This is a genomic window from Parvibaculum sp., assembly GCF_049671045.1.
Lineage (GTDB): Bacteria > Pseudomonadota > Alphaproteobacteria > Parvibaculales > Parvibaculaceae > Parvibaculum.
The window spans coordinates 1-47,919 of record NZ_JBATUH010000051.1 but is presented as its reverse complement, the minus strand read 5'-3'; the positions used below and the strand labels follow the sequence as shown (position 1 = coordinate 47,919).

Here is a 47,919-nt window from a genome sequence, read left to right as displayed (position 1 = left end):
TTTCGATACATGCGGCCCCGATACATGCCCCTACCTCACGCGAACCGTTCTTTCGGCGCCGTAGCGCACCACGCGCACGACCGACCCTTCCGACTTCGCCACGTCCTCGTCGGGCGTGTCCTGATCGGCACTTGCGAACCCCCTGAGCGCGAGGCTGACGGAGCCCTGAGCCTGAGCGAGCGCGATCACCTCCGCCTGGCGGGAGCTCAGCTCGAGCGTCGCCGTCTTGCCGATGGCGACCTGCTCGCTGCTATCGTCCTTGAAGCGCTGGTCGATCGCGAGAACCCGCACATTGCGCAGGATCGTCTCGCTGCGGTTCGTATCCTGGCCCGCCTGCTCGTCGCGCTGGCGGGATGTGAGAATGACGTCGACACGATCGTTCGGCAGGATGAAGCCGCCCGCGCTCGTTTCCGGCGCAATCGGGATCGCCACCGCGCGCATGCCGGGGTTGATGAGCGCCGACAGGAAGCCGCCATTCTTGAGATCGACGAGCTTCGCTTCCGTGATCGGCTCGCCATTCGCGATCGGCGCGCGCGCAAGCCGGCCGGCCAGCGCCTCGGCTGCGTTGGGCATCTGGGCGCGCGTGATCAGGTTCGCGCCGAGCGAGCTCTGCGGCCATGACTGCCAGCGAAAATCACCGCCCGAAAGTTTCGAGCCTCTTTGCACATCGGTCGCGGCGACCAGTATCTCCGTCGTCGGCGCCTGCGCGACCTGCTCGGCAGGCGCCTGCTTGTTTGAGGAAACAAGACCGCGCGCAAGCAGCGCCGCAAGCCCAGCGGCCACGACTGCCAAGACCAAGACCCCTATTCGAGCGGCGTTCACTTGTCGGTTCCTTTCCTCGGGCGCGGGCCTCTTGCCCTTGCCCCATCGTCCTTACGCGGATGACGGATAAATCAACTCAACACGGAGACCAGTCTGAAGATTTCCGTTTGTGGAAAAATGAAGAGCCCGGCGACCGCGAGCGCGATGCCATAGGGAACTCCCTCTTTCCGGTCGTGCAGCCGCAGAAGCCACCCCTGGCGGTAGAGAAACATCGGCAGAGGCAGCGTCCTGTAAAACAGGATGAACAATGTGAGCCCGCCGCCGAAGATGCTGGCGAGCAGCAGATAAGGCAGCGCATCGCCCCAGCCGAGCCAGAGCGAGGCCGCAGCGACGAGCTTTGCGTCGCCGCCGCCGATCCATCCCCTGGCGAAGAGGCCCATTCCGATCAGCAGCAGCGCGAATCCCGCCGACGCATGCCGCGCGATGTCCGCAAGCGGCATGCCGAGAGAAACGGCGCTGATGAAAAAGGCGATGGTCAATCCGAGCGTCAGCCAGTTCGGGATCGTCATGGTCGTGAGGTCGCGAACGGCGGCGAAGATCATCGCGGCCGAGAAGATCACGATTGGCAAGGTGTTCAAAACGGACATGCCCGGACTCTGCCAAAGGGCCGGCAACGGACCGGCCTGAATTCTTCCTCGTTGTGCTGATTTTGGCCGGAGGACTGTAAATTTGGCGTAAACGGCGGGCTCTAATGGTGAAAAGATTATTAAAATGCAAGGAAGCGCGGGCGATGCCCCCGAGCGGCGTCAGCCCTGACGCGCTTCGCAGAGGCGGCGCATGGCAGCCTCGTCCTTGATCGCAAGGCCCGGATATTCGCGCTCGGCGAGGTCGAGCCGCACCAACTCCGCGATGGCGCTCGCTACCACTTCCTCGCTCGTCGAAAGCCGGTCGGCGAGTTCGCGGTGACGCGGAAGACGGGAGACGAAAAGCTGCGCCGCCACGCCCGCGCCGGTGTTGCGGGGCTCCGCGAGAGCGAGAAGCTCGGCATAGACGCGCTGTGCGCCGGTTAGGCCGGGGCGGCTCTCCGAGGCGCTGTTCGACGCCGCCTCGCGGGTACGGAGCAGGCGCGCATACTGACAGAGAAGCGCGCGCGAAACCGATTCCTCGCGCGACAGAAGGTCGATGAAGCGCTCCTCATGCATCGTCGCAAGGATCGTTTCATCGCGCGCGATCGCCGTCAGGTCATCGTCGCTCACACCAAAAATGGACATTTCACCGAATTGTCCGCCTGCGTCCATATCTGTATAGGCGATGCGGCCATTGGGCCCCGTGGGGCGGGCGAGGCGGACCGAACCCGACACGACGAAATGCACATCGCCCCGCGTGCCGCCCTGCCCCGCCGACAGAATGACGTCATTGCGAACGAAGCGACGCCAGCTGCACTCCGCTGCCAGGAGCGTCAGCTCGCGCGGTTCTAGATCGCGGAAGATCAGGATGCCGCGCAGATTGCGCGCCTTCGCCGCCGCGGGCTGGCCGAGCCTTTCCGTTCCGAACATGTCGCCTCCGAAGTTCGCACGGAGATGAATCTAGCCCCCCGGCTTTAAGCGGGCGTAAATGCGCGCGCTGCCGCTACGGTCAACAAATCGTTCATTCCTTCGGCTTAGTCTCGGGCTCAAGGAACTTATGGGGGCGACCCACGTCGCCCGAAAGAGACGGGCTCATCCGCATGTCCCAGAATCGTATTCGCCTCCTCCGTTCGCTCAAGGGCGCGGCCAGCATCGCCGTCCTGCTCGGCCTCTTCACCGCCGGCGCAGAAGCGGGCGGCCTCCAGGTCGAACTCAATCATTCGCGCGCGCTCCAGCTTGCCGCGCCGGCCGCGACCGTCATGGTCACCAATCCGGCCATCGCCGATGTCAGCATTCAGGGCGCGCAGCTCGTCTATGTTCTCGCCCGCAGTTACGGCAGGACGGATCTCATCGCTCTCGACGCCACGGGAAAGCAGATCGCCCAATATGAGATCGACGTCGTCGCGCCGCGGAGCTCGGCCGTCACGCTGATGCGCGGCACGGAACAGCTCACCTACAACTGCACGCCGCGCTGCGAGCCCGTGGTGAACCCTTCGGACAGCAGCAACGCCTTCAGCACCGCGCTGAGCCAGGCCAGTGCGGCGCGCGCGCTCGGCGCAGGCGCCGCCACCACGAACGGCGCCAACGAGCGCCAGTAATCACATTCCGCGCAGGAAACAAAAAAGCCGGCAGAGTTTCCTCTGCCGGCTTTTTTCGTGCCGTCGTTCCAATCATTTACTGATGCGGAGATTGGAGAGCGCCTGCGCAATCGAGTTGAAGACATCGGTGAGCTGGCTTGCCGCCGTCACGCTGTAATACATGCTCGGATCGCTCGCGCAGTTTCTCAGCAGCGTCGCGTTCCCGTCCATCACGCGGATCGTATAGATCAAGATACCCGTCGCCTTGATGTTCGTGCACAGCGCCGCCGTCCGGTTGTCGATGCTCGACTGGCTCGTCGTGAAGCGGTTTTCCGTGTTGTCGCCATCCGTCAGAAAGACGATCGCCTTGTTGAGCTTCTTCGCGTCGGCTTCGGCGGCCGTCGACAGCGTCGCGCCCGATGTGAGCATGGTCCAGCCCCAGACGAGCCCGATGGTCGTGTTCGTATTGCCGGAAGCCACGAGGTCGTTGATCTTGTTGTTGAGCGCCGTCCAGTCATAGCTGAGCGGCATCAGGGGCACGGGCTTGCAGTCGTCATTGTCGGCCGGATAGAGCGTCGCCGCGTTAGAGGTGACCGGCACATCGACGCCGATGTCGTAATTCTGATCGCGGTCGATCACGCAGCCGAGCCAGTTATTCGGACTTATGTTGTAGGCTTTGTCAGTACAGGTCCTGTTTCTACCGGAGCCCGAGCATGTCTGCGTCTTGGATGTGGTCCACTGCCACTTGATCCAGCTCGCGGTCTTGTTGGCGGTGCCCACATTCACGTCGACGGCGAAGGGCACGATCGAGACCTTGACGTCGCCCGGCGTCGCGGCGGCGGCTGACACGGTTGCGATGAGGTTCTTGGCCGCGGTCTTCAGCGTCGTGAGCTTGCTGTTCTGCGCCATCGAGCCCGTCGTGTCGAGCACCAGAACCACTTCGAGCTTCTTGCCCATCTTCGTGATCTGGGATGACGCCTCGATATTCATCTCGTCGATGCCGACGATCCCCATCACGCTCGTCTTCATCGACGCATTCGCGGTCAGCGACACGATCTGGCCGCTCTGCGAAACCTTGACCTCGCCGGGCACGCCGATCTTGTTCGCCGGATAATTCGCGTCGAAGTAGCTCTGCGCCATGGCCTGAAGCTGGGCGTTGCTGAGCCCGACGGTGCCGCCGATGGCGAGGCCTGCCGCATCGAGCGCCTTCGTCATGCGCTGCTTCACGAAGTAGGCCTGAGATATGTCGATCGCCGCGCCGATCGCGACCAGCATCGGCACGATGGCGATGGCGAAGATGACGGCATAGCTGCCGCGTCGATCCGCAGCGAAGCGGCGGAAAATCATGCGAAGCGTCGTCATGCTCTTTTGCCCAACGTTCAGGATTTAAACTAAATCTTCAGAACTTAGACGCTCAATGCGGGAGATAGTCTGCACACACATCGCCCGAACTGGTCGCGCGAGCATTCTCGCGCGCCGACAGTTAACGGCTCGTCAACACACATGACCGCAGAATGGTGGTAGGCGCTGTCCTTCCGCTCATGCGCGGCGTTCACGGCACCACAGCGCCTCCAGTGGCTCAGAGGATGCAGCCGATGACGCGAGTTTGGAAACCGCTGACGAAGAAGCCCCGCAGACGCTTTCTCCGCTCCGAGCGCGGCAGCGTCGCCATCGAATTCGCGCTGACCGCCATTCCCTTCTTCGCCCTCATGTTCGCGATCTTCGAGGCAGGCATGGTGTTCTTCGTGAACGCCGAACTCGACAATGCGCTGAACGATGCGGGGCGCCTCATACGCACGGGCCAGGCGCAGACCGCGAACATGACGGCGGAGCAGCTCCTGCAGCGGGTCTGCGACGACATCGTCATGGTCTCGAACTGCACCGAGAACGTGAAGATCGACGTGCGCACCTATTCGAATTTCGGAAGCGTCACCTTTCCCTCGCCCGTCGACGCAAACGGCAATCTCACCAACTCGTTCCAGTTCAACATGGGCAATGCGGGCGACATCGTGCTGATCCGGATCTTCTATGTCTGGGACATCATGAGCCCGCTGCCGACCGGTCTTTCTGGTGCGAATGGCGGCTCTCGCCTCATCCAGTCGAGCGTCGCCTTCCGCAACGAGCCTTACACCTCCTGATGCGGAGGAGAGAGATGATCTCCATGAAGATCGCGCCCCGCCTCCACCGCTTTGTCCGCCATGCGGGCGGCCTCGCCGCAGTCGAGTTCGCGCTCATCGTGCCGGTTCTCATCACGCTTTACTTCGGCACGCTCGAAACCACCAACGCGCTCACCGCTTCGCGGCGCGTGACCAATGTCGCCGAGACGGCAGCCGACCTCGTCGCGCAGGCCACGAGCGTCAGCACCGCCGATCTCAACGACATCTTCGCCGCGAGCACGGCGATCCTCTCGCCCTTCAGCGCCCAGAGCGTCCAGATCGTCATTTCGAGCGTCGTCGCGGATACGAACAACAAGACGACGATTGCATGGAGCGCGGCCTATGGCGGCGCGACGACACGGGCGACAAACTCCGCCTTCACGCTTCCCCCGGGCCTCACCACGCCGAATACGAGCGTGGTCATGGCCGAGGTCACCTACACCTACACCTCGCCGCTCGGCACGTTCATCACCGGCCCGATCACCATGTCGGAGATCGCCTATCTGCGGCCGCGCCGGTCCATAACGGTTGCAAAAACCTCATAACGCCCTCATGCAACCCTGCAGATCGCTCAGACGGCCCGACGATCGGCGCGCGGCTTAAACCTATCTTTACATCCAACGAATTAGGTCTGAGAACGCTTCATTCCACAACATGCGGAGAGACAGGGCTTGGCTCGCTCATTCAGCTTGAAAGTATTACTCACGGTACTGACGTTTGCCGTGCCCTCGCTTGCCAACGCCGGGCAGGATGAGACACGATACAGATGGGGCGAGGCCGCTGTCGTCGAGACAGAAGGCGGAAAGGTCGCAGGCTTCATCCGCAATGGTGCGCTCGAATTTCGTGGCGTCCCCTTTGGGGCCCCGGTCGGCGGCGACAATCGCTGGGAGATGCCGAAACCTGCCGAGCCCTGGACTGGCGTCCTGCCCGCCATGAATTTCAAAGCCGCCTGCGCGCAGGCAGCACGCTACGGCCTGACCGAGCGCAGCGATAGTGAAGACTGCCTCCATCTCAACGTCTCGCTCCCCTACTCCGGCGGAAAGTTCGCAGCGAAGAAGCGGCCCGTGATCGTCTGGATACATGGCGGCGCCTTCGTCGGCGGTTCAAGTTCGCTCTATCGTCTCGACCGCCTGGCAATGAAGGCCGATGCGGTTGTCGTGACGATGAATTACCGCCTTGGCGTCTTCGGCTTCATGCCGCATCCCGCCTTCGGCGCCGATCGGAATGGCGGATACGCGCTCGAGGACCAGCGGCTGGCGATGCGCTGGGTAAAGCAGAACATCTCTGCTTTCGGCGGCGATCCCGACAATATCACGCTTGCGGGCGAATCGGCGGGCGCCGCCTCGGTCTGCATGCATATGATCGCGCCGGAAGAAAGTTCGGGCCTCTTCAACAAGGCCATCGTGCAGAGCGGCGCCTGTGTGTTCCAGCTCCGCAATGTCGAGGACCGCAAGAGCTTCGGCGAGGCGGTCGCCAAGGAGGCCGGCTGCTCCGATCCGGCGACCGCACTTCAGTGCCTGCGCAGCAAGGACCCCGAGGTGCTGATCGCGGCGGGCGATGCGGCCAGCGCTGGCGATCTCATGGCCTTCGTGCCGCCCTATGGCACGAAGACGCTTCCTCTCTCCGGGCTCGAGGCGATCGATAGCGGCCGTTTCGTGAAGGTGCCCGTGCTCAACGGCGGCACGCGAGACGAGCTGCGCCTCTATCTCGCATATGACGTTCAGGCCGGCAGGAGCTATACGGCAGAGAACTATGACGCCGTTCTGAAGGCGAGCTATGGCGAACATGCCGCCGAGGTGAAGAAGCAATATCCGCTGAGCGCCTCATCATCCTTCCCGGCGGAACTCGGCTCGATGATGACGGATTTCAGGCCCGATATCGGCATCAACCACTGCCTCTACCTCGAGACGGCGCGGCTCATGTCGCGGCATGTGCCCGTCTATCAGTGGGAGTTCGCCGATCGGGAGACGCCCGTGCTCGGCGTCGGCATGCCGGCCCTGCCCGATCCCGGCTTCGAGCTTGGGGCTGCCCATTCCTCCGAGCTCAATGCCTTTTTCCCCAACTTCTCCAACACGACCGCGATTTCCGCTCCGGATCTTTCTCCACGCTCGGAGAAGATGGCCGAGCAGATGCTCGCGACCTGGGCGAGCTTCATCCACACGGGCCGGCCAGCGGCCAAAGGCGTGCCCGCATGGAAGCCCTATGGCGAGGGGGCCACGGCCATACGCTTCGAACCCGGTAACATCCGCGTGTTCGATCCTTCCTCCGACCATAAATGTGCGTTCTGGAAGTCTCTCTACCCGGACCATTTCGCCAAGAACTAGGCCCGGACGAACGATCGGCTCGCGCGCGGCACAAACCGCGCGCGAGCTTCTTTTCGCGGTCCCTCGTCCATGGGCGGCAATCAAAGCGTAACGCTGGATCGTTGACCGGAGGGCAGGCGCGGGGAGAGTGCCCTGCGACCAACTCTCCCAATAATGCCGCCGGAATCGTCCGGCAGGGGCGCGAAAACCCAGGTGGTGCCGTTTATAGGATCTTCACTCCGGCACTGGCGTGCTACAGACAACCTGACCCCTCAGAATCCGGCACGATCGCCGCGACGAGGATATTCTGTTTGCATTCGGGCCAGCGCCGGTGAAGTCGATCACATGACACGGCAGCAATTGGAGCGCGATCAAGTCTGGATTTACCTGGTCGCGATCCTCGCCGGGCTCGCGCTTGGAAGCAGCGCGCCAAGCGTCTCCGCCCCCTTCGAGGCCGTGCTCTGGCCGCTGCTCGGATTGCTGCTCTTCACCACATTCACCCAGGTGCCGCTGACCCATCTGCCCGACGCCTTTCGCGATAGGCGTTTCATTGGTGCTGTCCTGGTCGGCAACTTCATCCTCATCCCGCTGGCGGTGTGGGGCCTGCTTGCCTTCCTGCCCGACGATCCTGCTATCCGGCTCGGGGTGTTGCTCGTTCTGCTCGTGCCATGCACCGACTGGTACATCACCTTTACGCATCTCGGCGGTGGCGACGCGCGCCGGGCGATTGCGGCCACTCCTGTAAATCTGCTGGTGCAGCTTGGGCTCCTGCCCATCTACCTCTGGCTCTTCATGGGCAATGCGTTCCTCGAACTGTTGGCGGCTGATCGCGTCGCGCTTGCGTTCGTCACGCTGATCGCTCTGCCGCTGTTCGGCGCATGGCTTACCGAGCACTGGGCTGAACGGTCGCCCAAGGGAGGCAGGCTGGTCGAGCAGATCGGGTGGCTGCCGGTCCCGTTGCTCGCTACGGTGGTTTTCCTGATCGCGGCGTCGCAAGTTCAGGCCGCTTTCGCGGCGCTGCCGGTGCTTGGCCATGTGCTGGGGGTTTTCGTCGCATTCCTGATTTTGGCGGCACTCATCGGCGCGTTCCTCGGCCGGGTGCTGAATCTTGCCGTGGAGAGCGCCCGAGCCCTCATCTTCAGCCTTGGGACCCGCAATTCGTTCGTGATGCTGCCGCTCGCGCTTGCGCTTCTGCCCCAATGGCAGACGGCAACCGTCGTGATCGTGTTCCAATCGCTCGTCGAACTGTTCGGGATGGTTGCCTATCTCTGGCTCGTGCCAAGGCTGCTCGCGCCTTCGCCTGTTCAGGGCGCGCGATAGTCTCGTTCAGGGAACGGCGCTTTTACCTTGAAATGTGAGGCGCGACGCAGGTTTGCGGACGGCCCCCTGCAAAACCCGGAGTATCGCAGCGAGCTTCTGCGTAGTGGCGGAGGGAGAGGATCGGAAATCAAACGTTCTCTGGTCCGACCACGAGGCTACTCCGCAGCTGCCCTGGTCGCGAGCTATCCACTTGCCGGCTGCGAGTTTGGGATCAGTAACATTTCAGACCAGGAGACAGGCCTGTGAAGCGTTGGCGCATGCAAGGAGAGATCGGCGTCAAATGCCTTCTTTAGGCGTTCAACCGTGGGACCGGCATCCAGATCGACAGTTGCGCCACCTGGAGAGCTCTTGGGCAAATGTGCGTTGAGCACCTGAAGCAGTTCCCAATCACGAAGCACTTCCGCCTTCCCCTCCTTCTCCGTTACGCCAAATATCAATCGATGGACGAGCGCTCCCGTCCCGGTGACCTCATCCTCAACAGTCACGACTAGCAAAGGAGCAACAAGACCGTCGACGCAGGCGAAGCTCGATGGAAGGTTTCGGGCTTCTTCAAGAGCGATGTCGAAGAGTAGGTGGCCGACCCCTAGCACACGAGATGCCGCATTGGGCCCGCGGAGGTTGCGGTCGAATACAAGCCCTTCATATTTGTCTCGGAGCGCATAGCTGCGCGCTTTCCACTCATCGGGAGTCTTAATCTCCAAACCCTCGTCGCGTCTGAAAATGCGGCGCCCGTGGCGGCTGACGGTATGAGTGAAGAATCGTTCGAGATCTGGAAGATCCACCTTCGGCAGGTCCTTACCCACCTGTTGAAAGTCGAACCTTGAAACGTTGCCAAGGAGTTCGCGAACCGTCTCGACGACGTCGCGCCCCCCGAGCGTCGCAGTCGCTTGATCAAACCATGCCCCTAGGCGATCGTTGGAGAGTCCCTGGCCTCCGGAGAACAGTTCGTTGAAAAGCGAATTCCCGGCCATCCCGATGACCAGCTGAGAGATGTCCTCCTGCTCCTCCATCACCGAGGAAAGGGCCAGCTGAATTCGCTCAAGCTTCTCGTTCAGAAGATCCCATATACGAGCCTCAACCGTTTGGGGATTCCGCAGAATGTAGACCGAAACCGGTCGCGTCTGCCCATAGCGAGACAATCGCCCAACCCGTTGGTGAAGGCGCATCGGGTTCCACGGCATATCGACGTGAACCAGCACGGCACAGCGTTCCTGAAGGTCGATGCCTTCGCCACCCGCCTCCGTCGATACAAGAAAGCGCACCTTTCCGGCGTTGAAAGCGTCCGCGGCGTGCTCACGCGGCTGGGTGATGGTCTTGATTACCTCTGGGGCCTGCTCCAGCCCATCAAGCCTCTCATCACCGTTGATGAATGTGGCCGAGCCGAAACCGAACTTGCGGTGAAGGGCGTTCACGACCAGTGCTTGAGTCGCCTTGTACTCTGTGAACAGCAAAATTGGTTCGCCGGGAGTAAAATCCTCGCCAATCATCTCAAGCAGTCGCTCGATCTTCGTTTCTTTGGCGACGCCTTGACTGAGAGCGATCAGTTCATCCAACCGTTGTATTTCACCTTCCATTAGCATGACCGCTGCGGAAGTAGGGAGTGCCTCTTCCGCTTCGGCCAAATCGTCTAACGTCGTCTGCTCATCGTCGGGCAGCGCGATTGTTGGGGCGCCATTCGAACGTTCCAGGGCCTCCGCCAGCATCAACCGCCGCCTTTGAAGCGCGTTTCGAATTGCAGCTATCGAGCTGGCCGCTAGCTTCTGAAGGGTGACCAGAACAAGCATCCGAGCAGTCTGCGCACGGCCATCCAGAGTTGCGGCATACGCACGACCATCGAGAATGAACTCGCTTAGTGTTCGGTAGAATTGCGCTTCGTCCGCGTTGTATCCGTACTCACGACTGCACACATTGACCGGCTTGAAAAGCTTCTGACCTTGTAGGTCTGTGACGGTCGCCTTGTTGTTACGGATCATCACCTTCGGCAGATGAGAGAGCTGCTCAATCTTGTCGCCATCCGGATCGAAGAGGTCCGGCCGCACCAGATGCATTAGGCCGAAAAATCCGTAGTCCTTGCCACGATGTGGAGTTCCCGTGAAGAACAGTAGAGAGTTGATCTTGCCCCGCTCCTCAAGGTCTGAGACGAGGCTATAGGCAAGCGTTTCTCCGGCTCGGTCATCGACGCTCAGGTGATGAGCCTCATCAACGATGACCAAATCCCATGAGTCCGCGTCGAGGAGTCTTTGGCGAGCGCCGCGGCGGTCGTCCCTCAGTGTGTGGAAGGAAGCGACCACCATTGAGGCGGTCGCCCAAAAATCCCCGCGCTGCGTGTCTGCCTCCGTCACGTAACGCTGGAGTCGGATATCGAACATATCCTTGAGGCGGAACTGCCACTGCGGAACGAGCTTTGCAGGGGCGAGTATGAGCACCCTGCGCACTCGCCCGGAGGCGATCAAAGGCATAAGAACCAGGCCGCACTCGATCGTCTTTCCGAGCCCCACATCGTCTGCGACCAGCCATCGGAAGGGCCACTCCTGATTGACCTTCCGGCAAACCCATAACTGGTGAGGCAACAGCTGCACGCGGGACCTCGAGAACACCCCCCACTGATCATTAACCGACCCAATGGCGAGCGCCTGTGCCCTAATGATTGCGTCGGCGGGATCACTAAGCGAGCCACTTCGAAGCGCTGAACTTAGTGAAGCGATCTCGATGATCTCGGCTACGAGGACTTGTTCAACCGCTCCGCCGAACCGCACGATCGACGTGGCACCCATGTCCACTACCACGCGCCCGTTTCCATGGCGCGGATGGTGAACAGGAGTGCCTGCCTCAAATCGTCTTGCTGCTGTCATCGTCCTGCCACCTCAAATGCAGGTGTGTCTTCTGCATGCTCTTCGGCTTCTGCGAAATCCGGAGCATCGCGGCCGGCTGCTCCAAAGCATTCATCCAAGGCCGCCCGATGCTCATCACGGGTGATTAGTTGGAGGGGAAGGTCGAAGTCGCCGTTGAAGCGAGCGCTATCAGCGCCGATCTGTTCTACAATGAACTCGTAGATCGTCCTGCTCGCTTCTTTGTCCGCTGTTTCACCGACGTCGGCGCCAAGCTCGTTCAACAGGTCGCGGACGCGCAGAGAGGGTGCCCAACTGTAGGGAGCCATAAGGTTGCTATCGCGCGAATCGTACGCGCCGTGGCGGAGCATCTCACGAATCATCCAGTTCATGCCGATTCCAAGGGAACGGTTGATTGGCGCGGCATCGATGCAGAGGCGCATGGCTGGTGCCCAGTAGCTCGGTTGCAGTGCGCCGTTTAGTGAGATGACCCCATGGTCCTCGATAATGCGGGGGAGCTTTAGCGTGATCTCTCGATATTCGTCGAGCCACCGGCCGATCGTATACAGATCAACAAATGCCCTGCGCCACGGTAAGAATCGCTGGTCGAATTGTTCCGGCGCACTCCAACGCTCTAGCCGGTCAAGCCACGATTGGACGTCGTCGGGCGGGCGCGACTCAGCGAGTTCCGGCCACCAGCCTTCTCGATGACCAGCCTCGATGAAGCTCCTGTGCTGCCCGTCCTGCGTCCGGCCGAATGAGTGAAAACAGCCAAGCGCGAACATGGTGAACCACGTCACCCGATCGGTTGCCTCTCGTAGCTGAGACGGTGAGAGCAAGTCCGGATAGGTTCGGCGCGAATACGAGGCCCGAAGATTAGCTCCCTCGGAGCTCCACCACTCATGGATGGCGCGAAGAACCGTTTTGGGTTCGGGTTGCGGTGGCGAGACGATTTGCGGAGGCTCGAATGCTGCGCGTCCTTGAAGGGCGTAGAGCAGATCGTCTTTTTCCTTCTCGGTCCAGTTCGACAGCAACTGACTGGCCCGCAGCCGCGAAGCAGGTCAAGGCAGCCAACTCGGTCGGTGACGACCAATCTCAACACCTAATTCTCGACCCTGGCGGCCTTCGATGATGTATCTGAGCGCTGCCGCCTGACGTGCATTATCCTCGGCAAAAATCTCCGAGGCCCACAACGCGAGGTCGCGCACTTGCGCGCCGAAGCCGGATCGTTCGCGGGCGACCCGAAAGAACTCGAGTGCCGGGCCGCTGTATCGCTCGTCGAGCATATGCGTTGCAGGCGCAAACCCACACAATCTGCGCTCTTCGCTATCGTCCGCTGCATCAGGATGAGGAAGCTGCGCCACCCGCCAAGCTCCGTCCTGTGCAAGGAACAACCCGTGCCTGGCGATATCGAGAATCTCGCTGAGCTCATTGTCGAGGGGCGATTCCCGAACAGCATGGGGCGTAACAGTGCGTCCAAGGGCCACGGCCAAATCCGGATCGATACGCTTTCCTTCGCCAATCTGGCGACGAAGGAGGCTCGAGAAGCGAAGCGGACGGGCATTTCCGAAGCCCAGCTTTCTCAGTTGGCCAGCTATCTCTGATGCGATGACCCGATTTCGCAAGCCTGCAAGCGCGGGCCAGTCTCGAACCTTCGCAAGCACAGTGGGGTCAGACAACGCGCCATCCGTGTAATGGTCTGCTTCCGGTGCTCGGATTAGAGAAGCGAAAGGAGTCGGCAAGCCGGTAGGCACGACTGGGCGTTGCCCGGCGAGACGCCCGTATCCTCGGCCGTCGATATGCAGATGTCGGGCAAGGTCGTCGTCGAGATCCGGCGCAAAAACATCGAACAAGCGGGACCAAAAGATATCTCTCGCTATTTGCGTTGACGCATCGAGGTCCAGGCTTTCTGCGAGAGCCGGCCAGTCGGAATCCACGAGATCGTGCAACCCCACAAGGCGGTCTCCGAGCGCCGCCCCCAGCTCTCGGAATTTCTGCTGCCGATCGACAATCGAGCCGGCCAGCCCTGTTCGCCCGGGATCGACCGCGAAAGGTCCGTTGAGCAACCACCCGGAGCGGAGCTCCTCTTCAAGTGGAGCGAGATTCCATAGGTTCCTTAGGCCACCGGGAAATGGGCTGGGACCAGCAGCGTCGATGCGGAGCAGGAGGCTATATCCGTCGGAAAGACGGAACCGTACCGCTCGCTCCCTGTTCCGGCCAGAAACGGACACGAGGGAGATTGCCGTATTGTTGAGGAGCGGTGAGAAGGTGCAATCGACGCTCTCCGACGCATCACCCTCAATCTCGACACGTCGGATGGTACGCGTAAACGCAGGCAACCAGATCATGGCAGCCCTGAATGCGGAAATAGCTTCGGCGCCTTTCTCGGCGGTCTCTGCCGAAAACGGAACTTCAATGACGGTAGCCTTTCGGCCGTTCAGGCTCTTTCGATCCTCTCCAACCTCAATACCACCCGGCCACGGTGTGGGCAGAAAGCCGCCAACCGTGCGCAATGCTATGAATCCGCTTGCTATGCCGACATTGTCCGACAGCGCATGGGCACTCTTAAAGCCCAGGCCAAATTTGCCGGTCAGATCATCTCCGGGGCGCTTCTCCGAAAAGCTCATCAGAAGCATGTTGAGCAAGTCACGGTCGTGACCGAGTCGGCGCCCCTCATCAGCGTCGCGCCCCAGATGATTGATCGGGCGTCCCCAATGGACGACCCGAAACCCGTCTGAACCGTTCGACGGCAGCTCGACCCGAAAGCATGCATCCGTTGCAGCTCCTTCGTGCTGTCGGTAGGCGTCGTCGGCATTTTGGAAAAGCTCGAAAAGAACCCGGCTCGCCGAATATCCGAAGTCTTCAATCTTGCTGCGAACGGCTGATAACAGTTCGGTCGCCAGATCGTTATCGGACACCTTTCGCCAAAGCTCTGCCTTCAGCTCCTCCATCTTATGCGCCGGCGCGGAAAGATGATGAAGGCGGCTTTCCTCGGCCTGATACTCGCGAAGCGCTTTCTGCGACCGGTACTCGGTGGGAAGCTTCAGTTCGGCGAGTATTGTGGGCAACCGGTCCCGGAGGAGGCGTTCGGTTTCTTCAATCGTCGATTGATCGACCTCAACCGCCTTGTCCAGCATTCCTTGCAATGCTGCCCGCTGGCCTTCCATATTGAGCCATAGGCAGTCCGCTGCGATCGTCTCGACGAACCGGCGGAAGATCCTACTGGCTTCCCTTTGACTGTATCCGCTCGGATCGGTCGGCCGGATCGGCAGCGTGATCAGTGATCGCACTTTGCCGCCAGCATCCCGAATGCCCTCGCTGGTTCTATGCAGGTTCCCGATGAGGATTCCTTTGTCGGGACCGCCCAGTAGCGCTTCAAACTCGTCGCCCGACAGTGCAATGGCTTGTACGCGCTCGCCGGCGATCGGCTCGACGAGGAAACGTCGTTGATCGACTTCAGCCGCCAGCGGATTCGGGTAAAGGACTTCCTTCGGAAAGTGGTTGTCGAGATCGGCCCAAAGGGTGTCGACCTCGGCTGTCGCGTCGGTCGCCCACTCTCGCGCAAGGTGTCGGAAGAGTTCGCCTCGGCCAATGAGCCCGAGATATACGATCACCAGGTCAGACGGGATATGTCCCTTCCAGGCGCCGAGAAACGATCGCTGCTGATCTGCAGACTGGGCTTCCAATGCGGCGAGGTCGACGTCCTTGATCTCTCCCCGGCGAGGACTGGCGGCGAAAGGATCCAGGGGGACATCTTCAGCGTTGGCAATCTTCGTATGCTGCGGTCCTTCTTCGTTGAACATGGATGCGAAATCTCGCGCCAACACATGTGTAGGGTCGAGACCGTCCCCGTCTTGAACTACCTCTCGGCCGCTGCGCCAGGTTCCGGCCTCTGTGGGGACCCGGGTTCGACCGAATACTTCACGCCGCGCACTCTCTGGCCATCCTGCGACGACACTAAATGCATGCCGATACGCTCGACGCGCGGCCTCTCCTTTTCGCCCTTGTTCCGCTGCGAGCGCCGCCAGACAGTCGAGATGGGCTCCCGCCAGTCTTGGATTGGTGGAGTCGAGACCCGTGAACGCCGCGAGCGTCTTCGTGGCGTCCTCACGACTATCCCCGACAGATGTCAGAACCGCCGCAAGCAGAGGCCAGCCCGGCAATTCGAGGCTGCTGCCGGCGTTGGCAAGGGTCGTGAAATCGTCGATCGGATAATCGTCGGCCGGTCCGAGGCGTCCAATGACCCTCGCGTCCTCGATCATCAACGCGAGCGCCTCAAAGGACGAGCGTCTGTTCGGCAGAATCCACTTTTCTAGGTAGGGGAACCCCCGATGCTCGCGCACCGCGATGGCCAGTTTGGCTACAGGAAGAAAAGGAGGCGTTTCTCCGTGCTTAAGAAGGAGCGCTCGCGCCGCTTCGTCGACTGTTGAAGGGAGAGCGAGCACATCCTGAGGCCTGAATTGCTGTTGGTCCGCAAGGAGCCACGGCTGGGCGCTAAGCTCTTCGCGCAAATTCCCGTCTGGCGGGGAATCCAACTCGGCCAGGGCATTGAGTATCTCGCTGCAGAAACGGTGCGGCTCAGGCTGAGCCAGCGCGATCCTGATCTGACTTTGCGGCGACCATGCCTCAATGAGTTGGTTCTGCCGTTGGCGAGCCTGCTTGCTGTTACAAGGCCAGATCGTGTGGACATGCGGTCTCAATACTCCGGGGATCGGCCAAATGGCCTCACGAAACACACCCTCAGCGCTGCCTATTTTCCCATCGGATCGAGCGTGAATAGGCAGACGACGCAACAACTGGTCTGAGAGCTGCGTCAGCAAGAACGCTTCACATTCTGTGGGCGTTGGCTGAGCACAGGCGATTGCACTCGTATCTTGTTCGAGCAACGCCTCTAATCCCGGCGTATCCAGTGCCTTGATCCCGATATGCTGTCTCAGCCTGGGCGGGAGCTCGTCGGCTATCTCGATAGGAACCAGGTAGGCGTTTGCGGTAGAGTGCAGAATTGCCTCGACAACTCGCTCCAATCCTTTCGGCACTCCTTCAAGCAAATGGAGCGTGGCGCCGGTATCTCCAGCTCCGTGCTCACCCACACACAGGTGTCGAAGGGCGGCTCGGTCGTCATTGTCGGTGGGCCTCAATCTCTCCAGTAGTCTGCGTCTAGCCTCTGTAGTTCCGAAGCGCCACGCGTTTTTGACAAGCTCAAGAATTGAGTCATTTCCGGCGCTGTGGAGCCTAAGGACAGAATTGGAGATGTCCCGGAGGAACTCCCCCGTCTTTCCCTCCACGATCAGCGGGGCTGCATCCGGCAAGGCGTTCGCTAGAAGCGGCAGCAGTGAGTTGGCCTGAGGCGAGGATGTAAACAGAAGGCCCTGCTGGGATCGCTCGACGAGAGTCTGGAGCGACAGGGCGACCGGGCCGGCGATGCGGATATCCCGCGCCCGGAGAACCCTTACGGACGCGAACTCAGGGTCGCGCGCCAGCTCGGAGACACTCCGCTCCGTCCGAGCGAGCAGCGCTAACGCAGCTGTCGCTGCTTGATCCGCATAGTCGCCGTCAATCAGCGGTTCGAGCGCCTCGAGCAGCGCCTTGAGGTCAGAGTTGGATAACTGGGGTGGGCGTCGACCATCGTCGAGCCACTCGCTGCGGACCGGCAGGATATCACTTGATGCGGATGCCAGCGCACGGAGGACTTGCCGGTTTTCGACGGATGTCGGCAGCGGAAACAGCGCGGCGGGCGGCACACGAGCGAGGATCGACTTGATGAGTTCGGACGATGCAAGCGCCGGCGTTTCTTTCATCGCCATGCGCAAAGCCGCAACTAGGTGCGGTCCGAAAGCTGAACTTTCAGCGTCGCCAGGTGTCACTGCGTCGAGGAAATCGACAAGAAGCCGCGCGAGATCGCGTGACTGGAACGCGCGAGGTGACAACCCGGAGAATAACGAGTCCAATTCCGCAGCGGCCCAGCGTAACGGCTCGGCACTGAGCGCGGCACTGTCGTCTACGATGAGCCGCACATTGCTCGCCTCAGCCCACGCACTAATGGAGCCGAACAGTTCTTCGATCCGTCGGGGAGCATCGGCCACCGATGCAGGGAGTGGACGCAGAGCTTCTCCCGACGAAACAGTACGCCAGACGATGCCGCCCGATGGTTCGAACAACCGCGCCAAGGCACTTTCGCGGCAGATGGCCTTCCGATTTTCCCGAAACCATTCATGCCTTGCGAGCGCGGAGACGAGTTGCCCGAGTTCCGCTGATGTCACGATCGCGGAATCGAGCGCGTCTCTGAGCAGAGTCGGTAGGAGAGGAAGCACGACGGAGTCGCGAAGCTCGGCGTTCCACGCACGACGCAACGCCGAAGCGTCGGCAGGGTCACCATGTTCCGCGGGAGTATCCAAGCCCTCAATGCGGCGTCGACCGCTATCCAGGAAGAAATAGCCGTGCAGCAACAGATGGAACCGGGCGAGCGCGCCCCCGTCCACCGGAATGGAAACGTCGGAGGCATCGGAGATCGGCAGGAACACGGCCCAGGAAATACGCAGCTGCCCAGCTTCGGATCGATCGGGCGCGTTCCAAGGAACGCGAATGAGTGTCGCGGCCCCGTGTGGTTCGCCCTTTTCCGGTTCGGGTCTTGGGCTGAGGACGCTGATGGATTGCGGCCAGTGCGATGTAAGTTTCAGGTTGGCGAGGCGGCCATCCAGGATCATCCCCTCACGCCCGACAAATGGCGCCGTTGGGCCGTCTCCCACGGCTCGGATTGCACCGCCGAAGGATCGCACACCGTTACTCAAACGGCTGGGTCCGAGCAGGCGGCCTTGTGTGTCATCGAGTTCGAGGGCACAGCGGGACTCGCCCCTTTCTCGTATCTCAATCGACTTCAGATGGCGAAGCGCGGTTAGAAGAACGCGCAGATCATCGGGTCTGTTGAGATCCCTGATTGTTCCCGAAATCGATGGGATGTTGCTGGAGAAGCCGACTCCTGGGGCAGGTTGTATCTCGTACCGGCGAAACGGGAGCCAGAGAATGAGGTGACGATCGGGGAGATCTGAAGCAACCGCGCGCCTGAGTAACTCCAGATCAGCGGGATCGAGACCTTCGCCGCCTGGTTCCCAGTTACGGCTGATGTTTCCGTTGACCTCGACACCGAGGAATGGGTTCACCACCGTACTGAAGGAATGGTCACCTCCATGTGCATAGACAACGAACGCGTCGCAGAGATGAAAGACGGCCTTCTGGCCGAAGCCGAATTTTCCAATAGCAGCGCTGTCCGTGGCCTTACTGCTCTCCCCGAATGAGGTGATTCCGCGCTCATCCTCTCCACGGAAAACCCCGTCATTGGCGACCAGCAATCCTGGACCCCGCAGCAACGGATTGGATGCTGTTGGCCACCCCACCAGTCCGTCAAGCCAGAAGCGGCTGGCTCCCGCGTCGTCCGCATTCTGGAGCAGCTCTTTGAGAACGGGGTAGCCCGAGTCGTACCGATCCTGCAGATTGCTCTTGATCTGATTGACGATCGAGATCGGGGAGACGCGAAAATCAGGCATCAGGGTAACCCGCCGTCACCCGCGCGGCCGAGGCAGCCACCCAGTTCATTGGCCGGAGATCGACGCTGTATCCGCCGTTTGTGCCGTTTTCCCGCTCCATGCCTCCCCCACAGAATAGTCGGCCTATTCGCTCGCCCCCGGCGCTTGTTCGACCGCATCTCTCCCCTTGGAGCCTTGTATCGCCAGATAGCGGTCTACAGCCTGGCGCAATACCCATGCGATGGAGACATCATGCTCGCGTGCTAGCTCCCGCACCTGCTTGAATTGCGTTTCGGTCAGAATGACCGATGTTCGGAACTCTTTCTTGCTGGACCTGGACGCCACGGCCCGGCCTCCCGCTATGGTTTTCGCATCATATGCAAAATGCACCACTTATGTCACTATCATATCTGAACGGGTAGAAGTTCCAAAAAGCTGGCGCTGGGGGAGATCGACGGGATGATTAGAGGTGCGAGACAGCTACCGACCATGCACGTGTCCGTTCGCGTCCCATGGCATGACAGCCGTTGGGCGGGGAAGATCTGCGCCAATCCGCGGGGAAACACATCCTGCCTAATCCTGCCTAGAGTGGCAGAAACCAAGGACGACGATTTCGAGACGAGTCTCGCTGGGACCGCTTGGGATCCCGACGGCGCTCGGCTACCGGCATGCGCCGCCGAACGCGGAGCATTCATGGCGCCCTTCGGTTATGCCCGGAGGGTCCGCCACCCCTATAGCCATGACCCCAGATACAAACATTTCCGGGAAGGCTACTTCCACCATGTGGCCTTTTCGGCTGCGGCTGTTCCTTTCGCCTGGATGATGAAGAATTCGGACGACGGCATCCCTGACCGGGCCAAGGCCTACAAGATCGACTTCCGACCCGAACTCGAGCCCGATCTCGAATTCGATAAACTCTGGGTTCAGGAACGCCGGAACCAGCTGGCAATGCTCGATACGTTCTTCGGTGCCATCACACCGGAGGAGTCTCTTGTCTTCTTCTACGCCAAGCGCACTCCGCTGACGGATGACGGACGGCGAGTCATCGTCGGCGTAGGTCGAGTTCTCAAGGTCGACCCTTCCGTCGAATACATCTACGAGAAGGGCGCGCCGTCGGATGCCATGCGCTGCGTACTGTGGGAGCGCAATCTGCATCACTCGATCCGGCCGGAGATCAAGGACGGCTTTCTCCTTCCCTACCACGACCTGATTGACCTAGCCGCAAAAGACCCGAGTATTGATTTGTCGAGTCTTGTGCTCCACGCGCCCCAGGAACACTGGGACGCGTTTTCGATGGGCACTGAGCATGTGACACATGACCAGGCGATCACGGTTCTGCTCGCCTGCGCGTCACTATTGGAGCGGCTCGAAAAGGTGGTGCCTGGCAACTGGTCCGCCGCTCGGGGCTGGGTTGACACTCAGCTCAACCGAATTTGGCGCCTCCGAGGTGCCTTTCCCGGTCTTGGCTCAGCGCTAACAGCGTTCGGATTGACTCACGGCACGCTGGTCGCCCACGCCATTGGTCAACAGCTGCACGCTGACGGATCTCAGGAGGTGCGGGATCCTTGGCCGCTTGTTGAGAAGGTGCTTCACGAGCCGACACTTCTTGCTCCCGATTTGGCAGCGACAATTGGTTCGACGTCGGCCAAACTCTGGGACAGCCTAAAACCAGAACGGCGGGCGCTGCTGAAGCTGCTCGCCAGATTCGAGATCACTTCCGATCAGGCGACCCGATGGTTTGTAACCGAGGAACGCAAGCGGGCAGCCATCACAGCTTCCGACGCAGAAATTCTGGCAAATCCGTATCTTTGCTTCGAAGATGACCGCGGACGCAGCGATCCGATTTCTGCAGCAGTGATTGATCGGGGACTGTTCCCCGACGCGACGGTTGCTGCAGCGGCACCCGTACCTGATCCCTCCCGCTGTGCGGAGGCGATTGATCCCCGTCGCGGCCGCGCACTGATGATCACCACGCTCGATCGAGCAGCTGGCGAGGGGCATACGTTGCTTCCCCAGTCTTGGCTCGTGCAACGCGTCCGCGACCTCGACGTCTCGCCCCAATGCGCAATCGGTGCCGACTGGATCGAGGCATTTGGCGCGTTCTTGAAGGCGAGGACCGCCGTCGCCCGTATGGCGGATGGCACCCCCGCATGGCAGCTCCAGGAGTATGCAGAGTCGCGCGACCTCATCTCGGCTCGTGTGAAACGGCGCCTCGCAGGCAAACGCCATGCTGCTGAGCATGATTGGCGAGCCCTCATCGACCAGCAGCTTCCGCCTTTTGCCGACGCGAGCGACCCCGAGACGGAAGAGCTTGCGCGCCTCGAAAAGGCCAAAGCCCTAGAGGAGATTTATCGTTCCCGGTTTTCGGTTCTGATTGGGCCCGCGGGCACGGGCAAAACGAGCCTATTGACGGCCCTCCTGTCGTTGCCGTCGGTTGCCGCCGGGGGTGTCCTCCTGCTCGCCCCGACCGGCAAAGCGCGGGTTCAGATGCAGAAGCGGGCCAACAATGCGCAAGCCTACACACTCGCGCAGTTCTTGTTGGCACTTGGACGTTATGACCCGCTGACCGGGGCCTACCGCGTTACCGATGACGCGAACCGCGAGCGCGGCTTCAAGACTGTCGTTATCGACGAGTGCTCCATGCTGACCGAGGACCAATTGGCGGCAACCCTTGATGCTATCGAGACAACGGCCGTCGAGCGATTGATTTTGGTGGGCGATCCGAGGCAGCTCCCACCGATTGGCGCTGGTCGCCCCTTTGTCGACATCGTCCGCTACCTAAACGACAACCATGCCATCGCAGATCGCAAGGTGACGGCCGGGTATGCGGAACTCAAGATCGTGCGCCGGCAGACCGAGCAATCGGAAGCGGTGGGGCAGCCGCCAGCGGCTCGCGACGACATCATCTTGTCGAGGTGGTTCGGGGGAGAGGCTCCCGATCCCGGTGCTGATGAAGCCTGGGATCGTCTAGCCAGCGGCAAATCGATCGGCATTCGAGCTGTTCGCTGGGAAGGCGACACCGACCTCCAAGCAAAGCTTCTTGCCGAGATCAAGGCGGCGACGCGCAGCATTTCGCACAAGCAAGGCTTCGACGACGAGCGGGACGACGCCACCTTCGAAATCAGCCTTGGCGGACGTCCATTCAATGAGGTCGTCTACTTCAACCCGTCTCGCCCAGAGAAAGATGCCTCGGGCGTCGAAAGCCGTCGTGGAGGAGGCGCCGACGTTGAGGCATGGCAGATTCTTTCGCCTGTTCGGGCCGGCGAGACCGGCGTGGATGGCTTGAATCGATGGCTTCAGAAGTCCTTCCGCCGCCAAGCGCGTGCTTGGGCCGAGCCTGACAAATATTGGGAGCGCAAGACCTGCAAGCCGTTGGGCGCACAGGGGGTGCTGTATGGCGACAAAGTGATCAATGTCGCCAATGCGAGGCGGTACGACGTCGTTGATGACGCCTTTCGAAGAGTGGAAAAGGCCTACTTGGCCAACGGCGAGATTGGCCTTGTCGTAGGGCAATTCAAATCCAAAAAGTGGGAACAAAACCCTAAGTTGGGCAAGAAATTACCTTGGAAGATTGATGTCGAATTCTCTTCGCAGCTCGGCTTCAAGTTTGGATTTGGAGGTAGTGATTTCGGCGATGAAGGCGAAGCGCCTTTGGAGCTCGCCTATGCGTTGACGATCCACAAAGCCCAAGGCAGCGAATTCGGGATGACCTTCATCGTGATCCCAAATCCCTGCCGTCTTCTGTCACGTGAACTGCTCTACACCGCGTTGACGCGCCAACGTGAACAAGTGGTCCTATTCCACCAGGGCGACCTTCGGGCTCTCCTAAAGCTGTCTTTATCCGAGCATTCCGAGACCGCCCGTCGCCTCACAAATTTGTTCTCCGATCCCAAGCCTGTCGAGTATGTCGGGGCGTTCCTCGAAGAAGGCCTCATTCATCGCACTACCCGGGGGGAGCTGGTCCGCTCGAAATCGGAGGTGATTATTGCCAATCTGCTTCACGGCCTTGGCATTACTTACGCCTACGAACAACCCTTCACTGGGAGGGACGGCAGCGTCCGATATCCTGACTTTACGATTGAAGATGCAGAAACTGGGCGGCGCGTCTTCTTGGAACATCTGGGGCTGCTGTCTGAGCCAGCTTATCGCCGCCGGTGGCTGGCGAAACTGGATTGGTATCGCTCCCAGGGGGTGATGCCGGAAGATGAGGGGGAAGGCGACGAGGGAATCCTGGTGATGACCACCGAAGAGAACGGTATCGATTCCGCCGGCATTGAGCAGAAACTGCGGTCGCTCTTGGGACTATAATGAATGCGGCCATTGTCCGCACGCCCGCGCCTGCTCCCGCATGACGGCGTAGTCGCTGAGCATTTCGGCGATCGCCGATTGCTCTGGCAGACCCCCGAATTCCTCGGCCGCGCGCGCCTGGAACTCGCGGCTGTACTCCACGACCGGTGGGCAGACCGTGACGATCCTCGGTTCAGAACCGCCCGTCGCGCAGCCGCTCAGCAAGCTCGTCGCGATCACGAGGACGGCGAGCCGCCGCGTGGAGCATCTGGCGATGGACATCATTGACCTTCTCCGTGGTTTCGAGGCGCTCTGCCAACCGTCCGGCGCGCTCGCCTGAGCGCCGGAATGCGAGCAGGAACAGGACAAGGGCGAGGGCAATGGCGCCATATCGCAGCGTAGCCCGCGCCCATGCACTGGTGGCGATGGCGCCAAGCAGGGAGGCGATCATCGCTGCCCCCGCTTCCAGTCATCGATGCGGGCGTAGATCGCGACCGCGATGCCAGCGAGGGCCAAGGCGATGAATACCCAGCGGAGCGTGTCGAGGTGGGGCACGAGCGGCAGGACAGCGGACTGCGTCTCGGCCAGGACATTCTGCACCACCTCGACGCCGGCCGCCCCCACTGTCGCAACACCGGCTGCACCGCTGCCCTTCAACGTGCGGCTTTCGGCCAGCACCTCGCGCGCGGGCGGCGTCTCCATGGCGAAAGCCGCCTCACGCACCGGGAAGCGCTCGCCCCACACGCGCGCCGGCCCGAGATCGATGTGCATGAAGCCGGAGCGCGGATAGAAGCCGAAGCCCTTGAAGCCGACCGCGCGGGCCGCCTCCTCGAAGGCGACCGGGTCGTGGTTGGCCATGGCGATGTCGAAGGCGGTGCCATCGAGGTGCTTGGAGAGCGGCGCGCCACCGACTGCGCGGTTGTGCGCCGGGCTGCGGTAGGCCGACCGGACGATCAGTGGCTTGCCCAGCCGGTCGCGTAGGGCTTGCAGCTTGTCGAGCGCCTCCTCGTGGATGCGCAAGCTACCGCTGCCGCGGCAGGCGATCTCGGCGGGCGAGAAATTGTTCCAGCGCCAGGGTACGGTCGGCACATCGCGCCAATGATTATAGAAGGTCGTGGTCATGGGTGGTCTCCAGGCACAAAAAACCCGCTCCTCGGCGAGGGCGGGCGGCGGGATTTTCGGATGTGGCTGAGACTTACGGTGACGGGCCGAACAGCTTCAGCTTGATGGCGATGCCGGCCATGAGGGCGAGCAGGATGCCGGTGGTGAGGATGCGAACGGCAGTCTGTACGGCGGTCTGTTTCGCGAGGCGGAAACCCGCGAGCAACGAGCGAAGGTCGCGGATGTCCTCGGCGGCATCCTGGCCATCGAGACCGACCTCATGCAGGGCGCGCCGCGCACCCGTCGCGGCCGCCCGCTCCAGCAGGGCTTCAAACTCGGCGGCCGGCAGCGCGATCAGCGCGCTGCTATCTGGTTCCTTGTCCATGACGCAACCCGGCAGAGAGAACCAGCGAGCCGGCGAGCGTAAAACCAATTCCTGCGAGCGTGGCGTCGGGCGTCGATGGCGCGACCACCGTGAACACTTGGCCGGGCTCCAGCACGGTCTCGCTGGCGGCGATGAAGGTGGCGCTCGTGGCTGCGGCAGCGAAGCGCATGGTGGCCGTGCTCACGCCGTCGACCCGGATGTCGAAATCCGTCTGGGCGGTTGCTGCGGCCTCGGCGCTGGCATGGCTGCCCGCAAGATCGACCTTCAGCCGGGTGCGTCGCGCCACCGGGACCCGTGCGATCACCTCGTCCGCTGCCGGCTGCCCGGCCTTGTAGCTGCTGATGTCGGCCGGGGGATCGGCCGCATCCGCGGTCTCGACAACCTCGATCGCAAGCCACGTGCGCTCGAGGCCACGCAGCTCCCCGGCCGTGCCGACATAGACGGCCAGCTCGAACCAGTCGCCCGCCGATACCGGAAGAACCGCGCTCGACAGGTTACGCATCTGGTTGGAGTAGCCGCTGTCGCCGCGCACGATGAAGGACCCGCCGCCCAGCACGCTGTTGCCGTTCTTCCGCACCTCGACCAGCTGACTGGTCGGCGAGGTCTGCCACTCGATGTTGCTGATGATCCGGACCTTCGTCACTCCGGCGGGAATGGTCAGGCGGGAGGGCTGGCCCGCATCCCAGAATGCGTCGCTGTCGTACTCAGCGCTTCGCCAGGGCACGGCGACGTAGACGCCGGTCGTCGCGACGCTGAAATTGGTCGAGCGTCGCAGCAGCGCGCCCCGGAATGGCAGCAGGGCGCGGTTGAAGATGCCGACGCCTGTGGCGCCCCACGCGGCTCCATCGAACTGGAGGACGTCGCCATTGGCGGCGCCGGCGATGGAGACGTCGGTGAGATCACCCAGCGCGCCAGCGCCGCCGCCGACCCCGTAGAGATCGCCGCCATTGCCCTGAACCAGCACCGTCGCGCCCGGAACGATGACGACCTCCGCACCGGAGCCCGCATATTTGGCGCGGACGTCCTGGCCGCCGCTGGTGGCATTTCGGATCGCGAGCCGCCGGTGATTGGCGGGCAGTGTCAGGGTCCGGGGCGCCGTCAGCGTGCCGGTGAGGATGATCAGGCCGTTCCCGTTGGCTTGGGTGCCAGTCAGTGTCAGGTTGGCGTCGGCCATCGCCACCGACAGTGCCTGATTCATGGCGTTGTCGAGGGCATCGACCGCGTCGTTGATCGTGACCTCTTTCTGGTTCTGGGCAGCCGCGACATGGGTCACGGCCAGATTGGGGCTGGGCATCAGTTGATCTCCAAAGTGACGGTGCGCGGGAAGCCGCGGCCCGCGACGGCGCTGATCTGGAAGACGGCGACGGTCAGGGACGACGGGACCGCAAGCTGGTGATCAATGATGCCGAGGCCGCGACGGTCCGGATGATCTTCGAGCGCTTCGTCGAGGTGGGTTCGGCGACCGTGTTGGCCCGGGCGCTCGCGGCCGAGGGCGTGCGGACGCGGCGCGGACGACTCGTCGACAAGGGCTTCCTCTACAAGCTGCTCAACAAACGGGTTTATATCGGTGACGCCGTGCACAAGGGGACGGCCTATCCCGGCGAGCACGAAGCCATTATCACGCGCGCTTTGTGGGACAAGGTGCACGGAATCCTGCGCGAGAGCCCAAGGGTGCGCGCGGGCCGGACACGCGCCGCGACCCCGGCCCTGCTGAAGGGCCTCATTTTCGGGCCGACCGGCTGCGCCATGACGCCCACTCACACGCGGCGCGGCGACAAGCTCTACCGCTACTATGTCAGCCAGAGCGTGCTGAAGCGCGGCGCCGATGCCTGCCCCGTGGGGCGCGTGCCCGCCGCCGAGATCGGGGGCGGGGGTCGACGAGCTGCGCGGTCTCCTTCGCGCGCCGGAGGTGATCGTCGGCACATGGCGGTCGGCGCGACCCGAGATAGATGGTCTCTCTGAGGTTGAGGTCAGGGAAGCCTTGGAAGGGCTCGACCCGCTCTGGGACGAGCTGTTCCCCGCCGAGCAGGCGCGCATCGTCCAGCTCCTCGTCGAGCGCGTCGAGGTCGGACAGGAGGGCGTCGATATCCGCCTCCGTGTCGACGGGCTGGCTCGTCTGGTTCATGAGCTTGGAGGCATGGCCGACGATCCGCGGAGGGCAGCATGAGAGCCGGCACCACCACCACCGATGCCGGGCGCACGCTGACGGTCCGCGTGCCCCTGACCGTCCGGAAGCGCGGCGGGCGCAAGCACGTGGTGACGCCCGAGGGTGCGTGTTGGGGCCAGCCCCGCCCGCGCGTCGACAACACCATGGTCAAGGCGATCGCCCGGGCCCACCGCTGGAAGCGCCTCATGGAGAGCGGCCGATTCGCCTCGGTTACCGAGCTGGCCGAAGCGGAGAAGATCAACCAGTCCTATCTATGCCGGGTTCTGCGCCTGACGCTACTGGCCCCGGACATCGTCGAGGCGATTCTCGACGGAAGGCAGCCGGCCGGCCTTCAATTGGACGCACTACTGAGGCCCTTCCCCAGCGAGTGGATGGCACAGCGGCAGCACATCCTCGACCGATAATTCCCTCCTCGAAGCCACTTTCTCTGGCGCCCCCCGGCAATGTCTGGCATTCTTTGCCATCGATTCCATGAGGGGCTGGTCCATGCCGGACGAGATTCTGACGCTGCCGGAGGTGGCCCAATTGCTCAAGGTCGCCGAAAAGACCGTCTACACGATGGCTCAACGCGGGGAGATCCCGGCGTTCAAGGTGCGTGGGCAATGGCGATTCAAGCGCCTGGACCTCGACCAATGGATCGAGCATCAGAAGGCCTCTTATCACGACGGTCCGATACCCTCGCCATCTGATTCGGACGACGCCTCCAAGAAGCGACGGAGGCCTGATGATCACTGATTATCACGCGAAATATTTCGCGCACGAACTGACCAAAAGATGCGCTCCGGACAGCGTCGAGAAGCTTGCAGGGGCCGTTGCCGGTGCGCAGGTTGATCTCAATCCGCATCAGGTGGACGCAGCCCTCTTCGCGTTCTCATCTCCCCTCTCCAAAGGCGCATTGCTCGCTGATGAAGTGGGGCTCGGAAAGACGATCGAGGCTGGCCTCGTCATCTCTCAGAGGTGGGCGGAGCGGAAGCGACGGATCCTGATCATCACACCTTCCAATCTGCGCAAGCAATGGCACCAGGAACTCAATGAGAAATTCTTTCTTCCGTGCGTGATCCTCGAATCGCGTTCCTATAATGAGGCCATCAAAGCCGGATCATTCCGCCCTTTCGATGCGGCCGACTCGATCGTCATTTGCTCGTATCAGTTTGCCCGGAACAAGGCTGCAGACGTCCATGCGATGCCTTGGGATCTCGTAGTGATCGACGAAGCCCACAGGCTGAGGAACGTCTACAAGCCGTCGAATGTAATCGCGAACACGCTCAAGCGAGCGCTGGAGCACAAGCAGAAACTGCTTCTGACCGCGACCCCCCTTCAGAACACTCTCCTTGAACTCTACGGCCTCGTGAGTTTTATCGATGAGCATACATTTGGGGATCTGAAGAGCTTTCGGGAACAGTTCGCCAACCTCAGTCGAGAACGGACGTTCCACGTCCTTCGTGAGCGGCTGAAACCGATTTGTCATCGCACATTGCGCCGGCAGGTGACCGCCTACATCCCCTACACGCGCCGTTTGCCGATCGTCGAGGAATTCACGCCTGCCGAAGGCGAGGATCGGCTGTATCAGCTGGTCTCGGATTACCTTAGGCGCGACAACCTTCAGGCTTTGCCGTCGGGTCAGCGGTCGCTGATGACGTTGGTCCTGCGCAAATTGCTCGCGTCTTCAACGTTCGCTATCGCGGGCGCTCTATCGTCAATTTCTGCTCGATTGCAGGAAAAGTTGCGCAAGCACGAGGCCGCGACTTCCCTCGAAGACGACCTCGGTGAGGATTACGAAGCGCTCGACGCCACGGCGGAGGAATGGACGGACGAGGAAGAGCTCGAACCCCTGACAGAGGCAGACCGCAAGGCGATCGAAGCGGAAATTGCCGACCTCGACGAGTTCGCCAGGCTCGCCACATCCATTGAACACAATGCCAAGGGCCTGGCGTTGCTGAAGGCGCTGGGCGTCGCCTTCGCAAAAGCCGAAGAGCTTGGGGCGGCGCAGAAGGCCATCATCTTCACGGAATCGCGCCGCACTCAAGCCTATCTGCTGCGGGTCCTGGCAGATAGCCCGTATGCGGACGGTATCGTCCTCTTCAACGGCACGAACACCGATCAGCGTTCCAGAGAGATATACGCGCGCTGGATCGAGAGACATAAGGGTTCCGACCGGGTCACCGGATCGCGAACGGCCGACATGCGGTCCGCCCTCGTGGATTATTTCCGCGAGGAGGGGCGCATCATGATCGCGACCGAAGCGGGCGCCGAAGGCATCAACCTGCAATTCTGCTCGCTGGTCGTGAACTACGACCTGCCCTGGAATCCGCAGCGGGTGGAGCAGCGTATTGGGCGTTGTCACCGCTACGGTCAGAAGCATGACGTCGTTGTGGTGAATTTTATCAATCGGCGGAACGAGGCTGATCAGCGCGTCTATCAGCTACTCTCCGAAAAGTTCAAGTTGTTTGAAGGCGTATTCGGAGCTAGCGATGAGGTTCTGGGCGTCATCGAGTCGGGGGTCGACTTCGAGAAGCGCATTGCCGCCATTTATCAGCAATGCCGCCAAACCGATGAGATCCGAACCGCCTTTGATCAGCTGCAGCTGGAACTAAGCCTCGAAATCAATGAGGCGATGAGCCAGACGAGGCAGAAGCTCCTGGAGAACTTCGACGACGAAGTTCGCGAGAAGCTGAAGGTGCGTGACGAGGATGCGAAAGTCTACCTGGACCGCTTCGAGCAACTGCTGATGCGTGTGACCAGCCACGAGCTCAACGGCGTGGCCGACTTCCACAACACGTCCTCGTTCACGCTCGCCGAGCGGCCGCCATGGGCAAACGGCAAGGAAATCCCACTCGGCCTCTACGAACTGCCGCGCCGTTCCGGCGAGGCCCACCTCTACCGGGTCAATCATCCGCTTGGTTCAGCCGTGGTGGCGCGGGCGCAGAGCCGCGACTTGCCGCCTGCCGAGATCACGTTCGATTACTCCAACCACTCCGGCAAGATCAGCATTCTGGAACCTTTCAGCGGGCAGGCTGGATGGCTCAAGGTCTGCGTACTTACGATCGAGGCCCTCGATCAAGCCGAAGATCACATTCTTTTGGCCGCCGAGACAGACGATGGAGAAGGCTTGAGCGCAGAAGCATGCGAGCGCCTCCTCACTCTCAATGGGCACAACAAAGCGCCGATCGACGTTCCTGCAGAGCCGATCACGCGGCTGGACGCCACGATCCGCGAGCAGCAGCGCTTGATCCAGCGCGCCGTCTCGGAGCGGAATGCACGCTTCTTCGAGCTGGAAGCGGACAAGCTCGACGGCTGGGCCGACGACCTCAAGGTAGGCCTTGAGCGGGAAATCAAGGAGATCGATCGGCAGATCAAGGAGGCGCGACGGGCCGCGACCGCGGCTCTGACTCTGGAAGAAAAGCTGACCGGCCAGAAGCAGATCAAGTCACTCGAGGCGCTTCGCAATCAGAAGCGCCGGTCGCTGTTTGACGCGCAGGACGAGATCGACAAGCAGAGGTCCGAACTCATCGCCCAGATCGAGGGAAAGTTGGAGCAGAAGGTCGATCTCGCTCCGCTTTTCACGATTCGCTGGCGCCTTCACTGACGGAGAGATGCAGACCATGGCTCCGCTCAGTGCAGACTATATGGCTCTTCTGGAAACAGCCCTCACACGGGATTTCGTGCCGAATCTCCCCCCTTTGCAGGATCAGACAAAGCCGGCTGATCAGCAGGCGAAGAAGAACTTATCGCGCGCCTTCAGCGCATTCGCGCTTCATAAGTTGTGCGAAATTTCTCCGAAGGATGCTGCAGCGGCTGTCGTCGACGATTTCGACGATTTCGGCATCGACGCGATTTACTATCAGGGCAGTTCGGAAACACTTTTCCTTGTCCAAGGCAAATTGAAGGCCTCGGAAACCTTCAGCCAGGACGAGGCCAATGCGTTTTGCCAGGGTGCGAGACGGCTCATCAAGCAGGATTTTACCGGCTTCAACGGGCACGTCACGAACAGGCAGGCCGAGATCGAGGGGGCGCTGGAGGCCTGCTCGCATATTCAACTTGTCATCGCCCATACCGGCGCCGGGATCAGCAACCACGCCGAAACTGCGATCAACGACCTCCTGAACGACGAAGATCACGGCGAGGAACGTCTAACTAAGGCGGCCGTCGACTACGGCTCGGATCGAGTTGCCGCGGATCTCCAGGCGGGTCAGGCTTATCCGCGGGTGGACGCCAATCTGACGTTGCACGATTGGGCGTCCTCCATGGCGCCCCGAAAGACCTACTTCGGCCTGGCCAAGGTCGCTGATCTGGTCGGCCTGCACGAAAAGCACGGCAAGGCGCTCTACGCCAAGAACATCCGGGTATTCCTTGGCCAGACCACGGAAGTGAACCGTTCGATCCGGGAAACGCTCGCGACCAATCCAGCCGACTTCATGTACCTTAACAACGGCGTCACAGCCCTATGCGAGCAGATCGAGCCGAAGAATGGCTCTCGCGCCGAGAAAAAGTTCAAGGTGACCGGTCTCTCCGTGATCAACGGAGCACAAACCATCGCGTCATCGGCTCGCTATGCGGCGGAAAACAAAACGGCCGACATCTCAGCCGCCTCCGTCCTGGTCACGCTGATCAAGTCTGATTCCGACGAGGCGTTTGGTAAATCCGTCACCCGGGCGCGCAATCACCAGAATCCCGTTCTCCTCGCCAATTTCGCTGCCCTGGACGATCAGCAAGAACGGCTGCGGCGTGAACTCGCCTATCTCGATATCCACTACGCCTACAAGGCGGAGGGGCCCGATAATGCGCAGGATCCAAAGCGTATCCGCATCGACGAGGCGGCGCAGGCGTTGGCGCTTCTTCAGCCGGACCCTCGATATGTCGTTTGGCTGAAGAAGGAGCCGGCCCAGCTTCTCGATACCGAGTCCGCCGCATATCAGAACCTCTTCAACGCGACCCTCACGGGCATCGAACTGGCGAACGCGGTACGAGCGCTGCGTTACATCCAATCCAGGATTCTTGCCGAGGCCAGGGCGGCCAATGGCCCGGAACGGCTCACCTACAAGCATGGGGGATATGGCCTCGGGTTCGTCCTGGTGAAGCGCATCAGACAGGCGATTGCCGGGGCCACGCTCATTGACGAGGCGAAGCTGAAGACCGAGCTGGGCGCGGCGTTTGATCTTGCCCGTCAGACGCTATGGGGCGCTGTCCAGCCGAAGACAGCACTCAAGGGGCCCCTGGCAATCTTCCGCAATCAGACGGACGCCATTCCCCTGCTTCGCGACGTCATGATCGACCACTACGGCTTGGGCGCTGATCCTGCGATCGCGCCCCTTAAGGCCAAGATGGTCTTGACAGATCCATACCCTCAAAAAGCCCTTTTCGACTTTCTGTCGGCGAAGGCGCCGCAGATCAGGAATATCACATGAGCAAGAAACAAAAACTTGAATTGACATGGGTCGGCAAGGAAAACCGGCCGCGGCTGGAGCCGCGCATCCTGCTCGAAGATCCCGAGAAATCCTACCATGCCGCGCACCGGATCGGTGAGAACGACATCTTCGACAACCGGCTGATCTTTGGCGACAACCTGCTCGCGCTGAAGGCGCTGGAACAGGAGTTCTCTGGCAAGGTGAAGTGCGTCTTCATTGACCCGCCGTACAACACGGGAAGTGCGTTTGAGCATTATGATGACGGGCTGGAGCACTCGATTTGGCTTGGGTTGATGCGCGATCGGCTGGAAATTTTCCGACGTTTGCTTACAGATGACGGTTCTATTTGGATAACGCTGGATGACAATGAGGCCCACTATCTAAAAGTGATGGCCGATGAAATATTTGGCAGGCCAAACTTCTTGGCGGATGTGACATGGGAAAAGGCCGACAGCCCCAGAATGGACGCGCGCTATTTTTCGTCACGACACGACCATCTCATTGTCTTCGCCAAGAACATAAACGAGCTGAAAATCAAACATGTTTTCTCCGACGATGCTGAAGTTCCTTCTCACTATAACAAAGTCGACGATGCAGGTAGACGTTACTATCTAAAGCCTTTGCGAGCGATGGGGGCTGAAGGCACACGAGAAGCGCGACCAACAATGTTCTTCTCGATAACTGCGCCAGATGGAACTGAAGTCTTTCCCAAGAATCCGGATGGCAGCGATAGTCGGTGGCGCTGGAGCCCGGAGCGGGTCGAGAAGGAAAGCTGGCGCATCGAGTGGGTAAAGGGGCGGTCGGGATGGAGCGCGAACTTCCGCATCTATGCCGATGAGAATAGCTCTAGACCGCCTGAAACAATTTGGACCCATTCGTTTGCGGGAAGCAACCGAAACGCAAAAGCAGAGGCGAAAGGCTTTATTGATGGGGTGCGCCCATTTGATACACCAAAGCCAGAGAAGTTGCTCAGACGGGTATTGGAGATTGCTACGGAAACCGGCGATCTCGTTCTCGACTCTTTCGCCGGGTCCGGCACAACCGGCGCCGTCGCCCACAAGATGGGTCGCCGCTGGATCATGGTGGAGCTGGGCGAGCACTGCCATACCCACATCATCCCGCGACTGAAGAAGGTCATCGACGGCGATGACAAGGGCGGCATCACCGAGGCCGTCGGGTGGCAGGGCGGCGGCGGCTTCCGCTACTTCAAGCTAGCGCCATCGCTGCTCGAAACCGACAAATGGGGCCGCGAGGTCATCAGCAGGGCCTACAACGCTGAAATGCTGGCTGAAGCCCTGTGCAAGCTGGAGGGCTTCACCTATGCGCCGAGCGACGCCGTCTATTGGCAACAGGGGCATTCGACCGAGCGTGACTTCATCTATGTAACGACCCAGACGCTCGGCCCCGAGCAGCTCCAGCAGTTGAGCGAGGAGGTCGGGCCGGATCAGACGCTGCTCGTCCTGTGCTCGGCTTTCCGCGGCAACGTCGATCGCTGGCCCAACCTGACGGTGAAAAAGATTCCCAATCACATTCGTGCGCGCTGCGAGTGGGGCCATGACGATTACAGCCTGAACGTCGAGAACCTGCCGAAGGCGCCGCCGAAGCCCGCGGCCGACGAGAGTGCGCCGAGCAAAGCGAAGTCGAAGCAGCCCGACCTGTTCGGCGCGAATAAGGGGGGCGGCAAATGAACCGTCATGTGAACTCCATCGCCGGCCGCCTCAGCCTGCGTCCCCCGCAGCGGCAGTCTCTTGAAATCCTGGACCGGATCACCGAGATCGTGCCGCCCCGTAAAGGCGCGGAGCTGGATGCGGCCCTTGCCGCCATTCAAAGCGAATTTCCCGGCGTAACGGACTTCGAGCGGGAATTCCCCAGCCTGTGCTTTGCGCTGGCGACGGGTGTCGGCAAGACGCGGCTGATGGGTGCCTTCATCGGTTATCTCCACCTGGCGCACGGGCTGAACAATTTCTTCGTCCTCGCGCCGAACCTGACGATCTACAAAAAGCTGATCACCGACTTCACGCCCAACACCCCGAAATACGTTCTGAAGGGCATCTCGGAGTTCGCCGTTGCCCCGCCCGTCATCACCACGGGCGAAAACTACGAGCGGCAGATCGCGAGCGGTGGCCAGCTGTTCCCGACGACGATCAACATCTTCAACATCTCGAAGATCAATTCCGAGGTTCGGGGCGGGCGCAGCCCGCGCATCCGCAGCTTTCGCGAGGAGATCGGGGAGAGCTACTTCGACTACCTCTCCGGGCTCGACGATCTCGTGCTGATCATGGACGAGTCGCATCGGTATCGCGCCTCGGCCGGCATTCGCGCGATCAACGAGCTGAAGCCCGTTCTCGGACTGGAGCTCACGGCCACACCCTTCGTCGAGACAAATCGCGGCCCCAGCCCGTTCAAGAACGTCATCTTCGACTATCCGCTCGGCCGCGCCATGGCGGATGGCTTTGTGAAGGAACCCGCCGTCGTCACCCGGAAGAACTTCAACCCGGCTGGCATGTCGATGGAGCAGATCGAGCGCTTGAAGCTCGAAGACGGCGTGCGGCTCCATGAGAGCGTGAAGGTCGAGCTGGAGACCTATGCGCGCGAAACGATGAACCCGATCGTCAAGCCGTTCTTGCTGGTCATCGCGCGGGACACGACGCACGCGGGCCAGCTGATGCAGCTGATCCAGTCGGAGGGCTTCTTCGAAGGGCGTTATGCGGAGAGGGTGATCCAAGTCGATTCCAGCAAGACCGGCGCCGAGGAGGACGAAATGGTCGAGCGGTTGCTCCGTGTCGAGCTGACGTCCGAACCGACCGAGATCGTCATCCACGTCAACATGCTGAAGGAAGGCTGGGACGTCACCAACCTCTACACGATCGTGCCGCTCCGCGCGGCGAACGCGCGCACGCTGATCGAGCAATCCATCGGTCGTGGTCTTCGGCTTCCCTATGGCAAGCGGACCGGCGTTACGGCTGTCGATCGACTCAACATCGTCGCGCATGACCGCTTCCAGGAGATCGTGGAGGAGGCGAACAATCCCAACTCCACGATCCGCCTGCAGCAGGTGATACTCAATCCCGACCAGCTTCAGCAAAAGACGGTCACGATCGTCTCGCAGCCGCAGCTTGCTGCGAAACTGGGGCTTCAGCCCGAGCATCCGACGGCGACCACTTATGAGTCGGAGCCCAATAGGGCATCGCCGGTGTTCGGTCCCGAGGAGCAGAGGATTGCCCAGATCACCTACGACGTGATCCGCAGATTCGAAAGCCAGCCCGATAAGCTACCGAGCGTCTCCTATCTTCAGCAGCCCGATGTCCAGGCCGCGGTGCTGAGGGAGGTGACGACGCAGTATCGCCCGGCCCAGATGGAACTGACCGGCATCACGGAACAGCCCGACCTGGCGGCGGTCGTGGCGCGCACCACCGAGATTGTCGTTCAGCAAACGATCGACATCCCACGCATTCTGGTGGTGCCGAAGGGCGAGGTGAAATCAGGCTTTAAGCCCTTCACGCTCGATCTGTCCTCGATCAAGTATCCGGCGCCAGATGACGAGCTATGGATCAGACATTTGCGGACAGAGCAGGTCGACGTGATCGGGCTCGGTCGAGGCAGCATCGACGAGCAGAGGCTTGAGGATTACGTCGTCAGCGGTCTTATCGACTTCGACGACGTGGCCTATGACGAGCATGCCGATCTTCTTTACGATCTCGCGGAGCAGGTCGTCTCTCATCTGTGCTCCTACCTCTCGGCTGATGATGCACGCAAGGTCCTGCGTCTTCATCAGCGCGAGATCGCACGTTTCGTCCATGCCCAGATGCAGAAGCACTTCTGGCAGGACACGGACGTCGACTATGAGGTCGTCATCACGCGCGGCTTCACCGCGTTGAGGCCCAGCGCCTACACGGCCGCGGCGGGCGAGCAGCCGCTGGACTTCCGCACCTCTCCCACCGACAAGAGTAACATGTCGAAGTACCTCTTCGGCGGGTTCAGCCGGTGCCTTTACCCGGTTCAGAAATTCCAGTCCGATTCTGAACGCAAACTCGCGGTGATCCTCGAACGCGAGGCGCTGAAGTGGTTCAAGCCGGCTAAGGGGCAGTTCCAGATCTATTACAAGTGGGGAGCGGATAATCCCGAGTACCAGCCGGATTTCGTCGCCGAAACGGGAGATCGGATCTTCATGCTGGAGCCCAAGGCGTCGAACCAGATGACCGACGGCGAAGTGCTGGCCAAGAAGGAAGTCGCTGTCCGATGGTGCCAGCAGGCCAGCGCGCACGCGCGCAATTTTGGCGGCAAGCCGTGGACCTACGTGCTGATCCCGCACGACGCCATAGCCGAGAACATGACGCTTGAGGGGTTGGCCAGACAGTATGGGGATGGGAAATGAGCATCCCCGACTATCAATCCCTCATGCTCCCGGTCCTGGAGGTAGCCGCCAAGGCCGAAACCTCCGTGCCACTGGCCGAAGCTGAGATTGCGACGAAATTCAGTCTCTCGGATGAAGAGCGCGAGCAGATGCTGCCGAGCGGCAAACAGCGCGTTCTCCACAACCGCATCCATTGGGCAAAATTCTATCTGACGAAGGCTGGACTGCTCGAAAGCCCTAGGCGCGGACGCTTTGCAATAACTCCGGCTGGGCAGCAGGTGCTGGCCAATCCGCCCGCGAGCCTCGATACCAAGTATCTGCTTGCGATCCCGGCGTTTCGCGACTTCTACCGGGGTGGGGACGATTCCGAGGCGGTCACCGCGGCTGCTGAAGTAGAGCCTCCGTCCGCGACGCCTGAGGAGGTGGTCGAAGCCGCATACAAAGCTGTCCACGCTGCACTTCGCGCAGACCTGCTGGACCGCATCCTTCAAAACAGCCCGAGCTTCTTCGAACAGGTCATCGTCGATCTTCTGGTGGCGATGGGCTACGGGGGCTCTCATCGAAATGCGTCCGAGCAACTTGGCAAATCGGGCGACGGGGGCGTTGACGGCGTGATCAACGAGGATGTTCTCGGTCTCGATCGCGTCTACGTCCAAGCGAAACGATACTCCCCGGGAAGCGCGGTCGGGCGGCCCGAGATCCAGGCATTCACCGGAAGTCTGGTCGGCCTCGGCGCGTCAAAGGGCGTCTTCGTGACGACCTCGACGTTCTCTGCCCAGGCCGTCGAGTTCGCATCACGCATTCCGCAGCGTGTGATCCTGATTGACGGACGCCGCCTGACGGAGCTGATGGTCGAGCACGGTGTCGGGGTGCGTTCCAGCCGTGTGCTGGAGTTCAAGCGCCTGGACGAGGATTTCTTCTCGGAGGACTGACGCCGGGCGAAGGGGATATCAATTCGGGTGGTAGGTCGGCGGCAGTTTCTTGTTTGATTTCTGAGCCTTAGAATTCCGTACTGGCGCCGGTTCAGTCCAGAGGTCGAGAGAAAAAGGGCGGAGAGAGAACGCTCGAAGCCGAGTGTGCCGACGTCGCAGTCCAGAGGTTCGCGCCCCAACCGCGCGGTTCCTTGGCGTTTCAGCGTCGCGTCCGCGTGCGGAGAACGTTCGACAGGGTAGAAATGGCGGAGGGGACGGGACTGCCATCCAACCTTCTCTGGCGCGGCTCTACTCCGAATTGCACAGGCTCCGCAACCTGGCTCGTGCGTAGATCCGGCGATAGTCCCTCACCGGATTGCCCGCGGCAATCCTAATCTCGACTTATTGCGCTGACAGGAATAGCTTGACCTTATGAGCAAGCTCGTCCGCATACTCGCGTTCATCTTTCTCGCAGCCTTCGCTGCGGGCACGGCGGCGAATGCGGCGGCTTCCACCGAAATGTCCCTGATGATGTCCATGTCGAGCATGGACGATGGAGGCATGGCGGACTGTCAGGACTGTCCCGGCGATGACGCTCAGGCGTCGGAATGCGACCAGTTCTGCGTGACAAGCTTAGCCGCGATCTGCACGCCTGCGGGGACCGATCTGCCGAATGTCACCGATGTCGTGGTGATCGGCACCCCGACACCGACCAGCGACCTTTCGGGTCCGCCCGATCTCCATCCTCCCCGAACTATACGCTTGGGCTGAACGGCCGCGGCGATATCGCTCGCAGCCGACCCGTCGACGCGCCTGGCTACGCCGCGCGTCCCCTCAGGCTGTTCCAGGATTGATCCATGTCCTATCCACGTCTGCCGGCGCTGACGCGTCGGACCTTTCTCGCATCGGCAGCCGCCCTTTCGGCCGGTGCGATGCTTCCACCGCAATCGAACGCCCGTGCCGCAGGCTTGCGGGAGTTCCGGCTTCGCGCCGGCCCGGGCCGCGCCCAGATCGCGCCCGAGCCGTACGGCGATACAGCGGTCTGGTGCTACGGCGGCAGGCTGCCCGGCCCGGAAATCCGTGTCCGCCAGGGAGAACGCCTGCGGATCGCGGTCGAGAACGCGCTTGACGAAGAGACGACCGTGCACTGGCACGGCCTGCGCGTCCCGAACGCCATGGACGGAGTGCCTCACCTAACGCAGGCGCCGATCGCGCCCGGCGAGACCTTCACCTATGAGTTCGACGCCGTCGATGCGGGGACCTTCTGGTATCACCCCCACCAGCGCAGCTTTGAACAGGTCGGCCGCGGCCTCTACGGCCCGCTGATCGTGGAGGAAGCCGATCCGGTCCGGGTCGACCGCGACCTGACCTGGGTGCTCTCCGACTGGCGGCTGACAGAAACCGCCGAGATGCGGGACGACTTCGGCAACCGCCACGACATGATGCATAACGGCCGGGTCGGCAACACGGTGACGATCAACGGCCGCGTGCCGGATATCTTTCCTGTGCGCAAGGGGGAGCGCATTCGCCTGCGCCTGATCAACGCCGCCAACGCACGGATATTCGGCCTAGATTTCGGGAGCCACGGACCCGTCGTGATCGCGCTGGACGGGCAGCCCGTCGAGCCGCATGCGCCGCAGGACGGACTCGTCGTGCTCGGACCCGCCATGCGCGCGGATATCATCCTCGACATGACGGCGGACGCCGGAAGCCGGGTATCGGTGACCGACCGCTTCTACAAGGACCTCGAATATCGCCTGGTCGATCTCGCCTATGACGATCGGCCGCTTCGGGAGACCGCCCCCGACTGGCCTGTCGCCCTTCCGCCCAATCCGCTGCTAGAGCCGGATCTCATATCAGCCGCCCGCCACAAGGTCACCTTCAACGGCGGCATGATGGGCGCCATGGTCATGCAGGAGATGGGCGGCAGCATGGGCGAGGGTTCGTCAGGCGCGATGGGCGGGATGATGGGCAACATGGGCGCGATGGTGGACATGATGCATTCCGGCGGCATCTGGTTCATCAACGGCGTCGCCGCGGAAGGCCATGTCATGGACCCGATGCTGACGCTGGCGCGGGACAAGAGCCATGTCATCGCGATGACCAACGCGACGGCTTGGCATCACCCGATCCACCTGCACGGCCATTCCTTCCGCGTGATCTCGCGTAACGGCGAACCGACTCCCCACCGCGAATGGCAGGACACGGTGCTGATGTCGCCGCGCGAGCGCATCGAGATCGCCTTCGTCGCCGACAACCCCGGCGACTGGATGCTCCACTGCCACATTCTCGAACACCAGGCCGCCGGGATGATGGGCGTTTTCCGCGTCGCCTGACCTCAATTCTCGCCGAAAGAAGAACCGAAAATGCGAACCATTCTTAACACCCTCGTCCTCGCTTGCTTCGTCTGGGGCGCTGTCCCGGCGCTTGCGGGCGACAAGGACGTCACCCTCTACAAGAACCCGCAATGCGGGTGCTGCGAGGGCTATGCCGACTACTTGCGGGAGAACGGCTTCACCGTCACGACGAAGCCCACGCATGACCTTGCCGAGATGAGCCGTCAGGCGGGCATTCCGGACGAGTTCCAGGGCTGCCATCTCTCGTTCATCGACGGTTACGTCGTCAGCGGCCACGTCCCCATAGGCACGGTCGAGAAGCTGCTGACGGAGCGGCCCGACATCAAGGGCGTGACGCTGCCTGGCATGCCGATGGGCTCGCCCGGTATGAGCGGCGCGAAGGAGGCGCCCTTCGAGATGCTGGAGATCACGGAATCCGGCGCCATCGGCGGGGTCTACGCGCGCGAATAGGACAGCGGACACCCGGAACCGGAAAGGAGCCGACGATGATGGACGGCGGAATGATGGATGGAATGGGCGGCATGATGCTGGGCATGGGACTGGGTTGGCTCCTGCTCGTCATCGTGCTCGTCCTCGCGGCCGCGGCGCTGGTGAAGTACCTCTTCTTCAGCGGTCGGAAATGAGAAGCACTCCGATCTTGGTAACCGTCGCCGTGCTTGCGGGAGCCGCTGTGGTGGCGTGGAGCTGGCCATTCGGAGCAGGTTCGGGTGAGGCCGCGGTGATTGCGCAGGGGCGGCAGCTCTATGCCGAACACTGCGCGGCCTGCCATGGCGCCACCTTGGAAGGCCAACCGGAGTGGAAGAGGCCACTTCCTTCGGGTCGCATGCCCGCCCCGCCGCATGACGCCTCAGGGCACACTTGGCACCATCCCGATGGCGTCCTCTTCCGAATCACCAAGGAGGGTCCGGCAGCCGTGGTTGGAAACGGGTACGAGAGCGACATGCCGGGATTCGGGAACATAATGAGCGACGAGGAGATCCACGCCATCCTGGCCTTCATCAAAAGCACGTGGCCGGAACGGGAGCGCGCATATCAGGCGGAGATGAGCCGACGCGAGAGGGACGAGACGCATTGAAAGGCGCCCCTATCGACGTGGGGATTGGCGTCTTGACGGCCGCTGCCGCTTCGGCTCAAGGGCCGACGGCCATCGCGTTGCACGTTACAATGAACAATCCGGGACTGTCAGATCCAGCGTCGCACCTCACGGCAGTACGTTTGGTATTCGGCACCGAGATCGCGATTCAAGACCTGTTCCTCGATCCGGACCTGAAGGTGCACAGCCGCGATTAGCACGAAGGTCAGGGCGAGTTGGATGAGGTTCGGCAGCGCAAAAGCCAAGCCGACGAACAGCATCACCTGGCCAACGAACACAGGGTTGCGCGACAAGCCAAATGGTCCCGTTCGCACGATGGTGCCGAGCTCTCCCGACGCTGCCCCGATCCTCCAGGATAGACCCATATAGATCTGCGAATAGAGCGCCAAGCCTGCTCCGGCTAAGGCGAGGACGCCGCCGACCAGATCGCCGAAACGGCCATCGACCACTTCGTGCACCGGGTCGGCCAGCGCGTCGCTCAGAACCAGCGCTGCCAGCGCGTAGACGGCGACGCCGGCGAACGCGAGACGGAACAGGAGCGCCGGGAGTGCCTGCCTCTCCGATCCTTCGCCGAACAGCCAAAGGGATCGCCCCGACGTCCGTGCCGCGCGGGCTGTTAGCATCAGGAATAGCGCCATATAGGCCAATACAATTGCGGAGCAGACGGTCTCGATAGGTGTCATGTTGCGTCTTAAGGCCGGCCGATCAGGGATAGCTCGCGTAGAGTTCGGTCAATCCGTCGCGGCGCACCGGTAGCACGCCGTAAGGGTCGGCATCCGGTCCCAGTTCGCCCAATGGCATCTTCCTCTTTGTTCACGCGGCCGTGTTGGCCAACCGGCGGAGCTTCTGAAGCTGGTTTTCCTTCGGCTCGTGCAAGTCGAGCGTGCCCATGAACTCACCCTCAGCGTCGATCAGGTAGACGCCGGCGGTGTGGTCCATCGTGTAGTTACCGCCTTCCAGCGGCACCTTCTCGTAGTAGGCGGCGAACGCCTTCGCGGCCTGATCCGTCTGTTCCTTCGTGCCGCGCAGGGCAAGGATGCGGGGGTCGAACGACGACATGTAGCTTGCGAGCAGCTCCTGCGTGTCGCGTTCGGGATCGACGGTGATGAACAGCGGCGTGATCTTGTCGGCATCCGGCCCGAGGTCTGCCAGCAGGCCTGTCAACTCGAACAGCGTCGTTGGGCAGACGTCCGGGCAACGGGTGAAGCCGAAGAAGACGAGATATGGAGTGTCCTCCAGGTCCTCGTTGGTCAGCATCTCGCCCCTATGCGTTGTCAGCTCGAACTGACCGCCGATCGCGGCAACGCCCGTGGCCGTGCTCGAAGTGACCGCTCCGGGTCTCTCGACGCCCGGCAGGAGGCCGCTGAAGGCCAAAAGCACACCCCCAACGATCGCCACCGCGCCCCAGGCGGCGATGCGGATGATCTTCAACGCTTTCATTGTGATACGGGCGCTCCGTGGCCTTCGTGGTTCTGAGGCGCTTCCGGCGTTGCGCCCATCGGCATGATCGCAAACTCGACCGCGACATCGCCGGCCTTCTCGAAGATGAGCGTTGCCGGAAAACGCTCGCCGTCCTTCAGCGGCTTTGCCGGATCGACGAACATGATGTGGACGGCACCGGGCTCTAGCCTGAGGGTTTCGCCGGGCGCGATTGCAATCCCGTCTTCGGCTGAGCGCATCCGCGCCACGCCATCAGTTATTGTCGACTCGTGGATCTCCACGGCCTCGGCGGCATCCGAGGAGCCGCCGAGCAGGCGATCGGGCTCGGTCCCGGTGTTGGTAATGGTGAGATAGCCGCCGGCGACTGGCGCTCCGGGCGGCGTTGCCCGCGCCCAGGGATGGTCGATCGCGAGTGGCCCGGCCTCGTAGTCATGGGCGAGCACACCCTGCGCCGCCGCGTTCAGTATCAGGCCGAGTGCGAGGGTCTTCACCAGTTTCATCCTGTCACTCCGATCCTCTCGTTGGCTGCGCTCGCACCCGTGCCACTCGTCGAGGCGCGATCGGCACGGAAGCGAAGGAGCCGCAGCGCATTGATCGTGACGAGCACGGTGGCGCCGGTATCGGCGAGGATCGCCATCCAGAGCGTCGTCGTGCCGGTGAGCGTCGTAATCAGGAAAACGGCCTTGAGGCCGAGCGCCAGAGCGATGTTCTGCCAGATATTGCCCAGCGTCGCACGCGACAGTTCCACCAACTCGGCCACACCCGTGACCCGGTTCTTCAGAAGCGCCGCGTCGGCTGTTTCCAGCGCGACGTCGGTGCCACCGCCCATGGCGATGCCCACCGAGGCGGCTGCCAGTGCCGGCGCATCGTTGATGCCGTCGCCCACCATGGCGATGCCACCATGCGCTCTCAGCGCGCCAATCTCGGCGAGCTTGGCGTCGGGCAGCAGCTCCGCTTTGGCTTCCAAGCCGAGGTTGCCGGCGATCGCAGCAGCCGTGCGAGCGTTGTCACCGGTCAGCATGACAGTCCGGACGCCGAGCTCGTTGAGGCGTGCCACGCCGGCGGCGGCATCCTCGCGCGGCTCTTCGCGCAGGGCGATGATGCCGAGGATCCTCTTGCCGCTCAGCAGCACAACGGCGGTCTTGCCTTCGGACTCCAGCGATCTTAGGCGGGCAGCGATCTCTTCGGGCACCTCGGCTTGCTCAGCCGCGTAACGTGGTGAGCCAACCGAAACGAAGCCCTCGCGAAGGCGTGCCGTCACGGCCTTGCCGGGAACCGCCATCGCCCCGCCGAACGTCTTCGGCAGCTCCAGGCCGCGTGCCTCGGCCGCCTCGACGATGGCGGCGCCGAGCGGGTGGCTGGACCCGCTTTCGACTGCGGCGGCCTTGGCCAGGATTTCGGCATCGTCGCCCTCGACGGCAATTACATCCGTCACGCGCGGCCGCCCGACCGTGAGCGTTCCGGTCTTGTCAAAGGCGACCGTGCGAACTTTGCCCAACGTCTCAAGCGCGGCGCCGCCTTTCACGAGAAGCCCGCGCCGGGCACCTGCGGCCAGTCCGGAAGCGATCGCCGCCGGCGTCGAGATGACGAGCGCACATGGACAGGCGATGAGCAGCGTCGCCAGGCCGCGATAGACCCAGGTCGACCATTCCGCCCCGAACAGCAGCGGCGGCACGACCATGATCAGGGCGGCAGCGGCCATGGCGGCGGGTGTGTAATAGGTGCTGAAGCGGTCGATGAAGCGCGCCGTGGGGGCTTTCGAGCCTTGCGCCTCCTCGACGAGATGAATGATGCGGGCAATCGTGTTGTCGGCGGCCGTCCGCGTGATCCGCACCCGCAGCACGCCATTGGCGTTGATGCTGCCGGCAAAGACGGCGCCGCCCGGCTCCTTCAGGACCGGCACGGACTCGCCCGTGACGGGCGCCTCGTCCAGCTCGGACGTACCCTCGATAACTTCTCCATCGGAAGGCACGCGATCGCCGGGGCGGACTACGACGATATTGCCGATGCCGAGCCGTTCGACTGGAACTTCCAACACGGCTCCGTCCCGCTCCAGCCGCGCGACGCGCGGCACAAGGTTCATCAGCGCAGCGATCCCGGAGCGCGCCCGTCCTGCGGCGACGTTCTCGAGCAGCTCGCCTACCGCGAACAGGAAGACCACGACCGCGGCCTCTGCGCCCTCGCCAATCGCGATGGCGCCGATCGCGGCAACGGACATCAGAGTTTCGATGCTGAAGGGCGTACCATGGCGAGCCCCGGCGATTGCACGCCGGGCGATCGGCACGAGGCCGAGACCCGCCGCCGCCACGTAGGCCCAGTCGGCCACATTCGGCGCAATTGTCGCGACAACGAAGGCCAGGACAAGGAGCGCGCCGGTGCCGAGGACGAGCTGACCTTTGCGGGTGCGCCACCAGGTTCGATCGACGGTCTCAGGTCGGCTAGGTGGGACATTTGCGTCGGCCATAGGCTCGCCGTCCACGGGATGCGGTGTGTAGCCCAGCGAGCGGATGCGCTCCTCGATCGCCGTGCGCGACGTGCGGTCCTCGTCCAGAACGAGCGAGAGCATCTCCAGTCCGACATTCACATTGATGTCGCTGACGCCGGGCAGACGTTTCAGTCCGTTCTCGATTTTGAGCCCGCAGGCCCCGCAATCCATGCCTTCGACGCGGAGCTTAAGCGCACTGGCTAGCGCACCTGCCATGATGTCACCTCGACTTCTTCGATGTGACATCGCATATAGACCCTGTAGCAACTACAGGGTCAAGACGATGACGCGCGATAAGTTCTCAATCGGCGATTTGGCCAAGGCGACCGACACGAAGGTAGAGACGATCCGGTATTACGAGCGCATCGGGCTCTTGCCGGAGCCCGAGCGCACTGGCGGCAATTACCGGAGCTATTCGGCCGCGCATCTCGGTCGTCTCAGCTTCATTCGCCGCGCGCGCGATCTCGGCTTCTCGATCGAGCAGGTGCGCAACCTCCTCGGACTTTCTGATCAGCGCGATCGACCTTGTGAGGCTGTTGACGCGATCGCGCGCGAGCATCTCGGCGAGGTGGAGCGCAAGATCCGGGATCTTCAGGCCCTGCGCCGCGAGCTGGACAGCATTCTCAGCCAGTGCGGCTGCGGCACAATCGCCGAATGCCGGATCATCGAGGCGCTGTCGCCTAACGATCAACGCTGAGCTGAACGACGCCCGGCGGCAGGAGCATATGTGCGTCACCTTACCCGGCTGATGATGAACCGGCTTTGGGGTAATGCGGGCAGCCGTGAGTAGTCGATCCGCAAATCTTGCTCCGGCACATGGTATCTGATCCGTCTGGTCAGAAAGTCTGATGCCTGCTTCATCAGTTCGATTGTGATCCACTCGCCAGCGCAGCGGTGGTTGGCGTTGTGATCCCCGCCGCCTTGAGGAACGAAGTTGAACGGGCTGCCGTCCCATTCACGAAACCGCTCGGGCTGAAACGCCTCAGGCGAGTCCCACGTCCTGGCGTCGTGGTTCGTCCCGTAAAGATCCAGGATAACGCGTCGCCCGCTAGGGAAGCGGTATCCCATCCAATCGAAATCTGATCGCACCAGCGCCGCGACAGCGGGAAAGAAGGGGTAGAAGCGCCGAACCTCCTGCACGAAGAATTCTGGGTAAGAACCGTCGTCACCGGCTTCCAGCTTGCTCCTGCAATCAGGATGGTGATGAAGGGCGTGGGCGACGAAGGTGATGTAGACACCGACGGCAACGATCGGTCTAATCACGTTGAGGACTTCCACAGCGGCGACGTGAGGGCTCAGCAGCTCACCGTTCAGGCCCCGGTGCTCTGCGATGACGTAAGCAGCCGATTCTACCGGCGGGCAGATTTGCCCTGAACGGATCTCCGCGACAACGTTCTCAATCCAGTGGTTGGCCCGCTTCCGCGCCCAACGAGCTCGCCAGTGCTTGAGGCCGACTGAACCCGCGGCGTCGAAAAGCGCAGTGATCTCCCGCGTCCGCTGTCGCACCTGAGCCTCGGGTAACGGAACACCGGCCCAAGCGCACGCGGCTCGCGTCAGAAGTTCGTGGAGCTCATCGTACAAGACGATCTCGTCCTTCTGCGCCCATAGGCGAGCACGGGCCTGCCACTCCTCCGCGGTAGTTGCTATCAGTCCTTCGATCCGCCCAGGCATCATCAGGGACATGAACATCTGCTTGCGATGTCGGTGAGCCGCGTCATCCAGCCCTTGCACACCACCTCTTCCGAGCAGCGTTTTCTGAATGCGCCCGATCATAGCGCCATGCCGCACAAACCGGCTTTGGTCATAGAAGAGTCGGGCCGCCTCCGGCCCCGTCATACAGATTGTCTTGCGGAACATAAGCCGGGTCTCGAACAGGTCCGCTCCATAGGCGCGGCACTGCTTCGAGATGAACCTATAAGGGTCCTTGAGTAGCGCGAGCGTCGCATCGAGCCCGTTGTCACGAGGGAACTGAGGCATCAAGGCGCCTTCATCGGATCAACATCGGCTGCTTTTTCGGACCCTTCGCCTCGTCTCTGGGCAAGATGCTTTCGAGCAACAGAAGGCCGACGCCGCTCACGATCGCAACATCGGCGAGATTGAAAGCCGGCCAGTGATAGGTGGCGAGGTAGAAATCCAGAAAGTCCGTCACGGCGCCATGCCGCAGCCGGTCGATGAGGTTGCCCAGCGCGCCCCCGGCGATGAGCCCGAGCGAAACGGCCGTCAGGCGGTGTTCGGCCCGCTGCAACCAGACAAGGAGCCCGGCCACAATCGCCAGCGTGAGAGCGATCAGTGCCCAAGGCGAGGCGTCGCCAAACAACCCGAAACTCACGCCCGTGTTGCGGCCGAGGACCAGGTTGAAGAAGCCGGTGACCGGAATCACCTGGGGCGGGGCCATGACGTGGTTGAGGATCAGCCACTTCGATACCTGATCGACCGTGAAAGCGAGGAGTGCGATGGGGAACCCAAATTTCAGCATGCCTGTCCTTTCCGTTGTTGGGCTCAACCGATCTGGCCGAGAACTGGGAAGGTCTGCAGGAGCCAGATCGCGAAGCTACTTAGTTGGCCGGTAATCATCGCGATACCCATTACTACCATAATCCCGCCGGCAACGATCTTCAGGACGCGTCCGGTTCGCCGCATGGCCGTCATTCGCGCCATGAAACCGCGCATGAACAGGGCGGCAAGGATGAAGGGCAGACCAAGTCCGAGCGAATAGACTGCCACTCGCGATGAGGCCGCAAACTGGACCCCGGCCCGATAGCCGACCACTCCCCGTGGGAGCGGGGAGACGTGCATGCCGAAGACCATCGTCGGCTCGATCCCCTGAAATGCGCCGGCATCG

40 protein-coding genes are annotated in these 47,919 nt (G+C 61.8%); 21 read left to right on the top strand and 19 right to left on the bottom strand.

The annotated features are described in order from the left end of the window. Positions 1-30: 30 nt before the first annotated feature. The 3 genes from cpaB to WBG82_RS06610 form a co-directional block, all read right to left on the bottom strand. Positions 31-792 (bottom strand): Flp pilus assembly protein CpaB, encoded by a 762-nt coding sequence (cpaB, locus tag WBG82_RS06620; protein ID WP_424422902.1) that lies wholly within the window; start codon positions 790-792, stop codon positions 31-33. A 101-nt stretch (positions 793-893) separates the two neighbouring features. Beyond that, positions 894-1,409 (bottom strand): A24 family peptidase, encoded by a 516-nt coding sequence (locus WBG82_RS06615; RefSeq protein WP_424422899.1) that lies wholly within the window; start codon positions 1,407-1,409, stop codon positions 894-896. A 159-nt stretch (positions 1,410-1,568) separates the two neighbouring features. Beyond that, positions 1,569-2,318: a Crp/Fnr family transcriptional regulator gene (locus WBG82_RS06610; RefSeq protein WP_424422897.1), complete on the bottom strand. Its 750-nt coding sequence runs from the start codon at positions 2,316-2,318 to the stop codon at positions 1,569-1,571. Between the two features lie 170 nt (positions 2,319-2,488). Between WBG82_RS06610 and WBG82_RS06605 the strand changes: the two genes are divergently transcribed. After that, positions 2,489-2,986: a pilus assembly protein N-terminal domain-containing protein gene (locus tag WBG82_RS06605; protein WP_424422895.1), complete on the top strand. Its 498-nt coding sequence runs from the start codon at positions 2,489-2,491 to the stop codon at positions 2,984-2,986. Positions 2,987-3,058: 72 nt separating this feature from the next. Here WBG82_RS06605 and WBG82_RS06600 read toward each other — a convergent pair whose 3' ends face one another. Beyond that, entirely contained in the window at positions 3,059-4,327 is a 1,269-nt protein-coding gene (locus WBG82_RS06600; protein WP_424422892.1) for a VWA domain-containing protein, read from the bottom strand. Positions 4,328-4,560: 233 nt separating this feature from the next. Between WBG82_RS06600 and WBG82_RS06595 the strand changes: the two genes are divergently transcribed. The 4 genes from WBG82_RS06595 to WBG82_RS06580 all read left to right on the top strand — a co-directional run bounded on the left by WBG82_RS06595 (position 4,561) and on the right by WBG82_RS06580 (position 8,744). After that, a complete protein-coding gene (locus WBG82_RS06595; RefSeq protein ID WP_424422890.1) occupies positions 4,561-5,103 on the top strand; it encodes a TadE/TadG family type IV pilus assembly protein in 543 nt (180 codons plus the stop codon). A gap of 14 nt (positions 5,104-5,117) precedes the next feature. After that, positions 5,118-5,666, top strand: coding sequence for a TadE/TadG family type IV pilus assembly protein (locus tag WBG82_RS06590; RefSeq protein ID WP_424422887.1), 549 nt, complete (start codon positions 5,118-5,120; stop codon positions 5,664-5,666). A gap of 126 nt (positions 5,667-5,792) precedes the next feature. Then, entirely contained in the window at positions 5,793-7,445 is a 1,653-nt protein-coding gene (locus tag WBG82_RS06585; RefSeq protein WP_424422884.1) for a carboxylesterase/lipase family protein, read from the top strand. Between the two features lie 324 nt (positions 7,446-7,769). Beyond that, positions 7,770-8,744 (top strand): arsenic resistance protein, encoded by a 975-nt coding sequence (locus WBG82_RS06580; protein WP_424422882.1) that lies wholly within the window; start codon positions 7,770-7,772, stop codon positions 8,742-8,744. A gap of 182 nt (positions 8,745-8,926) precedes the next feature. Here the strand turns inward: WBG82_RS06580 and WBG82_RS06575 are convergent, their stop codons facing one another. The 4 genes from WBG82_RS06575 to WBG82_RS06560 all read right to left on the bottom strand — a co-directional run bounded on the left by WBG82_RS06575 (position 8,927) and on the right by WBG82_RS06560 (position 19,437). Next, the gene (locus tag WBG82_RS06575) at positions 8,927-11,596 is read right to left on the bottom strand and encodes a DEAD/DEAH box helicase (RefSeq protein WP_424422879.1); all 2,670 of its coding nucleotides are present in this window, start codon (positions 11,594-11,596) and stop codon (positions 8,927-8,929) included. Then, positions 11,593-12,606 (bottom strand): hypothetical protein, encoded by a 1,014-nt coding sequence (locus tag WBG82_RS06570; RefSeq protein WP_424422877.1) that lies wholly within the window; start codon positions 12,604-12,606, stop codon positions 11,593-11,595. Before WBG82_RS06570 ends, WBG82_RS06575 begins: the two co-directional genes overlap by 4 nt. Before the next feature lie 27 nt (positions 12,607-12,633). After that, positions 12,634-19,113: a sacsin N-terminal ATP-binding-like domain-containing protein gene (locus WBG82_RS06565; protein ID WP_424422875.1), complete on the bottom strand. Its 6,480-nt coding sequence runs from the start codon at positions 19,111-19,113 to the stop codon at positions 12,634-12,636. 123 nt (positions 19,114-19,236) lie between these two features. Continuing rightward, positions 19,237-19,437: a CopG family transcriptional regulator gene (locus WBG82_RS06560; RefSeq protein ID WP_424422873.1), complete on the bottom strand. Its 201-nt coding sequence runs from the start codon at positions 19,435-19,437 to the stop codon at positions 19,237-19,239. A 348-nt stretch (positions 19,438-19,785) separates the two neighbouring features. Here WBG82_RS06560 and WBG82_RS06555 point away from each other — a divergent pair, with 348 nt between their 5' ends. Continuing rightward, on the top strand, positions 19,786-23,400 hold the full coding sequence (locus tag WBG82_RS06555; RefSeq protein ID WP_424422870.1) for an AAA family ATPase: 3,615 nt from the start codon (positions 19,786-19,788) through the stop codon (positions 23,398-23,400). On the opposite strand, the gene WBG82_RS06550 is transcribed toward WBG82_RS06555, so the two are convergent. The 4 genes from WBG82_RS06550 to WBG82_RS06535 form a co-directional block, all read right to left on the bottom strand. Continuing rightward, positions 23,395-23,664, bottom strand: a complete 270-nt coding sequence (locus WBG82_RS06550) for a hypothetical protein (protein ID WP_424422867.1) — start codon at positions 23,662-23,664, stop codon at positions 23,395-23,397. The two genes, WBG82_RS06555 and WBG82_RS06550, sit on opposite strands and share 6 nt — an antisense overlap. A 162-nt stretch (positions 23,665-23,826) precedes the next feature. Then, positions 23,827-24,501: a YcbK family protein gene (locus WBG82_RS06545; protein ID WP_424422865.1), complete on the bottom strand. Its 675-nt coding sequence runs from the start codon at positions 24,499-24,501 to the stop codon at positions 23,827-23,829. A 73-nt stretch (positions 24,502-24,574) separates the two neighbouring features. Continuing rightward, a complete protein-coding gene (locus WBG82_RS06540; RefSeq protein WP_424422862.1) occupies positions 24,575-24,865 on the bottom strand; it encodes a DUF6127 family protein in 291 nt (96 codons plus the stop codon). Next, on the bottom strand, positions 24,846-26,159 hold the full coding sequence (locus WBG82_RS06535; RefSeq protein WP_424422859.1) for a hypothetical protein: 1,314 nt from the start codon (positions 26,157-26,159) through the stop codon (positions 24,846-24,848). The genes WBG82_RS06540 and WBG82_RS06535 overlap by 20 nt, the downstream gene beginning before the upstream one ends. 98 nt (positions 26,160-26,257) lie before the next feature. Between WBG82_RS06535 and WBG82_RS06530 the strand changes: the two genes are divergently transcribed. From WBG82_RS06530 to WBG82_RS06465, 14 genes are all read left to right on the top strand, one after another. After that, positions 26,258-26,827, top strand: a complete 570-nt coding sequence (locus WBG82_RS06530) for a recombinase family protein (protein ID WP_424422857.1) — start codon at positions 26,258-26,260, stop codon at positions 26,825-26,827. A 19-nt stretch (positions 26,828-26,846) separates the two neighbouring features. Then, complete coding sequence (locus WBG82_RS06525; protein ID WP_424422854.1) at positions 26,847-27,032, top strand: hypothetical protein; 186 nt, start codon at positions 26,847-26,849, stop codon at positions 27,030-27,032. Continuing rightward, positions 27,029-27,436, top strand: coding sequence for a hypothetical protein (locus WBG82_RS06520; protein WP_424422852.1), 408 nt, complete (start codon positions 27,029-27,031; stop codon positions 27,434-27,436). Before WBG82_RS06525 ends, WBG82_RS06520 begins: the two co-directional genes overlap by 4 nt. Positions 27,437-27,518: 82 nt before the next feature. Continuing rightward, positions 27,519-27,767 (top strand): methylation-associated defense system helix-turn-helix domain-containing protein MAD1, encoded by a 249-nt coding sequence (mads1, locus tag WBG82_RS06515; RefSeq protein ID WP_424422850.1) that lies wholly within the window; start codon positions 27,519-27,521, stop codon positions 27,765-27,767. Further along, positions 27,757-30,618, top strand: a complete 2,862-nt coding sequence (locus WBG82_RS06510) for an SNF2-related protein (RefSeq protein ID WP_424422847.1) — start codon at positions 27,757-27,759, stop codon at positions 30,616-30,618. Before mads1 ends, WBG82_RS06510 begins: the two co-directional genes overlap by 11 nt. Positions 30,619-30,634: 16 nt before the next feature. After that, the gene (locus WBG82_RS06505) at positions 30,635-32,437 is read left to right on the top strand and encodes an AIPR family protein (RefSeq protein WP_424422844.1); all 1,803 of its coding nucleotides are present in this window, start codon (positions 30,635-30,637) and stop codon (positions 32,435-32,437) included. After that, positions 32,434-34,125 (top strand): site-specific DNA-methyltransferase, encoded by a 1,692-nt coding sequence (locus WBG82_RS06500; protein WP_239798584.1) that lies wholly within the window; start codon positions 32,434-32,436, stop codon positions 34,123-34,125. The genes WBG82_RS06505 and WBG82_RS06500 overlap by 4 nt, the downstream gene beginning before the upstream one ends. After that, a complete protein-coding gene (locus WBG82_RS06495) occupies positions 34,122-36,812 on the top strand; it encodes a DEAD/DEAH box helicase family protein (RefSeq protein WP_424422840.1) in 2,691 nt (896 codons plus the stop codon). Before WBG82_RS06500 ends, WBG82_RS06495 begins: the two co-directional genes overlap by 4 nt. Next, positions 36,809-37,723, top strand: coding sequence for a restriction endonuclease (locus tag WBG82_RS06490; RefSeq protein WP_424422837.1), 915 nt, complete (start codon positions 36,809-36,811; stop codon positions 37,721-37,723). The genes WBG82_RS06495 and WBG82_RS06490 overlap by 4 nt, the downstream gene beginning before the upstream one ends. Before the next feature lie 411 nt (positions 37,724-38,134). Further along, entirely contained in the window at positions 38,135-38,473 is a 339-nt protein-coding gene (locus tag WBG82_RS06485) for a hypothetical protein (protein WP_424422834.1), read from the top strand. Between the two features lie 86 nt (positions 38,474-38,559). Further along, a complete protein-coding gene (locus tag WBG82_RS06480) occupies positions 38,560-40,038 on the top strand; it encodes a multicopper oxidase family protein (RefSeq protein ID WP_424422831.1) in 1,479 nt (492 codons plus the stop codon). 30 nt (positions 40,039-40,068) lie between these two features. After that, on the top strand, positions 40,069-40,509 hold the full coding sequence (locus WBG82_RS06475; RefSeq protein ID WP_148914127.1) for a DUF411 domain-containing protein: 441 nt from the start codon (positions 40,069-40,071) through the stop codon (positions 40,507-40,509). A 35-nt stretch (positions 40,510-40,544) separates the two neighbouring features. Next, positions 40,545-40,682, top strand: coding sequence for a hypothetical protein (locus WBG82_RS06470; RefSeq protein ID WP_424422827.1), 138 nt, complete (start codon positions 40,545-40,547; stop codon positions 40,680-40,682). Then, a complete protein-coding gene (locus WBG82_RS06465) occupies positions 40,679-41,134 on the top strand; it encodes a c-type cytochrome (RefSeq protein ID WP_424422825.1) in 456 nt (151 codons plus the stop codon). The genes WBG82_RS06470 and WBG82_RS06465 overlap by 4 nt, the downstream gene beginning before the upstream one ends. Positions 41,135-41,241: 107 nt before the next feature. Here WBG82_RS06465 and WBG82_RS06460 read toward each other — a convergent pair whose 3' ends face one another. The 4 genes from WBG82_RS06460 to WBG82_RS06445 all read right to left on the bottom strand — a co-directional run bounded on the left by WBG82_RS06460 (position 41,242) and on the right by WBG82_RS06445 (position 45,293). Continuing rightward, a complete protein-coding gene (locus WBG82_RS06460; RefSeq protein ID WP_424422822.1) occupies positions 41,242-41,835 on the bottom strand; it encodes a methyltransferase family protein in 594 nt (197 codons plus the stop codon). 130 nt (positions 41,836-41,965) lie between these two features. Next, positions 41,966-42,592, bottom strand: a complete 627-nt coding sequence (locus tag WBG82_RS06455) for an SCO family protein (protein ID WP_424422819.1) — start codon at positions 42,590-42,592, stop codon at positions 41,966-41,968. Then, positions 42,589-43,092 (bottom strand): copper chaperone PCu(A)C, encoded by a 504-nt coding sequence (locus WBG82_RS06450; RefSeq protein WP_424422816.1) that lies wholly within the window; start codon positions 43,090-43,092, stop codon positions 42,589-42,591. Before WBG82_RS06450 ends, WBG82_RS06455 begins: the two co-directional genes overlap by 4 nt. Next, positions 43,089-45,293 (bottom strand): heavy metal translocating P-type ATPase, encoded by a 2,205-nt coding sequence (locus WBG82_RS06445; protein WP_424422814.1) that lies wholly within the window; start codon positions 45,291-45,293, stop codon positions 43,089-43,091. The genes WBG82_RS06450 and WBG82_RS06445 overlap by 4 nt, the downstream gene beginning before the upstream one ends. 67 nt (positions 45,294-45,360) lie before the next feature. Between WBG82_RS06445 and WBG82_RS06440 the strand changes: the two genes are divergently transcribed. Next, the gene (locus tag WBG82_RS06440; protein ID WP_424422812.1) at positions 45,361-45,774 is read left to right on the top strand and encodes a MerR family transcriptional regulator; all 414 of its coding nucleotides are present in this window, start codon (positions 45,361-45,363) and stop codon (positions 45,772-45,774) included. Positions 45,775-45,809: 35 nt separating this feature from the next. Here WBG82_RS06440 and WBG82_RS06435 read toward each other — a convergent pair whose 3' ends face one another. The 3 genes from WBG82_RS06435 to WBG82_RS06425 form a co-directional block, all read right to left on the bottom strand. Then, the gene (locus WBG82_RS06435) at positions 45,810-47,054 is read right to left on the bottom strand and encodes a cytochrome P450 (RefSeq protein WP_424422904.1); all 1,245 of its coding nucleotides are present in this window, start codon (positions 47,052-47,054) and stop codon (positions 45,810-45,812) included. Between the two features lie 10 nt (positions 47,055-47,064). Then, positions 47,065-47,553 (bottom strand): signal peptidase II, encoded by a 489-nt coding sequence (lspA, locus tag WBG82_RS06430; protein WP_424422809.1) that lies wholly within the window; start codon positions 47,551-47,553, stop codon positions 47,065-47,067. A 23-nt stretch (positions 47,554-47,576) separates the two neighbouring features. Next, positions 47,577-47,919: cytochrome c biogenesis protein CcdA (locus WBG82_RS06425; protein ID WP_424422806.1), on the bottom strand; the 343-nt coding region annotated here is incomplete at its 5' end.

Excerpts from the sequence above, each read along its gene's own strand:
- WBG82_RS06615 (WP_424422899.1), bottom strand. The coding sequence starts at position 1,409 with ATGTCCGTTTTGAACACCTTGCCAATCGTGATCTTCTCGGCCGCGATG.
- WBG82_RS06610 (WP_424422897.1), bottom strand. The coding sequence starts at position 2,318 with ATGTTCGGAACGGAAAGGCTCGGCCAGCCCGCGGCGGCGAAGGCGCGC.
- WBG82_RS06605 (WP_424422895.1), top strand. The coding sequence starts at position 2,489 with ATGTCCCAGAATCGTATTCGCCTCCTCCGTTCGCTCAAGGGCGCGGCC.
- WBG82_RS06600 (WP_424422892.1), bottom strand. The coding sequence starts at position 4,327 with ATGACGACGCTTCGCATGATTTTCCGCCGCTTCGCTGCGGATCGACGC.
- WBG82_RS06595 (WP_424422890.1), top strand. The coding sequence starts at position 4,561 with ATGACGCGAGTTTGGAAACCGCTGACGAAGAAGCCCCGCAGACGCTTT.
- WBG82_RS06590 (WP_424422887.1), top strand. The coding sequence starts at position 5,118 with ATGATCTCCATGAAGATCGCGCCCCGCCTCCACCGCTTTGTCCGCCAT.
- WBG82_RS06580 (WP_424422882.1), top strand. The coding sequence starts at position 7,770 with ATGACACGGCAGCAATTGGAGCGCGATCAAGTCTGGATTTACCTGGTC.
- WBG82_RS06575 (WP_424422879.1), bottom strand. The coding sequence starts at position 11,596 with ATGACAGCAGCAAGACGATTTGAGGCAGGCACTCCTGTTCACCATCCG.
- WBG82_RS06565 (WP_424422875.1), bottom strand. The coding sequence starts at position 19,113 with ATGCCTGATTTTCGCGTCTCCCCGATCTCGATCGTCAATCAGATCAAG.
- WBG82_RS06555 (WP_424422870.1), top strand. The coding sequence starts at position 19,786 with ATGGCGCCCTTCGGTTATGCCCGGAGGGTCCGCCACCCCTATAGCCAT.
- WBG82_RS06550 (WP_424422867.1), bottom strand. The coding sequence starts at position 23,664 with ATGATGTCCATCGCCAGATGCTCCACGCGGCGGCTCGCCGTCCTCGTG.
- WBG82_RS06545 (WP_424422865.1), bottom strand. The coding sequence starts at position 24,501 with ATGACCACGACCTTCTATAATCATTGGCGCGATGTGCCGACCGTACCC.
- WBG82_RS06540 (WP_424422862.1), bottom strand. The coding sequence starts at position 24,865 with ATGGACAAGGAACCAGATAGCAGCGCGCTGATCGCGCTGCCGGCCGCC.
- WBG82_RS06535 (WP_424422859.1), bottom strand. The coding sequence starts at position 26,159 with ATGCCCAGCCCCAATCTGGCCGTGACCCATGTCGCGGCTGCCCAGAAC.
- WBG82_RS06520 (WP_424422852.1), top strand. The coding sequence starts at position 27,029 with ATGAGAGCCGGCACCACCACCACCGATGCCGGGCGCACGCTGACGGTC.
- mads1 (WP_424422850.1), top strand. The coding sequence starts at position 27,519 with ATGCCGGACGAGATTCTGACGCTGCCGGAGGTGGCCCAATTGCTCAAG.
- WBG82_RS06510 (WP_424422847.1), top strand. The coding sequence starts at position 27,757 with ATGATCACTGATTATCACGCGAAATATTTCGCGCACGAACTGACCAAA.
- WBG82_RS06505 (WP_424422844.1), top strand. The coding sequence starts at position 30,635 with ATGGCTCCGCTCAGTGCAGACTATATGGCTCTTCTGGAAACAGCCCTC.
- WBG82_RS06500 (WP_239798584.1), top strand. The coding sequence starts at position 32,434 with ATGAGCAAGAAACAAAAACTTGAATTGACATGGGTCGGCAAGGAAAAC.
- WBG82_RS06495 (WP_424422840.1), top strand. The coding sequence starts at position 34,122 with ATGAACCGTCATGTGAACTCCATCGCCGGCCGCCTCAGCCTGCGTCCC.
- WBG82_RS06490 (WP_424422837.1), top strand. The coding sequence starts at position 36,809 with ATGAGCATCCCCGACTATCAATCCCTCATGCTCCCGGTCCTGGAGGTA.
- WBG82_RS06485 (WP_424422834.1), top strand. The coding sequence starts at position 38,135 with ATGAGCAAGCTCGTCCGCATACTCGCGTTCATCTTTCTCGCAGCCTTC.
- WBG82_RS06480 (WP_424422831.1), top strand. The coding sequence starts at position 38,560 with ATGTCCTATCCACGTCTGCCGGCGCTGACGCGTCGGACCTTTCTCGCA.
- WBG82_RS06475 (WP_148914127.1), top strand. The coding sequence starts at position 40,069 with ATGCGAACCATTCTTAACACCCTCGTCCTCGCTTGCTTCGTCTGGGGC.
- WBG82_RS06470 (WP_424422827.1), top strand. The coding sequence starts at position 40,545 with ATGATGGACGGCGGAATGATGGATGGAATGGGCGGCATGATGCTGGGC.
- WBG82_RS06465 (WP_424422825.1), top strand. The coding sequence starts at position 40,679 with ATGAGAAGCACTCCGATCTTGGTAACCGTCGCCGTGCTTGCGGGAGCC.
- WBG82_RS06460 (WP_424422822.1), bottom strand. The coding sequence starts at position 41,835 with ATGACACCTATCGAGACCGTCTGCTCCGCAATTGTATTGGCCTATATG.
- WBG82_RS06455 (WP_424422819.1), bottom strand. The coding sequence starts at position 42,592 with ATGAAAGCGTTGAAGATCATCCGCATCGCCGCCTGGGGCGCGGTGGCG.
- WBG82_RS06450 (WP_424422816.1), bottom strand. The coding sequence starts at position 43,092 with ATGAAACTGGTGAAGACCCTCGCACTCGGCCTGATACTGAACGCGGCG.
- WBG82_RS06445 (WP_424422814.1), bottom strand. The coding sequence starts at position 45,293 with ATGGCAGGTGCGCTAGCCAGTGCGCTTAAGCTCCGCGTCGAAGGCATG.
- WBG82_RS06440 (WP_424422812.1), top strand. The coding sequence starts at position 45,361 with ATGACGCGCGATAAGTTCTCAATCGGCGATTTGGCCAAGGCGACCGAC.
- WBG82_RS06435 (WP_424422904.1), bottom strand. The coding sequence starts at position 47,054 with ATGCCTCAGTTCCCTCGTGACAACGGGCTCGATGCGACGCTCGCGCTA.
- lspA (WP_424422809.1), bottom strand. The coding sequence starts at position 47,553 with ATGCTGAAATTTGGGTTCCCCATCGCACTCCTCGCTTTCACGGTCGAT.